We start from the raw sequence: 57,671 nt of genomic DNA, 5'->3' as shown, positions 1-57,671 counted from the left end.
CACTCGTGTTCATCACACACAGATGGTATTGCTTATTATTGATGACTATCTATAATAAAGTTTTGATACGTATCATTGGACACAATTGGCATGAGTAAATGTTATACTATAAATGATAATATTTCATTTCACCCTGAAAGTGCTACCCTCTCATCTTCGTTGAGTGGTGCTCGCATTAAAATCAACGTACCAACAGCACAATTACTCGAGGCATTTGTCAATCGTGTTGGTTTGATAATATCTCAAAGTGATTTGTATTCAATTGCTTGGGGTGATAATGGTGTCAATGTCACACCAAATACCTTGTATCAAAATATTTCATTGCTGCGTAAAGCATTACAAGATATAGGGTTATCTGGGGACACGATCACGACGGTAAGAGGCAAAGGATTTATCTTTACGGTCACCAAAGTTGCAGAGTGCGAAGTCGATATTGACCCTGAAGATGAAGTTAATGACGTTATTAGTGAAAATATTGCCCCTCATCGCCAAGATGAAAACTTAACAACCCAAAGTAAATATAAAAAACATAATATTGTGTTACTGGTCACCTCTATGTTTATTTTATTTGGGATTGTTATTTATTTTATTAACAAAAGCATTCCTAAAAGAATAATGGATTATCCTAAAAACTTCACATTTTTATCAAAATTTGATGAATGTAGTATATTTACCAGCACTGAATTACATAACTTGGGAAGTCAAGAGAAAATCAACGCTTTTCTAAGTACACAATCATTAGAGTGTAAAACGTACCCTTATATTTACTTAAACTACACATCAAGGCACCCTACAATATCAGTCATTTCTTGTGAGCATGAAGTCAATTATAGCAAGAAAAATAATTGTAAAACTGAAATATTCGTCAATCATGGTGGTTTAAATGAAATTAAACACTAAATATACACTCCCGATTCTCATCGCTGTCATCATGATTGTTTCAGCTATCGCTTATGCTTATTTTTTAGTGGATGACAACAATAAAAAACTTAATTGCCACGGCGTTCATTATACGTATAGTAAAGATTTCAACATTAAGTCTAATGTTGAGATTAATTTTTATAGTAAAAATGGTTATATGATTATCAATGGCGTTGTTACTAATAATAACACCCCTTATCAATTAACCCGTAAGATATTATTTGATATCTCCGATATTGATAGTAAAACGGTTTTGACTTTTACTGCAATTGAGATTAGTCTTTCAGATGAAGTGAGCCGAACAGCTCTTGAGAAAATGCTACCTAGTTTTATGTCTCAGGTTGGTAGTAATATCTTAATTTCCATTTATCGAGTTAACGATAATAATTATATTATTGAATCTAATGATGTGGCGAGTTTTCTTTGCAATAAGGATTAGTTTATTGAGAGTTCTACTTAAGCGGTGGCATAGACGTTCCTATTTAAAACAGAGAGAATTTAACTGTTTTATTCGATTCTATGCCATAGTTTTCCTCTAAGGTTATCTGAATATTAATCAAATCTTAATTAGATAACCCTACGTTAAAATCCCCCCCATCCGAACTCCGTATGAGTTGTGACTTGCCTATACTAAAATCATATAATTATCTTTAATTACAACCAGATATAGAACTTGATCGCCGCTTTGGCATGGGCCTCTCTCTATGAATTCATTAACTACTCTTTTATTAAGACTTTATAATTTATACTATTTTTTAACTTATGCTTTACTTGCTACTCTAATTTATCAGCTCGCATATTGATGAAAACAAGAAACAACTATTTTTAAGTAAAGTCTGGGCAATAAGCTTAAAACAATAAGGTTTTTATTTAATGAAAGACACCGCCTTTGCAAATAAATTTTACTTTATATTAAAAATAATACTCTCTATTGCTTTTGTCTCTTCAGCTTTATTTTTACTATTGAAATTTAGGGTTGATAAAAGTGATATTATTATTTGCAATGCGAACATGGCCATTCATAGAGAAGAACTGGGGTTAATGACAGAACTGACGCTCGAGTTTTCAATAAATGATAAAAATGGCATTGTCTATATTGATGGCATTGTTTATAAAAACAATGAAAGAATAGGCACGGTAAGCCGAAGAACATTTTTTGATGTGACTACGATTAATGATGATGTTTTATTAACATCAAAGAAAAACTGGGTGACTGAAACCAATGATGTGGACGAATCCTTGTTTTTAGACCTGATGTTATCTCGATTTTATTTAGTTGATGATTACCCTATGGTTTTTTTCTTCGCTAAGAATCGTAATGGAAGTTATTACATCTCAACCAAAACAATGCCCTATGTATACTGCTCTAATTTTTTAAAAGATGAGTAGAACTAATACTTTTAGTAATAGATATCTATCTGCACATTGAGAGTTTCATTGCTGGTCACTTTTCCTCATATTTTCTCCATTCATACTTAGACATCTATCAACTTTATTCCCACGCTTTTGGATAAGACGATTATGTGCAAGCAACTGGCTTCAAAAACTAGCCTCCGCAGGAGAACTTAGAGGACATGCTTCAAACATTTTCAGGCTAAAATTCTACATTTCTCTTTTTAAATGACACACTTATTAATGATGATAAATCCTTTTAAATCAATTTGTTAAAACAAGATTTCGTTAAAGAAAAACCTGAAGAGTCTTAACTAAACCTTAATGAGACTAAATCATTAAGTTTATCGCTCCCTCTAGGGCACACTCAAAATCCTTAATCAACGAGTTACTGGAGAAATAAAACCATGCGTACAACACTTTTAACTTTGTCACCAGCCGCTTTGTTACTATTAGCCTCAACTGGAACGGCCCTTGCAGCTGGTTCTTCGAGTAATGCCATGATCACGATAGAAGCTAACATCGTCACTGCGACCTGTGATGTTTCCGTGACCGATCGATTGAACCTGGGTAACCATAGAAAAGATGTTTTCACCGTCGCTAATAGTTTTATTGATACGACCGCACAAAGTTTTGATGTGAGAATTTCGAATTGTGAGGAGCCGTTAGCGGAGGGTGATACCGCGAGTTTGCGCATTGCGGGTTCGACATTAAGTGGTGGCGACAACAATATCTTTAACACCAATAATAGATCCAATATCGGGGTCATGGTCAAACATAATGGCACCATCTTGCAAAGTGGAGACCACATTCCTGTCGGAACTGCGGGTAGCACGCCAGCAATTGGCGACTTTGAAAAGTCGATTCCTTTAAGCGTCGCGTTGGCAACAAATAATATCTCAGCCATCGCAAATGAAAATATTAGTGTACCTATCACATTTAGCTTTATTTATAACTAACCATTTCTGATGGCAGGTGACGATAACTCCCTGCCATCAGGCAAGAGGAGTTTGAACCATGAGATTTTTATTTCGCACACTGTCTTTGCTATTTGTTGGTATGGCGGCGAATCAAACCGTACAAGCCGGCGGATTTGGTATTAGTAACACTCGACTCATTTACCCAGAGGGAGCGCCAAGTGTGTCACTCACTTTGCGCAATACGCAATCGGACTCTCCTTATTTAGTGCATGCCACCGTCAGTGCTGCTATTGATGGGAAAGGAGCTGCACCTTTTCTGGTTAGCCCTCCACTGTTTCGCCTGGAACCCAATAGTAGCAACCAGATTCGGATTTCTGCTAATGGTGGAGTTTTACCTAGTGACCGTGAGTCGGTTTTCTATATTAATGCACGGGCGATACCAAGTAGCACTGCTGGAACAGAAGATGACCAACAGCAGAAAGTGGGTGGTGAAGTAAAACTGGGCGTGGCGAATGTTATCAAGCTGTTTTATCGCCCTTCAGGGTTAACCCCGTCCGTCACCGATGCGCATAAGAACCTACAAATTACCTTGGTGAAAGAGGGATTACAGGTTTATAACGTCTCACCCTATTTTATTAACTTTGCCGGCATCCGTTTTGGCGGAGAGGCGCTGTCTTTGGCAAGCCCTGGAGCCAATATGATTGCCCCTTTCAGTAGCCACATCTTTGCGACCAAAGTCAAACAAGGGGGGGTCGACTGGCGGGTAATTAACGACCTTGGAGGTATCGATGCCTTTACTAAAATGGTGCCGTAACGCGAGCCTTCTCATCTGTGTTGTCAGTATACAGGGACAAGCGGCTGAAACAGTGGATTTCCGCGCAACCATTGTTCCTGGAACTTGCGAAATCAAGCTAGATAAAGAGATTTTGCAGTTGGGAAGCATCCAGGCAAATTCGTTGTCATCAGGAGCCGTGGCTGCATCCGATACTTTCTCTCTGGCAGTACAAAATTGTAGCGGGACGGGAGCCAGTAACCAAAAACCCGTAATCCAAGTCAGTGGGAATGGTGATGACAATAATGGTAAATGGCTGTTTCGTGATGCTGACTCAGAGGCCCAAGGGGTTGGAGTACTGCTAACTCAAAACACGACTACCGTTCGCGCTGATGACAAGCTGCAATTTCAAGGAATAGTTCCGCCAGCCGCAGGTGCCACTATGGCATTTTCCGCAGGGGTAGCTTGTATTGACTCTGGGGGATGTCATCCCACAGCCGGTAAACTCGTTGCTCGAGTGACCTTTAATTTTCTTTACGATTAAGAGCTCATTATGATCAAAGCCCTGTGTTTCCGAGACTTGCAAATTATCAGCGGCTTACTCCTTAGCCTCTGGGGAAATATCGCTTTTGCTGATGATGGCGGAATAAGCCTTGGGCAAACGCGGGTCATATTTAATGAAGCCGATCGGGCGCGTACTGTCATGATTAAGAATGGCGGAGACAAAACTTATTTAATTCAGTCTCTGGTACAACTGGGCTCAGATAATCAACAGGCTGCTCCATTTATCGTGACGCCACCATTATTTCGCTTGGAGCCTAATAGCCGCAACTCACTACGTATTATGCGCCAGAATGAAAGGCAATTATCGCAGCAGCATGAATCGGTGTTTTATTTATCGGTTCTGGCGATCCCAGCTCAAACCGCCGAGTTTACGGAGCAGGCTCAGCTCTCAATGGGAATTCGCTTTCTTATTAAGCTGTTCTATCGCCCAGAGGGTTTGAGTATGACCCCAGAAGAGGCTTACTGCAAATTACAGTTTACCCAAGTCGCTAATGGTGTACGTGTTGAGAACCCTACACCCTATTTTTTAACGCTGGGTCAATTGAATATTAATCACCGTGCAATCAGCTTCGAGCAGCAATCGGCAATGATTGCACCTCATAGCAATCAAATTTTTCCAGTGACTGCACCGTTGGCTCTGGCTGACTGGCGAATGATTACCGATTACGGGATACTTTCGCCAAAATGCGAATATTCACCACCATAATTTTTGGAGAGTAAATGAAAATTTTCTTGACTCGCCTACCATTAATCATGGCAGGAGGCTTACTGATGCTGAACAGTTTATCGGTGAGCGCCAATCAGGCTGAATCCAAAGGTATTTCATTTTATGTGATGCGGGTTATTTACCCGGAGAAAGCCAGTCAAGGGGTGGCATTAACCGTCTATAACAAAAGCGATCAGCCTTTTTTAATGCAATCTTGGATCCGCGCTATGGATCCGCAAACTGGCGGTGTTGTACCGCAGGGTAAAGTCGCTACCCCTGTGCCTTTTATTGTCACTCCGCCACTACAACGGCTAGAGCCTAATAGTGATTTAACCTTGCGTATTCGCCGCACGGGAGGGGAGTTACCGCAGGATAGGGAGTCTATCTTTTATATTGCCACTAAGGCGATACCGTCAAAACCTGAGAATACGTCGAAAAACGGCGGCCAATTAACGTTAGCTGTCGTCAGCAACCTTAAACTATTTTATCGCCCGTCCGGTCTGCCGGACAGTGGAGTAGCTGGTGCAGCCCCACAATTACGCTTCCATCTGGAGGGTAATACGCTGGTTGCTGAGAACCCAACGCCGTTTTGGTTGACATTCTCCCGGTTAAAAGTCGGTAACTACTTGTTTGATAAGTCGGCTATGCGCCTGATGGTCCCCCCCAAAGGGCAGCAACGTTATAACTTGCCTGCGGGTACCAAGGGGCCAGTTGAGTGGCAATTGCTCGATGAAACTGCATGGGATACGCCACTAGAGCAACAAAAATCACTGACTGGCTTATCTCGGCAATGAGAGCCAGTTTATCGATGAACTACTTTAACTGCTGGTAAATCCTATGTTTTTAATTCCAATGCAGCGTATTGGCAAAACATAAACACCAGGTTGAGCTGAATATCATGAAACTATACGTTGGAAGGGTAAAAATATCACCTATATTCACAGGTGCAATATTATTTACGTCTGTCTTGCCCGCTTGGGGCCGGGATTATTTTGATGCCGGGCTGCTAATGCTTGATCAAGAACAGTCGGCAAAAGTAGATCTGACTCAATTTGAAACTACCGGTCAGGTGCCCGAAGGGGACTATCTGGTGACGATATTTGTTAACCAAACTGAGCGCGGCGAACAAAATATCACTTTCAAAAAAGGCGCAGGGGGCAAGGTTGAGCCATCCCTCACGCCAGAGCTATTGAATGAGTTAGGTGTGAACACTACTGCACTGGCGACTTTCTCAAATTTGCCATTGGATCAACCAGTGGAGGATTTGCCTGCCTTAATCCCTCATGCGCAGGTGCAATTTTCGCTGGCCAAGCTGCGGCTGGATCTGAGTATCCCCCAAGTTGCTATGCAGCCTAATAGTAGCAATCAGGTGGATCCCTCATTGTGGAATCAAGGTATTCCGGCATTTTTGCTTAATTACAATTTGAACGGCAGCCGTAGCCGACGTTCTTCCCAATCCGATCTGGGAACATCAGAGCAAACAAACTTCTTTGCCAATTTACGCGCGGGGTTGAACTTTGATGCCTGGCGTTTACGCAGCCTTATTACCCATAGCCGGAACACGACCAATGGTGATAATCGTGCGGGTGAAAGTACACAAGACACCCAGTTTATCAATACCTACCTACAGCGGGATATCCAGCCTTGGCACTCGGAAATATTGGCCGGTGAAAGCAGCAGCGGAGGGGATATTTTTGACAGTGTTCCGTTTCGTGGCGTCAAACTGAATTCAACCGAGGAGATGTTGCCCAATAACCTGCGAGGCTTTGCACCGGTTATCTCCGGTATTGCGCAGAGTAATGCCAGGGTAACAGTAAGCCAGAATGGCAACATATTTTATCAAACCTATGTTGCCCCAGGTCCATTTACGCTCACGGACCTGGGGCAAAGTGGTTCTTCTGGTGATTTGACGGTAACGATAACCGAAGCTGATGGCTCGGTTCGCACCCAGACGGTTGCCTATTCAACACTACCGGTAATGTTACGCCCAGGTGCCTTCAAGTATGAGCTGACCGGTGGCAAATATAATGGCAGCACTACGGTTGGCTCGCAGGAATCAACCTTTGGGCTAGGCACTCTGGTTTATGGCCTGCCCTATAACCTCACTCTGTATGGCGGCGGGCTGGTCGCAGATGATTACTTCTCAGGCGTAGTGGGGAGCGGGCTGTCGTTAGGGAGTTTTGGGGCTCTGTCTGCGGATGTGACTCACTCGAACGCAAAACTCAAGGACATGGATGACCGGCAGCGGGGAGAATCCTATCGGTTGCGCTATGCCAAGAATATTGCCAGTACCGGCACATCCATAGATGTCGCGACGATGCGTTACTCGACCCGTGACTATTACAGTTTTTCAGATGTGAACAACAATGGCTACCAACTACGTGACGATCAACTTCCCTGGTCACAAGACCGTAAGCGTAATAGTTACCAACTGCGGTTATCGCAGAATATGGGTGACTTAGGATCGCTCTACCTCTCTGGGATGCGGGATAACTTTTGGGACAACGGCAAGGTCAACAACAACCTGACTGCAGGTTATACCAATAGCTACCGAGGGGTGTCTTACGGTGTCAATTACAGCATTGACCGCATTAAAGGTGACAATAGCTGGCCGGAGAACAGACAGTTATCGATGAACGTTCAAGTACCCTTAAGTTTATTCAGTGGCTCATCACTGGCTGACCGCAGCTTTGCCAGTTATCAGATGACCAATAACAATCAAGGCAGCGTTCAGCATCAGGCAGGTATCAACGGGACCGCCATGGATGACCGCCTTTCTTACGGTGTGACACAAGGCTGGTCTAACGACGGCAGCAGTGACATGGGATCGGTGAATACCGGTTATCGTGGCAGCAAGGGCATCGCGAATATGGGATATAGCTATGGTAGTGGCTATAGCGCAGTGAATATGAATGCCAGCGGCGGGGTGGTGGCACATGCCAAAGGGGTTACATTGAGTCAACCTCTAGGTGATACCGTTGCCTTAGTGAGTGCGCCAGGCGCCGGGGGAAGTAAGGTGATGAGCGGTAATAATCGGGTGGACAGCCGTGGTTATGCGGTAGTGCCTTATCTCTCAAACTATCAGCGCAATAATATTAGTCTGGACCCATCAACCCTCCCAGAGAGCGTTGATATGACGCACTCAAGCCAAAATGTCTACCCGACTAAAGGCGCGGTAGTTAAGGCTAACTTTGCCACGCGCATCGGTTATCAGGCAGTGATCACGTTGAGTCACAGTGGCGGATTAATACCTTTCGGCGCCGTGGTTGCCGTTGAAGGGAGCGCGAGTGAAGAGCCACATACCAGTATTGTTGGCGATGCCGGGCAGGTCTATCTTAGCGGGCTGCCGGAAAGTGGTCGTCTACAGGTTAAATGGGGTAAGGATACGGGCCAGCAATGCAATGTAGCGTTCAATTTGGCGAACACGCCAGCCCCGTCGTCGGCTAACCCGATACGTCATTTGCCATTACGTTGTGGTGTTTAACATGTTAAGCACACAGAATTCACTCTATAGAGGGTTAAATACAGTGACAGATAAAATAAACGCCACTGGTTTTACGTGGTTACAAGTAGGGTTTTGTCTGCTGTCGTTGGGCGCTATTATGCCATCGCAGGCAGTCACAATTGATATTGGCAGTGGTAGTCGACAATGGTTTGGTCCAGCTATTAGTGCTGAGTTTACCGCACCACCGTTCAGCCAATTCCTTACTAATCTCGATCCAACTTACGCTTTTATCGGCATATCTAATTCGGTGAATTGTTACAATAATACCCAAATGACTGATATTAACGGAATACAAGCATTGAAAATTGCTCAAGGGGTTTTTGTGGTTCCGCGGACAACCTTCACTATCAGTTATAAGTTAGATAATGGAGCACAAGAAACCATGAGTGGAAGTCTTGGTGAACCGGAAACGAAGGGGATAATCAGTGGAAACGGAGCAAACTTTCTGGCTGCACAGGTTACAGATTCAGCCTGGTGTTTGACACCTAGGTCATCTCTTGTGAGCAATTTTTTCCAGGTAGGTAGCGAGCGTTCGGCCTCAGTGACAGGCGATTGGATCATTATCACCGACGGGACTCAACAAGATGGAATATACACTGTTCCTAGTATGTCTTTTAGGTCCAGAGTCATAGCACCGTCGAACAATGCGTCTGCCTATTTATCGAGCTTTCAGATTAAAGTGTCCACACGCCAATGTTCGATTAATATTAACAATTCGATCGACTTTGGCGAGGTAGAACATAATTCGACTATCAGGACTGAATTAGGACGAGTGAACGACAATCTGGAGGTGGGTTGCACACAAAGTAGCGTTAATCCTTCAGCGAATATTAACGTAAAATTTCAGTCCAACTCAGGTTTTTTCGACGGCGAAGCCACTCGGTTGCCCCTCAATGAGGGAGGTGGTTATATCACGGGTGAAATAACGGGAATAGCCGGCGTTGACAATGGAGCCTGCAATTCGACAGGAGGGCTGAAGTTTAATAGTGATCCTATAAGATTAGGTTCAATAGGTACAGGTGCAGGCAACGTGAGCTTTCCAAATGAACTAACCTGGCGGCTTTGTTCCGGGGGCAGTACATTACCGGTTGGCAACGTCAGCGCCTCTGCAACTGTCGATGTTATCTTTAATTGATGGACAAACAGTTTCAAGGAAGTGAACAACGGTTGGTGTATCCCAGGTGTCTATCACTGTGACGTGAAATACGCTTGGGACACACCAACCCACTGTTTTTAAAGAGGAGTGGAGTTGACCGGTAAGCCGGGTTCTGTCGTGGACAGTCATTCCTCTAGGCCAGCAATCGCTCACTGGCTCAAGCAGCCTACCCGGGTTCAGTACGGGCCGTACCATGTGAACCCCTATTTGGCCTTGCTCCGGGTGGAGTTTACCGTGCCACGGACTGTTGCCAGCCGCGCGGTGCGCTCTTACCGCACCCTTTCACCCTTACCTGATCCCGCTTGCGCGGGCCATCGGCGGTTTGCTCTCTGTTGCACTAGTCGTAGGCTTGCGCCTCCCAGGCGTTACCTGGCACCCTGCCCTATGGAGCCCGGACTTTCCTCCCCTCCATCTGTCTCCCCCGAAGAGGACGGCAATGAAGCGGCGACTGTCTGGTCAACTCCGGCGCGGATAGTAGCGTTGCTGCGCCAGCAGGTCAACCGCTTTACTGTTCTTGCTGCTCCAGCGCATGTTTATACAGCGCATTTTTCTTCACGCCGTGGATCTCCGCCGTTAGCGCTGCTGCTTTTTTCAGCGGCAGCTCCTTTTGCAGCAGAGCCAGGGTACGCAGCGCTTCGAGCGGCAAATCGTCTTCCTGTGCCTTGTGGCCTTCCACAATCAGCACCATCTCCCCGCGGCGGCGCATCTCATCTTCCAGCACCCATGCCAGCAGTTCCCCCACTGGAGCACCGTGGATAGATTCCCAGGTTTTGGTCAGTTCACGCGCCAGCACCACGTAGCGCTGTGGCCCCCACACCGTGACCATGTCCTGCAAACTTTCCAACAAACGGTGGGTAGATTCGTAGAAAATCAGCGTTCGCGGTTCCTCTGCCAGCGCCAGCAGGGTATCCTTACGGCCTTTGGTTTTGGCTGGCAGGAAGCCTTCGTAGCAGAAACGATCGGAAGCCACACCGGCGGCACACAACGCGGTAGTGGCAGCACAGGCGCCCGGCAGCGGCACGACGCGGATCCCCGCTTCGCGGCAACGGCGCACCAGGTGATAACCCGGATCGTTAATCAGTGGCGTGCCTGCGTCACTCACCAGTGCTATGCTTTGGCCTTCCTGCAGTTTTGCCAGCAGTTGGTCCGCCTTCTGCTGTTCGTTATGGTCGTGCAGCGCAAACAACCGCGCGCTAATAGCAAAGTGTTGCAGCAGCAACCCGGTATGGCGCGTATCTTCCGCCGCAATCAGATCGACGCTTTTCAGTACCTCTATGGCCCGATGAGTCATATCCCCCAGGTTACCGATGGGGGTGGGCACCACGTACAGTGTCGATGCAGAAATAGCTGATTGTTGGTGTTGATTCATTGTTTCATCCGGATTGCCGATTTAATATTGAGCATCTTGAAAAAAACATCACTGGATACAGTATGCTTTCCTCAACATTCCTTCGTACCAAAGCAGGGCGATTAGTACCTGTTGTACTGGCAGCCTTGCTGTTAGCTGGTTGTCCAAGTCAGGTTCCACAAACTCCGCCCTCAAATATCCAGGACGAAGCCAGTGCCAACTCTGATTACTATCTGCAACAGTTGCAGCAAAGCAGCGATGATAACAAGGCTGACTGGCAATTACTTGCGATTCGCGCATTAACTCGCGAAGGCAAATTGCCACAGGCTAACGAGCAACTGAGCACCTTGCCGCAAAATCTGACGAGTACACAACAGCTTGAGCGCCAGCTTTTGAGCGCAGAACTGCAGGTAGCCAACAAGGATCTGGGCGCAGCCCGCGATGCGTTAAATAAAATAGACAGTAGCGCGCTGTCACCGAATCAGCTGGTTCGCCTGTATCAGGCGCAGATCGCGGCAAATCAGGGCCAAGCCTCACTGCCACTGATCCGCGCCTATATTGCCCAGGAGCCGTTACTGAGCGGCCAGGCTCATCAGGATAATCTGGATAAAACCTGGCAAACGCTGCTTGGCCTGAAACCGGCCGACATGAACAGCCTGGTGATTAACGCCAACGAAAACGTGCTGCAAGGCTGGCTGGATCTGTTACGTGTCTATCAGGACAACCGTCAGGATCCCGATCTGCTGAAGGCCGGGATCAAAGACTGGCAGAACCGCTATCCGCAGAATCCGGCGGCGAAAAGCCTGCCAGCCCAGTTGAATCAGGTGCTGAATTTCACCCAGGCTTCGACTTCGCATATCGCCCTGCTGCTGCCGCTGAACGGCCAGGCCAAAGTGTTTGCCGATGCGATCCAACAGGGTTTTAACGCTGCGCAAAGTGGCATAGCACTCACCGCGCCTGTTCAGGCAATGGAACCAACCACTAATCCCGACCAGACCGTGGCGGCAACGCCAGACAATACCAACGGTGCCGTCAGTACTTCAGCACCTGAAGCGGATGCAACTCAGGTAGCCGCAGTCCAACCTGCTACCCCTGCTCCGGTCCCGGTCACTCCAGCCCCGGCAACCGGTGGGCAGGTAAAGGTCTACGATACCACCAGCCAGCCTCTGCCAGCATTGTTGGCTCAAGCCCAGCAGGATGGTGCAACCCTGATCGTGGGCCCGCTGTTGAAGGCCGAAGTCGATCAACTCGCCACCACTTCAACGACGTTGAACGTGCTGGCACTCAACCAGCCTGAGCAGCCAAAGGACAGCCCGAATATCTGTTACTTCGCCCTGTCACCGGAGGATGAAGCCCGCGACGCCGCCCGCCATATCTGGGAACAGCAAAAGCGTCAGCCGTTACTGCTGCTGCCTCGCGGCGCATTTGGCGATCGCATTGCCAAAGCCTTCGCCGAAGAGTGGCAAAAACTCGGTGGCCAGACCGTGCTGCAACAAGGGATTGGTTCTGCCGGTGAGCTACGCCAGATGGTCAACAGCGGCGGGATCCGCATGAGTGGCACCCCGGTGGCCACCCAGGCACCCGTGCAGCAGTCTGTGACTATCGCTGGCCTGACTATTCCAGCGCCACCAAGCGATATCCCGGCCTCTACCGGCGGCAGCGTGGATTCGGTGTATATCGTCGCCACGCAAGACCAGCTGACGCTGATCAAGCCAATGATCGACATGACCACCAGCTCTCGTAGCAAACCTGCCATGTTTGCCAGCTCGCGCAGCTATCAGGCCGGTGCGGGTCCAGACTTCCGTCTGGAAATGGAAGGCCTGCAATTCAGTGATATTCCTCTGCTGGCAGGGGCCAATCCACAGTTGCAACAGCAAGCTACCGCCAAATTCCGCAACGACTATTCCCTGGTGCGTCTCTACGCCATGGGGATGGATGCCTGGACATTGGCCAACCACTTTGCTCAAATGCGCCAGTTGCCAGGATTCCAGATTTCAGGAACCACCGGTGTGCTGACATCTTCACCTAACTGCGTGATTACCAGGAAACTGACTTGGCTGCAATACCGCCAGGGCTCGGTCGTTCCGGTCTCCTGAGTCAACGCGCCAAGGGAGCGGGCTATGAGATCCAGGCCCGCCAATACCTGGAGCGCGCGGGGCTTACCTTCACCGCCGCCAACGTGGCGGTACGTGGGGGTGAGCTCGATCTCATCATGCGTGATGGTCAAACCTGGGTGTTCGTCGAAGTCCGCTACCGCCGCAGTGACGCCTTTGGTGACGCAGCGGCCAGCGTGACTTACCGCAAGCAACGGCGATTGCTGCATGCCGCCGCCGTTTGGCTGGCGGGGCGAGGAGCCAGTTTTGACACATCATCTTGCCGTTTTGATGTTTTAGCCATTACCGGTAGCCAGTTAGAATGGATACCCAATGCCTTCAATGCGGATTAAACCCTGTTGACCGGTGTATGCCGGCCCTTTGACCTAGTGGATTAAAACAACGTGCTGGATAGAATCAAAGTCTGTTTTACCGAGAGTATCCAAACCCAGATTGCGGCGGCGGAAGCCTTACCTGACGCGATATCCCGTGCCGCGATGACCCTGGTTCAATCGTTATTGAACGGCAACAAGATCCTGTGCTGTGGCAACGGCACCTCGGCGGCTAACGCTCAGCATTTTGCCGCCTGCATGATCAACCGCTTTGAAACCGAACGCCCTAGCCTGCCCGCGATCGCGCTAAACGCCGATAACGTGGTGCTGACCGCCATCGGCAACGATCGTCTGCATGATGAAATGTATGCCAAACAGGTGCGGGCACTCGGCCACACCGGTGACGTGCTGCTGGCGATTTCCACCCGCGGCAATAGCCGTGATATTGTAAAAGCGGTCGAAGCTGCGGTAACGCGCGATATGACCATTGTTGCGCTTACCGGCTACGATGGCGGAGAGCTGGCGGGTTTACTTGGCCAGCAGGATGTGGAGATACGTATCCCCTCTCACCGCAGTGCACGCATTCAGGAGATGCATATGCTTACCGTCAATTGCCTATGCGACCTGATTGATAACACATTGTTCCCCCACCAGGACGATTAAAGGAACCGAGATGAAGCTAAGAGCCACATTTGCAGTGCTGTTCAGCGCCCTATTGTTGCAGGGTTGCGTCGCGGGCGTTGTCGTTGGCAGTGCCGCAGTTGCCACCAAAACGGCGACCGATCCACGTACCGTAGGCACACAGGTCGATGACGGCACGTTGGAAGCCCGGGTCGAAAATGCCATCAGCAAAGATCAGCAACTGAAGAAAGAGGCCCGTGTCGTAGCCACCGCCTATCAGGGCAAAGTGCTGTTGACCGGCCAGGCTCCTACCACCGAGCTCGCCAGCCGGGCGAAGCAGATCGCACTTGGCGTCGATGGTGCCGCTGAAGTGTATAACGAGATCCGCCAGGGCACACCGGTCAGCCTGGGCACCGCCTCTTCCGATACCTGGATCACCACCAAGGTACGTTCGCAGATCCTGACCAGCGATACCGTCAAATCTTCAAACGTGAAGGTCACTACCGAAAATGGCGAAGTGTTCTTGTTAGGTTTGGTGACACAGCAGGAAGGCCAGTCTGCGGCGCAGATTGCCAGCCAGGTTAGCGGCGTGAAACACGTGACAACGGCGTTTACCTACGTTAAATAATCTCGCGAACTGAGGTGGGTTCGGCGTTGTCGGCTGCCCTCACCCTAACCCTCTCCCACAGGGAGAGGGGACCGATCGAGCCACCACTTAACGACAGTAAATTGCTTTATATCAAATAGTTAAATAATAACTTCACACCCAAGCACGCGCTCCGTTCAGCTCCCTCTCCCTGTGGGAGAGGGTTGGGGTGAGGGGTCATTATTTCAGATCGTTGGCCTTAAGAAACCCTTCCCCACCCAACTGGCGCATCTGACGCATAATCCACTGCTGGCGCTGGATCACGTACCCCGAAGGGGCACCGGCCTTGAAACGATGCGGATTAGGCAGCACCGCCGCCAGCAGAGCCGCTTCAGACGCCGTCAGACGGCTTGCCGGCTTGTGGAAAAAGTGCTGAGCCGCCGCTTCCACTCCGAAGATGCCGTCACCAAACTCGACGATATTCAAGTACACCGTCAGAATACGCCGCTTGGTCCAAACCAGCTCAATCCCCGCCGTTAGCCCAGCCTCCAGCCCCTTGCGCACCCAGCTGCGCCCATCCCACAAAAACAGGTTCTTTGCCGTTTGCTGAGAAAGGGTAGAAGCACCACGGATGCGCGTTGGCCGCTTTTCATTGTGGCTGAGCGCCTTTTCAATGGCCGCCACGTCAAACCCCCAGTGGTCGGGGAATTTCTGATCCTCTGCCGCCATCACTGCCAGCGCCATCGAGGGGGCAATATCGTCCATCGCTACCCAGTCGGAATGCGCCACATAGCCGAAATCCCCGCTCAGCCAGGCACCGAGCTGCCGCTCCACCATCACCGCAGAAAACGGCACCGGCAGAAAAGCGAACAGAATGATCCCCGCCAGCCACAGGCCAATAACCGCAAGAACGCCTCGTTTAAACCAAAACCACAGGCGAACAATCCACGATTTACGAGAAAACCTTATCATTCCACCAGATCCAGCACTCGTGACACCAGCTTATCAATTCCCTGCGCCGCCTCGCCGATCGACTGGGCCAACATGTAAGCCGGGGTCGTGACAACCTTGTTTTCAATATCAACCACGATGTCATCTACCGGGCAGATCACCGGCTCACCGCCCATGGCATCAATCACTTCACCCAGATCGGGATCGTTACCAATGGTCAATCGTAACGGTTGATCGAGAACTTTCGGCAACAGCGTGGGCGCAATGCACATAAAACCCATTGGTTTGTTTCTCTTATGCATTTCCAGAATAAGCTTAGACAAATCGGGATCCACTGAACATTCCGCCCCTTGCGTGGCAAAGCTGCTCAAATTCTTCGCCGCACCAAATCCACCGGGTACGATCAGGGCATCCAACTGCTCGGCGTCGGCCTGCGAAAGCGCCTGAATTTTGCCACGCGCGATGCGTGCCGACTCCTGCAAAACGTTGCGACTCTCTGGCATTTCTTCGCCGGATAAATGATTAATAACATGCAGTTGTGCCTTATCGGGTGCAAAGCATACCGCCTGCGCACCGGCACGATCCAGAGCCAGCAAGGTGAGCACCGCCTCATGGATTTCTGCCCCGTCATAAACACCACAACCACTCAGCACTACAGCGACCTGTTTCATCGACATTCTCCCAGCCAGGACCGCCGGCAAAGGCAGGCCCAGAGGCGACAAATACTAACTACATCACATATTTTAATGATTCTTCTAACAAGAGCGCTTACATTTGCTATGTTGTTCGCTGTATGATGTATACGAATTTTGTACCACCTGCTCTACCAGAACGCTAAAAACCAATACGCAGGTTAATGATTTCCCTGGTGTTGGCGCAATATTCGCGCACCCCGGCCTCGGCTGGGGTCATTTTTTTTCAGCGTTCTCTACCCAAGCTCGCAGCACCGCAACGTCATTGCGCCATTCCTGCTTCAGCTCATCGACCCACTCTTGCACGTTGTCTTGCCAGGCTGGTAACGTTGGCGTCTGGATCTGCTGGGCCAACTGTTGCAGATGTTTTAGCCCGACGGAGCCAGCGGCACCCTTGATTTTGTGCCCCTCTTCGGTGATCCCTTTCTCATCCTTCGCGGTCATGTTGGAATCCAGCACCGCCAGATACCCCGGCATCACCTGTTCAAACATCGCCAGGCTCTGATGGATCAGCTGTGGCCCCACCAAATCCATGTACTGCTCCAGCATTGCGGTATCCAATAACGATTCATTAATCTGCATCGACTTTTGCTCCGTTTTCTTTGTGGTATGTTGGGGTTGATGATCCCAGTAATGTTTGATCATCTTGGTCAAGGCCGGTACCGACAACGGCTTGCTCAGCACATCGTCCATGCCCGCTTCAAGATACTCTTTCTTGTCTTTCAGGACATTAGCTGTCAACGCAATCAACGGCGGCAGCGAGCGGCCCGCATAACGCTCGCGCAGCTCACGGGCGATATCCAGCCCGCTCATATCCGGCAGTTGAATATCCAACAGGGCCAGATCGAACTCGTCCGGGTCGAACATCGCTAGCGCATCGCGGCCGTTCATGGCCACCGCAACGCTGTTACCCAGCTTCTCCAGCACCGAACGGGCCACGATCACGTTCAGTTCGATATCTTCCACCAGCAGGATATGCAACGCCGGTAGCGGCATTTCTTCCACCGCCTGGACCTCATTGACCACTTCCTCCACCGCTGGAGCCTTGATGGTCAAGGTGAAGCAAGAACCGTGCCCTTGTGCGCTGTTTACCGTGATATCTCCGCCCATACTCTGCGCCAGCCGTTTGGAGACCGCCAGACCGATCCCGGTGCCGGTCGCAGGACGCCCGCCGTTCTGGTCTTTGACCTGATAATACATGGCGAAAATCTTGTCTTGCTCATCCTGCGGGATCCCCATGCCTGAGTCTTCAACCTCAAACACGATCTGTTCCTGCTCTTCACGCCTGACGCGCACCACGATCTGGCCTTGCTGAGTGAACTTCACCGCATTGCCGATCAGGTTCCACAGGATCTGCCGCAGGCGTGTGCCGTCCGTAATGATTTTCTCCGGTAGCGGCAACTCGGGTTCCATCACGAACTGCAGCCCTTTCGGCTGCACCAGCAGGCCGGAGAGGTTCTCCAGATCCGCCAGGAAGCCGGTAAAGTCGACCGGCTGATTGTCCAACTGGACCTTACGCCGCTCGAGTTTATCCATCTCGATGATGTCGTTGAAAATATTGCCCAGGGTGATGGCGCTGACGTGGATGGTTTTCAAATACTTCAGTTGCTCATCGTTCAGTTCGGTATCGAGCAGAATACGGCTCAGGCCGACGATGCCATTAAGCGGCGTACGAAGCTCGTGGCTGATCGTTGAGATAAAGGTGGTCTTCTCCCTGCTGGCATTCTCCAGCGCGTCCTGGTAGCGCTTACGCTCGGTTATATCGCGGCCAAAGCCCATCAGCCCGTGACGTTTGCCCACGCGGTCGTAAAACGGCACCTTGCGCAGTTCAAAACAGGCCTTGCGACCGTCTGGGTACACCAGCCATTGTTCATAGGTCAGGGAGACGTTGTGGCGGAACACTTTCTCATCGGTTTCGATGACTTTTTCGGCGATCTCTTTGCTGTAGACATCAAAGGGGGTCAGGCCGATCAGCTGTTTTTCACTCTTTCCGGTCAGCAATTCCATCGCCCGGTTGCAGCCGGAAAACTCTTTTTCTTCGTTGCGGTAGTAAACCAGATCGGGGGAGGCATCAAGGAAAGAGCGTAGCAATACCGATTGTTGGCCCAACTCCACCTGTGCCTGTTCGCGCTGCTCCATCTCTTCGGTCAGCTTATCCATCACCTGTTGGCGATCTTGCTCCGCCTTGATACGGTCGGCAATTTCCTGATTGAGCTGGCTGATGTTCTCTTGCATCTGTTGGTTCAGCGCGAGATCGCGATTGCGCATCTCCTCCAGCTTATCCACCAGCCGAGCCAAGCGCTGGCGCGATTCCTCCAGTTGCTCCACCACCACCGAAAGGAAGTAAACCGCCCACGGCGTGATCAGCAGGCCGAAGAAGATGGAGCGCACCACGTCGATGCTTTCCACTTCACCACGCAGCAGCATGGTGACCGCCATCTGCACCACCATCGCCAGTATCACCAGCGCTGAAGCCAGCAACAGTGAAAAGCGCACCAGCCCCAGTTTTACCATCAAATCAACGTAGTACTGGGCTAACACCCGGATTTGCTTCATGAGCCATTCCCAACAGACATAATCTCTCAAATCATACCGTAAAATACGGTTAAGATAAGAAACCTTACTGTGAACTGTGGGAATGGTTGCAATTCACAACCTGAGAGCGGGGTTTTAAGGCAGGTATTGCTGGTCTGCAGCCAAAGCCGAACCCTGACCACCATGCCGCTGAAGATAGCCGCCGACGGCCTGCATGCCGTTCCAACGGTTTTCGCACCATAATGGTGCCAACAGGGTGGGGCGACGGGCGCTGGCCGAGATGCGGTGGTAGATAATCTCCTTCGGCGTATGGCGGATCATTTCCCCGGCGCTGAATGCGTAATCCTCCAGCGACAGCTCGGGCAAACGCCCTGCCTGCCAGGCTCGCGCCATGGTGCTACCGGTGACGATATGCAGCGGGTGCAACTTGATGCCGTCTACCCCGCTCTCAGCCACCGCTTGCAGCGTGGCCAAATGGTGTTGATGAGTCTCTCCGGGCAGGCCAACGATCAGGTGGCTGCATACCTTCAGGCCGCGTTCCCGCGCCAGGCGGCTGGTCTGCTGGTAACAGGAGAAATCGTGGCCACGGTTGATGCGCTTTAGTGTTTTATCGTGCGCCGTTTGCAGCCCCAGCTCCAGCCACACCTCGAAGCCCTGTTCACGATAGCCTGCCAGCAGATCGAGCGCTGCTTCCGGCACGCAATCTGGCCGGGTGCCGACACAGATGCCTACCATCTCAGCCTGCGTCAGCGCCTGCTGGTACATGTTGGCCAACAGTTCAACTTCGGCATAGGTGCTGGTATAGGCCTGGAAATAGGCCAGATAGCGCTTGGCCCGATTAACCTTCTGCGCCTGAATGGCCAGTTGCTCCGCAATGCTTTGCTGCTGCATCTGTTCATCGGCAAAAGAGGCCACGTTGCAGAAAGTACAGCCGCCGCGCCCCAGCGTGCCGTCGCGGTTTGGGCAGCTAAACCCACCGTGCAGCGTGAGTTTGTGGATCTTCTCCCCATAACGGTGCTGAAGATCGCTACCAAACATATTGACTAATTGCGGCAACTGCATAATCTTGGTGTTCTCTGTATTTGAAGGCCGTTACGCTATACCCGTCGTATTTCAAGCCGCAGCGTTGTTGACTGCACTTGCACACCCCAGTCACTTACCCAAAAGTAAGCTCCTGGGGATGAGCAAGCTGGCCGCCTAGCTGCAACTTGAACTCCATAGGGTATGATAATAAGGCTTTTCCCGCGATGACAGGGATCAACGCTTTTCCCCAAAGGCCGCCGCAGGCATAACTATTCATTATTAGTGCAAATAAAATCATTTTTATCTCGATGAAAGTTTCTAATCCTCAGCGCACTGTTTAACAGCTTTATGACAAAGCGATGAAAAATAGTTATAAACAACAATAAATATAAATTTCCCAGCATAAAATTCCGACATTGCCGCCAGCACTAGCATGGTGCAGAGATTCAGGCATTGCACTATAGTGAGACAGCTCACATTTTTGCGGCACTCCCCCTGCCTTTCCATCGAGCCAAAATCGTCTGAAAAAACTTATTTTTCATCATCATAAACCTCATGCAAGCCATCGAAATCCCTGTTAAGCCCATATTTGACCTGCGTATTCTTTCTCGCTAAGTTGGAGGTCCGCTGGAAGCTTTCTGGACGGGCAAACGTCTCGTCATAATTATGCAGTAATTTAAGACTCCCTCTTAAAACAAGTCATTTACCACTTGTGAGAACCGTCACGAGAGGCCATTGATGGAGGGCGGAAAAGCAGATTGGCGATATTAACCTTGCTGATTGGACTTCTGCCTGAAATTGAGCAGGCCCTTCGCAGTGGGTTGTAAGAGTCACACAGAGCCTGGGGAGGTTCACTGATATGCTGTACGATAAATCCCATGAGAGGGACAACTGTGGTTTCGGCCTGATCGCCCACATAGAAGGCGAACCTAGCCACAAAGTGGTGAGGACCGCTATTCACGCACTGGCCCGCATGCAACACCGTGGTGCAATTCTTGCTGACGGCAAGACTGGCGACGGTTGCGGCCTGTTATTGCAAAAGCCCGATCGCTTTTTCCGCATGGTGGCGGAAGAGCGCGGCTGGCGTTTAGCCAAGAACTACGCCGTTGGCATGATGTTCCTCAGCCAGAACGAAGAGGAAGCCCGTGCCAGCCGCCGCATTGTTGAAGAAGAGCTGCAGAACGAAACGCTGTCGATCGTCGGCTGGCGCGAAGTTCCTACCAACCCGGACGTTCTGGGTGAGATCGCCCTCTCTTCCCTGCCGCGTATTGAACAGATTTTCGTGAACGCCCCTGCGGGCTGGCGTCCACGCGATATGGAGCGCCGCCTGTTTGTGGCCCGTCGCCGTATCGAGAAGCGCGTCCAGGACGACAGCTTCTATGTGTGCAGTTTCTCCAACCTGGTGACGATCTACAAAGGTCTGTGCATGCCAGCCGATCTGCCACGCTTCTATCTGGATCTGGCCGACCTGCGGCTGGAATCGGCCATCTGCCTGTTCCACCAGCGCTTCTCAACCAATACCGTGCCGCGCTGGCCTTTGGCACAGCCGTTCCGCTATCTGGCGCACAACGGTGAGATCAACACCATCACCGGTAACCGCCAGTGGGCACGTGCACGTACCTACAAGTTCCAGACCCCGCTGATCCCGGATTTGCAGGCCGCCGCACCTTTCGTTAACGAAACCGGCTCCGACTCCAGCTCACTGGATAACATGCTGGAACTGTTGTTGGCAGGCGGTATGGATCTGATCCGTGCCATGCGTTTGCTGGTGCCACCAGCCTGGCAGAACAACCCGGATATGGACACCGATCTGCGCGCCTTCTTTGACTTCAACTCGATGCACATGGAGCCGTGGGACGGCCCGGCAGGCATCGTGATGTCCGATGGCCGCTACGCCGCCTGTAACCTGGACCGTAACGGTCTGCGTCCGGCGCGCTACGTCATCACCAAAGACAAGCTGATCACCTGTGCCTCAGAAGTCGGCATCTGGGATTACCAGCCGGATGAAGTCATCGAAAAAGGCCGCGTTGGGCCTGGCGAGCTGATGGTGATCGACACCCGCAGCGGCAAGATCCTGCACTCCGCCGAAACCGACAACGACCTGAAAAGCCGCCACCCGTATAAAGAGTGGATGGAGAAGAACGTTAAGCGTCTGGTGCCGTTCGAAGACCTGCCGGAAGATCAGGTGGGCAGCCGCGAGCTGGATGACGCCACGCTGGAAACCTACCAGAAGCAGTTCGGCTACAGCAGCGAAGAGCTAGACCAGGTGATCCGCGTACTGGGCGAGATCGGCCAGGAAGCCACCGCTTCGATGGGTGACGATACCCCGTTCGCCGTGCTTTCCAGCCGTCCGCGCATTATTTATGACTACTTCCGCCAGCAGTTCGCTCAGGTCACCAACCCGCCGATCGATCCGCTGCGTGAAGCCCACGTCATGTCTCTGGCCACCAGCATCGGCCGCGAGATGAACGTATTCTGCGAAGCCGAAGGCCAGGCTCACCGCCTGAGCTTCAAATCGCCAATCCTGCTGTATTCAGACTTCAAGCAGCTCACGACGCTGGAAGGCGAATATTACCGTGCCGACACCCTCGATCTGACCTTCGATCCGGCGGAGCAGGATCTGGAGCAGACCATCCATGCCCTGTGCGACGAAGCGGAACGCAAAGTCCGTGACGGCGCAGTGTTGCTGGTCCTGTCCGACCGTGCCATCAGCAACCAGCGTCTGCCGGTACCGGCGCCAATGGCGGTGGGGGCAATCCAGACCCGCCTGGTGGACAAGAACCTGCGCTGCGATGCCAACATCATCGTTGAAACCGCCAGCGCCCGCGACCCGCATCACTTCGCCGTGTTGCTGGGCTTTGGTGCCACCGCCGTCTACCCGTATCTGGCCTACGAAACGCTGGCCAAGCTGGTCGATAGCCAGGCGATCGACAAGAAATACCGCGACGTGATGCTCAACTACCGCAACGGCATCAATAAAGGGCTGTACAAGATCATGTCCAAAATGGGCATCTCGACTATCGCCTCTTACCGCTGTTCCAAACTGTTTGAAGCCGTCGGCCTGCACCGTGATCTGTCCGATCTCTGTTTCCAGGGCGTGGTCAGCCGCATCGGCGGTGCCAGCTTCAGCGACTTCCAGCAGGATCTGCAAAACCTGTCCAAACGCGCCTGGCTGAAACGCAAGCCGCTGGATCAAGGTGGCCTGCTGAAGTTCGTCCACAATGGCGAATACCATGCGTATAACCCAGACGTGGTGAACTCTCTGCAAAAAGCGGTGCACAGCGGTGAATACAGCGATTACCAGACTTATGCCAAGCTGGTGAATGAGCGCCCGATTGCCACACTGCGCGATCTGCTGGCGATCACACCGAAAGGCACGCCGATCCCGGTCGATCAGGTTGAGCCAGCCGAATCGCTGTTCAAACGCTTCGATACCGCCGCCATGTCCATCGGGGCACTCAGCCCGGAAGCCCATGAGTCGCTGGCGATTGCCATGAACAGCCTGGGCGGTTTCTCCAACTCCGGTGAAGGCGGTGAAGATCCGGCGCGCTACGGCACCAACAAGGTGTCCCGTATCAAGCAGGTGGCCTCTGGCCGCTTCGGCGTGACGCCAGCCTATCTGGTGAACGCCGACGTGATCCAGATTAAGGTCGCCCAAGGTGCCAAGCCGGGCGAAGGCGGTCAGTTGCCTGGCGATAAGGTCACGCCGTATATCGCCAAACTGCGTTATTCGGTGCCGGGCGTTACCCTAATCTCGCCTCCACCGCATCACGATATCTATTCGATTGAAGATCTGGCACAGCTGATTTTCGATCTGAAACAGGTGAACCCGAAGGCGATGATTTCGGTGAAGCTGGTTTCCGAGCCGGGCGTGGGCACCATTGCCACCGGCGTAGCGAAAGCCTATGCCGATCTGATCACCATTGCCGGTTACGACGGTGGTACCGGCGCAAGCCCGCTGTCATCGGTTAAGTACGCTGGCTGCCCATGGGAGCTTGGCCTGGTGGAAACCCAGCAGGCACTGGTGGCCAACGGCCTGCGCCACAAGATCCGCCTGCAGGTGGACGGTGGTCTGAAAACCGGTGTCGACATTGTAAAAGCTGCCATTCTGGGTGCAGAGAGCTTCGGCTTCGGTACCGGTCCGATGGTGGCGCTGGGCTGTAAATACCTGCGTATCTGCCACTTGAACAACTGCGCGACCGGCGTAGCAACTCAAGATGAAAAACTGCGCCGCGATCACTATCACGGCCTGCCAGAGCGCGTGACCAACTACTTCCAGTTTATCGCTCGGGAAACCCGCGAGATCATGGCTACGTTGGGTGTCAGCCAACTGGTCGATCTGATTGGCCGCACCGAGTTCCTGACCGAGCTCGACGGGATCTCCGCCAAGCAGAACAAGTTGGATCTGTCGCCGTTGCTGAAAACCGCCACGCCACACGCGGGCAAAGCCCTGCACTGCACCGAAAGCAGCAACCCGCCGTTCGATCAGGGCGTGCTGAACAAGGAGCTGATGGCACAGGCGCAACCGCATATTGAGGCCAAGCACAGCAAGACCTTCTATTTCGATATTCGTAACACCGATCGTTCCGTCGGCGCGACCTTGTCAGGAGCCATTGCCACACTGCATGGTGACCAAGGGATGGCAGCCGATCCGATCAAGGCGCATTTCTCCGGTACCGCAGGCCAGAGCTTCGGCGTATGGAATGCCGGTGGCGTTGAGCTGACCCTGACCGGCGATGCCAACGACTACGTCGGTAAAGGGATGGCCGGTGGCCGTATCGCCGTGCGTCCTCCGGTGGGCTCTGCCTTCCGCAGCCACGAGGCCAGCATCATCGGCAACACCTGCCTGTATGGCGCAACCGGCGGCAAGCTGTTCGCCGCAGGCCGCGCCGGGGAGCGTTTCGCCGTGCGTAACTCCGGGGCAATTACCGTGGTTGAAGGCATTGGCGATAACGGTTGTGAATACATGACCGGTGGCATCGTCTGCGTCTTGGGCAAGACCGGCATCAACTTTGGTGCGGGCATGACCGGCGGCTTCGCCTATGTACTGGATGAAGACGGCGAGTTCCGCAAACGCGTCAACCCGGAACTGGTGGAAGTGCTGGACGTCGATCAACTGGCGATCCATGAAGAGCACCTGCGTGGTTTGATCACCGAGCATGTGCAACTGACCGGTTCATCACGGGCAGAAGAGATCTTGGCTAACTGGCCGGTATGGGCGCCGAAGTTTGCGCTGGTCAAACCGAAGTCCAGTGATGTCAAAGCATTGTTGGGTCACCGTAGTCGTTCCGCAGCCGAGCTGCGGGTTCAGGCGCAGTAAGGGGTCATTGAATGAGTCAGAACGTTTATCAATTTATCGACCTGCAGCGCGTTGATCCGCCAAAGAAACCGCTGAAGATCCGCAAAATTGAGTTTGTAGAGATCTATGAACCCTTTTCGGAAACCCAGGCGAAATCACAGGCCGACCGTTGCCTGTCCTGCGGCAACCCCTATTGCGAATGGAAATGCCCGGTTCACAACTATATTCCGAACTGGCTGAAACTGGCGAATGAAGGCCGCATCATGGAGGCGGCGGATCTGGCACACCAGACCAACAGCCTGCCGGAAGTGTGTGGCCGTGTTTGCCCGCAAGATCGCCTGTGTGAAGGCTCCTGCACCCTGAACGACGAGTTTGGTGCAGTGACCATCGGCAATATCGAGCGTTACATCAGCGATAAAGCCATCGAGATGGGCTGGAAGCCGGATATGTCCCACGTGCACCCAACCGGTAAGCGGGTGGCCGTTATTGGTGCAGGCCCGGCGGGCCTAGCCTGTGCCGACGTATTGACCCGTAACGGCGTGAAAGCGGTGGTTTACGATCGTCATCCAGAGATCGGCGGTTTGCTGACCTTCGGTATCCCGGCCTTTAAGCTGGAAAAAGAGGTGATGGTAAAACGCCGCGGCATCTTCAGCGAGATGGGTATCGAGTTCCAGCTCAATACCGAAGTCGGTAAAGACATCACCATGGATGCGCTGCTGAGCGAATACGATGCGGTGTTCCTCGGCGTAGGTACCTATCAATCGATGCGTGGTGGATTGGAGAACGAAGAGGCACCGGGCGTGTACGATGCGCTGCCGTTCCTGATCGCCAACACCAAGCAGCTGATGGGCTACCAGCCAGAGCAGCACGAGCCGTATGTCAGCATGGAAGGCAAGCGTGTGGTCGTGCTGGGTGGTGGTGACACCGCCATGGACTGCGTACGCACCTCTATTCGTCAAGGCGCGACTCAGGTCATCTGTGCCTATCGCCGGGATGAAGCGAACATGCCAGGTTCCAAACGCGAAGTGAAGAATGCGCGCGAGGAAGGAGTCGAGTTCCAGTTCAACCTGCAGCCGTTGAGCATTGAGCTTAACAGCGCGGGGCGCGTCGCTGGCGTCAAGATGGTGCGCACTCAGTTGGGAGCCCCGGATGCCAATGGACGCCAGGTTGCTGAACAGGTACCTGGATCTGAGCACGTGATCGACGCCGATGCGGTGGTGATGGCCTTTGGCTTCCGCCCGCACCAGATGGACTGGTTGGCCGCGCACGATGTGCAGTTGGACAAGCAGGGCCGTATCGTGGCACCGGAGTCGGTCGATAACGCCTTCCAGACCAGCAACCCGAAAATCTTCGCCGGTGGCGATGCGGTTCGCGGTTCCGATCTGGTGGTTACCGCGATTGCCGAAGGGCGCAAAGCTGCCGAAGGCATCATGTGTTATCTGGAAGTGTGATTTATATAGGTTGAGGGCTAGAGGTGGCGTCATGCTTCAGGTGATGCCCCTCACCCTAACCCTCTCCCACAGGGAGAGGGAACCGATCGAGTTCGCTGGTTTTTCTGCGTAATACCTTGCCTTGCTTGTTTTAATTCCCTACTTGCCAAAGTTGCACGGGCTGACTACGTGCTCCGGCCAGCCCCCTCGCCCTTTGGGAGAGGGTTGGGGTGAGGGGAAACAACGACTCAGCAGCCTAGATATCCCCCCAATCTACAGGCAATAAAAAAGGCGCAACCTGAGTTGCACCTTTTTCCCTGCTTGCCGTAGCTTACTTCACGACACGCAACGCCGGACGGCCACCACCGCGTGGCGGCTGAGGCGGTTCATCATCAGGGCCGTTGTCGTCTTCCAAGCTATCCTGACGATCGCTATCAACCACTGACATCAGGCTACCCGTTGGGCTAGATACCTCTTCCAACCCTTCGAAAGCCCCTTCATCTTCATACTTGGCTTCCGGTTCAAACAGGGTACCAGCCCCGTTCTCCCGCGCATAAATCGCCAGCACGGCCGCCATTGGCACCAGCACCTGACGAGGTACGCCACCAAAGCGCGCGTTGAAGGTCACTTCGTCGTCACCCAACTGCAGGTTGCCTACGGCACGCGGAGCAATGTTCAGCACAATCTGACCATCGCGTGCAAATTCCATCGGAACCTGCACGTCTGGGCGCATTACGTCTACGACCAGATGCGGAGTCAGTTGGTTATCCAACAGCCAGTCATAGAATGCCCGCAAAAGATAAGGACGGCGCGGGGTCATCTGAGACATATCCATGATGCTTAGCCCCGAGTCTGCAGGCGCATTTCGCGCTCGGCTTCGGTCAGAGAGGCCAGGAATGCATCACGCTCGAAGACGCGGGTCATGTAGCCTTTCAGCTCTTTGGAGCCGGCACCGCTCAGTTCGATACCCAGTTGCGGCAAACGCCACAACAGCGGGGCCAGGTAGCAGTCTACCAGGCTGAACTCTTCACTCATGAAATACGGGGTCTGGCCGAAGATTGGCGCAATCGCCAGCAGCTCTTCGCGCAGTTGACGGCGTGCTGATTCAGCTTCCTGGCCGTTGCTCTGCTCGATTTTGTACATCAGCGTGTACCAGTTTCTCTCGATACGCAGCATCATCAGACGGCTTTCACCACGTGCCACCGGATACACCGGCATCAACGGCGGGTGAGGGAAACGCTCATCAAGGTATTCCATGATGATACGGGATTCATACAGCGTCAGCTCGCGATCGACCAACGTCGGTACCGTTTGGTATGGGTTGAGGTCGATCAGATCCTGCGGCAGATTATCGGGTTCTACCTGCTCGATCTCGACGCTGACGCCTTTTTCCGCCAGTACGATACGTACTTGATGGCTAAAGATGTCGGTCGGGCCAGAGAACAGCGTCATTACCGAACGTTTGTTGGCAGCGACAGCCATGAAAACCTCCAAGTTATCTAGAAAATACGGCGAATAGCCAAAATATCCATCACTCCACGAGCCATTGCGTTGTTGCCGCCTGGCTGCGACGTGAAATTGATTGGGTATCTCAGGCTGCTATCCTGAATAATCGTGACCGCAAGCCCGCAGCTCACAGATAAACCTTAGGTCTGGAAAACGGCCCCGGAGGTAGACTGACAGCACTGCATGGCGAACAGGCGCAAAAGTGGATGATAGTTTACCAGATTTTGACTGTTTTGTGGTGATTATGCGTTGCCTTATCACCTAATAAACTGATTTATATGAATTTTAATCTTTTTGCGGGCATAAAAAAACCCGCCAAAGAGGCGGGTTTTTCGCGTAAATCGTTCTGCCGAAGCAGAAAAAATTAACGCTTGGAGAACTGCGGACGGCGACGTGCTTTACGCAGACCGACTTTCTTACGCTCAACTTTACGCGCGTCACGAGTGACGAAGCCAGCTTTACGCAATTCACCACGCAGAGTCTCGTCGTACTCCATCAGTGCACGGGTGATACCGTGACGGATAGCGCCAGCTTGACCAGAGATGCCACCACCTTTAACGGTGATGTACAAATCGAATTTGCCAACCATGTCGGTCAGTTCCAGCGGTTGACGAACTACCATGCGGGCAGTTTCGCGACCGAAGTACTGTTCCAGGCTACGCTGGTTAATAACGATGTTACCACTGCCCGGCTTGATAAAAACGCGAGCGGCGGAGCTTTTGCGGCGACCAGTGCCGTAGTATTGATTTTCAGCCATTGCCTATAATCCCGATTAGATGTCAAGAACTTGCGGTTGCTGTGCCGCGTGAGTGTGCTCGGTGCCCGCGTAAACTTTCAGTTTACGGAACATTGCACGACCCAACGGACCCTTTGGCAGCATGCCTTTAACCGCGATTTCAATCACGCGCTCAGGACGGCGGGCAATCATCTCTTCAAAGGTCGCTTGCTTGATACCACCGATGTGGCCGGTGTGGTGGTAATACACCTTGTCTGTACGCTTGTTGCCGGTTACAGCAACTTTTTCTGCGTTCAGAACGATGATGTAGTCACCGGTATCAACGTGCGGGGTGTATTCCGCTTTATGCTTGCCGCGCAGACGACGAGCCAGTTCAGTAGCGAGACGGCCTAAAGTTTTACCGTCTGCATCAACAACGTACCAGTCACGTTTTACGGTTTCTGGTTTAGCTGTAAAAGTTTTCATTAGAAAGCTTACCCAATAATTTAGTTACACGTAGGTGTTCACCCAACGCTCGAAAACAGTTGAGGCTCACACGACCATACAAGTCCAGCAAACCTACCCCTTCGAATAGCCATTGCCGGCACTATACAAAGTTTTGGGAAAAAAACTTTGTTGTAACGTGGGGTCGCAAGATTATAGAGAAGTCGCTCACAAAGGTCGACCTGTTTTTACCGGGAAAAAGGATTTAGCGCAGGGGACCGATTTGGCGACGATAATCGGGGATGAAACTGGGCCTGAAAGCCAGGCCCGAACGCCGTTTACGGCAGATGAGGCAGCTTCAGATACTCCTCGCTCTGCATCTCCTGCAGGCGGGACAGGCAACGCTGAAACTCGAACTTCAGCTGTTCGCCTTGGTAGATCTCGAACATCGAGGCTTCGGCGGCGATCACCAGTTTGACGTGGCGCTCATAGAATTCATCCACCAGCGCCAGGAAGCGGCGGGCGGTGTTTTCCTTCAGCGGCCCCATAATGCGCACATTATACAGCATTACGCTGTGATAGAGGCGTGACAACGCGATGTAATCCAGTTGGCTACGCGGCTCTTCACACAGGGTATGAAAATCGATCGCCAATACCCCTTCCACAGCACGCAAGGTAGGCATTGGCCGGTGATTGATTTGCAGCACCGGAGCCTCTTCCCCGGCGTGGCCCGCCAGCTTGAGGAAGATGTGGTCCATCGTGTCCTGCGTTTGCTGATTGAGCGGGGTCAGATACAGATGGGCCTGCGTCAGGGTACGCAAGCGATAATCAATGCCCGCATCCACGTTCATCACGTCGCAATACTCGTTGATCAAATCGATCGCCGGTAGGAAGCGTGCGCGTTGCAGCCCGTTACGATACAGGTTGTCCGGAATAATGTTAGAGGTGGCCACCAGCGTAATACCGCGAGCGAACAGCGCCTGCAACAGCGTTGCCAGCAGCATGGCATCGGTGATGTCGGAGACAAAGAACTCGTCAAAACACAGCACGTCCGTTTGCGCCTTGAAGCCGTCCGCGACGATCTCCAGCGGGTTTTCCTGCCCTTGCAGCTCCGTCAGCTCTTCGTGCACCCGCAGCATAAAGCGGTGAAAGTGCAGCCGCAGTTTGCGATCGCCGGGCAAGCTGTGGAAAAACAGGTCCATCAGCCAGGTTTTACCCCGGCCAACGCCGCCCCACATATACAGCCCCTGCACCGGCCGCTGCGCGGTGATTTCCTCACTCTTACCTAACCAACGGCTAAGCAGGTTACGACGCTTGCCAGCGTTAGCGGCGGCAGGAGCCGGGAGCTGCTGCAACGCCTGATAGATCTGATCCAACTGCGTAACGGCCTGGCGCTGAACCGCATCGGCCTGATATTCCCCCGCATCCAGCGCCTGCTGGTAGCGTGATAACGGTGACTGTGCCTGCATGTATTCGCAATCCCTAACAACGCTGAGAATTTATTTATCCAATTTTCGCGGCGGATGGCAGCCGCTTCGCACCCTGATCGCCACATTTATCGGCGTTGTACCCCAAGAAAACCCCTGCAAACTGCAGGTATTGGCTTATCAGGATTCCACTCGGACAAGGTTAACGGTTATAGTGGATATTATTAAGTGAAAAATCCCTGCGGAACAACGAAGTCAAAATAGGAGTCATCATGACCTGGGAGTATGCGCTGATTGGTTTGGTGGTCGGTATCGTGATCGGTGCGGTAGCGATGCGTTTTGGTAACAGTAAATTACGTCAGCAACAGGTGCTGCAAAACGAACTGGATAAAAGCAAAACCGAGCTTGAAGAGTACCGTCAGGAGCTGGTTGGCCATTTTGCCCGCAGTGCTGAACTGCTGGATAACATGGCGCGCGACTATCGCCAGCTGTATCAGCATATGGCGAAAAGCTCCAATAACCTGCTGCCGGATCTGCCGATGCAGGACAACCCGTTCCGCTACCGTCTGTCCGAATCGGAAGCGGATAACGATCAGGCTCCGGTGGAGATGCCTCGTGACTACTCCGAAGGGGCATCTGGCCTGCTGCGCGGCGCACCACGCAGCAATTAATTCCCCGTTATACTGACCCGTGGGGAAATCCCACGGGTTGTTCACTTTGTTCGTCCCTCATTCCCCGCCCTGACTATGCTTACTCTTGACGATTAAGTGAACTTTTCGCGTAAATTCATTGTCCTAGACTTCACAAATGGTATTGCTATGGCAGTATCGTAAAAAATTTCACCGGCAGGTTTTGAGAGAGCTATAACCAATGAAGAAAAGATCTTTAATTCTTAGTGCATTAGCAATGAGCATTAGCCTGGCATTTGCCTCCCTCCCGGCAGCCAACGCAGCCATGCCTGCCGCCGTTGCTGGTGAGTCGCTGCCAAGCCTGGCGCCGATGCTGGAAAAAGTGCTGCCCGCCGTCGTTAGCGTACGTGTAGAAGGCACTCAGGTACAACGCCAGCCACAGCTGCCAGAGCAGTTTAAGTTCTTCTTTGGCCCGAACATGCCTACACCGAAGGAAAGCACTCGCCCGTTTGAAGGGCTGGGTTCCGGTGTGATTATTGACGCGGCGAAGGGTTACATCCTCACCAACAATCACGTCATCAACAACGCCGATAAGATCAGCGTACAGCTCAATGATGGCCGCGAATATGACGCCAAGCTGATTGGCCGCGACGAACAGTCTGACATTGCCCTGCTGCAGGTCAGCGATGTCAAAAACCTGACGGCGGTAAAAATCGCCGACTCCGACAAGCTGCGTGTTGGTGACTTCGCCGTAGCCGTCGGTAACCCGTTCGGCCTTGGCCAGACGGCGACCTCCGGCATCATCTCAGCTCTGGGCCGTAGCGGCCTGAGCCTGGAAGGGCTGGAAAACTTCATCCAGACCGATGCCTCCATCAACCGTGGCAACTCCGGCGGCGCGCTGGTGAACCTGAATGGTGAGCTGATCGGTATCAACACCGCGATCCTGGCACCGGGCGGCGGCAACATCGGTATCGGCTTCGCCATTCCAAGTAACATGGCACAGAGCCTGAGCAAGCAGTTGATTGAGTTTGGCGAAGTGAAGCGCGGTCTGCTGGGCATCAAAGGCAGTGAAATGACCGCCGATATGGCGAAAGCATTCAATACGGATGCCCAACGCGGAGCCTTTATCAGTGAAGTAATGCCAAAATCCGCCGCCGCCAAAGCCGGGATCAAAGCTGGAGACATTTTGGTCTCCTTGGATGGCAAGCCTATCAGCAGCTTTGCCGAGCTGCGTGCCAAAGTGGGCACCACCGCACCGGGCACTACCGTTAAAATAGGCCTGCTGCGTGAAGGCAAAGCCATGGACGTTGCCGTCACCCTGGATAACAGCGAAAGCGTATCAACCAATGCCGAAACGCTGTCGCCTGCGCTGCAAGGTGCCTCCCTCACCAACGGTGCGCTGCCAAACGGTGATAAAGGCGTGAAGATCGACAAGGTGGATAAAGGCACTCCGGCGGCGCAGTTTGGCCTGCAGAAAGGAGATGTGATCATCGGCGTCAACCGTCAGCGCGTTGAAAACATCAACGCACTGCGTAAACTGCTTGAGGCTAAACCGGCGGTGATGGCGTTGAACATCGTTCGTGGCGACGAAAACATTTATCTGTTGCTGCGTTAATTTGTTGCGAAACCGGGCGCGCCAGCATACTGCGCCCGGTTAACTCGTGCTATCCTCCGTTCATCTTCCCCAACACTAACTAAAACTCTATGTTTGCTAAGCTCTTGCGTTCTATTGTTATTGGTTTGGTCGTTGCCGGTATACTGCTGGCCGCCCTGCCTGTATTGCGTTCCGCCAATAACATATTCGCCAGCAAATCTGAGAATACCAGCGATCAAACGCCGGCCAGCTATAACACCGGCGTGCGCCGGGCTGCCCCTGCCGTCGTCAACATCTACAACCGCAACATCAGCGGCGCGACCAACGTGCTCTCCCTGGGTTCCGGTGTGATCATGAACGATCGCGGCTATATCATTACCAACCGCCATGTAATCAAAGACGCCCAGCAGATCACCGCCGTACTGCAAGATGGCCGTCGCTATGAGGCGTTATTGGTCGGCTCCGATAGCCTGACCGACCTGGCCGTGCTGAAAATCGATCCGGGCAACTTGCCAGTGATCCCAATTAATACCGCACGCCCCGCACGCATCGGTGATGTGGCGCTGGCGATCGGTAACCCGTACAACCTTGGGCAAACCGTTACCCAGGGCATTATCAGCGCCACCGGGCGTATCAGCCTGAGCACCACCGGGCGACAAACCTTCCTGCAAACCGATGCTTCAATCAACCGGGGTAACTCCGGCGGTGCGCTGGTTAACTCCCTGGGTGAGCTGATGGGCATCAACACGCTGACCTATGACAAGATCACCGATGGCGAAACGCCAGAGGGGCTAGGCTTTGCCATCCCGGTAGAGCTAGCGACCAAGATCATGGATAAGCTGATCCGTGATGGCCGGGTGATCCGCGGCTACTTTGGTATTCAGGGCAAAGAGATTATCCCGGTGCGCACCTCGGCGACCGGCATCGATCGCCTGCAGGGGATCATCGTGACCGAAATTACCCCTAACGGCCCGGCCGCCAATGCGGGGTTCCGTATTAATGACATCATCATTAACGTCGATAACAAACCGGCGGTGTCGGTATTGGAGACGATGGATCAGGTGGCGGAGATCCGCCCAGGGACGGAGATCCCGGTGGTAGTGCTGCGCGATGGGCAACGCATTACGCTGCATATGGCGGTGGGGGAATTCCCGGAGGATAATAATTAGTTAGCAAAAAGCCCGGCAAGCCGGGCTTTATTCGCACAAACAGGCTAAAACTATCGATTACTCGCCTTTCACACGTTCGATATTGGCACCCAGCGCACGCAGTTTGTCTTCGATGCGCTCGTAGCCACGGTCGATGTGATAAATACGATCTACCACCGTTACGCCTTCGGCAATACAACCCGCTAATACCAGACTAGCAGAGGCACGTAGATCGGTCGCCATCACCTGTGCACCAGAAAGCTGCTCTACGCCGTGGCAAATCACGGTGTTGCTCTCGATTTCTGCGTGTGCGCCCATACGGATCAGCTCAGGCACGTGCATAAAGCGGTTTTCGAAGATCGTCTCGGTGATCACGCCGGTCCCTTCCGCTACCAGGTTCAACAGGCTGAACTGCGCCTGCATATCGGTTGGGAAACCAGGGTGTGGAGCCGTACGCAGGGTTACCGCTTTCGGGCGTTTGCCATGCATGTCCAGGCTGATCCAGTCTTCACCGACTTCGATATCGGCCCCTGCTTCACGCAGTTTGGCCAACACCGCATCCAACGTATCTGGACGGGTATTACGGCACAGCACCTTGCCACCGGAAACGGCAGCGGCAACCAGGAAGGTACCGGTTTCGATACGGTCTGGCAGCACACGGTAAACCCCGCCACCCAGGCGCTCAACGCCTTCGATGGTGATCCTGTCCGTGCCCGCGCCGCTGATTTTGGCACCCAGCGTGTTGAGGAAGTTGGCGGTATCAACGATTTCCGGCTCACGTGCCGCATTCTCGATGATGGTGGTACCGGTCGCCAGGGTTGCAGCACTCATGATGGTGACGGTCGCGCCTACGCTGACCTTATCCATCACGATATGTGCGCCCTTCAGGCGTCCTTCCACAGAGGCCTTGACATAGCCCTCTTCCAGTTTGATTTCCGCACCCAGCTGCTCCAGGCCGGTAATGTGCAGGTCAACCGGACGTGCGCCAATGGCACAACCACCTGGCAGTGAGACCTGGCCGCGGCCAAAGCGCGCTACCAGTGGCCCCAATGCCCAAATGGAGGCACGCATGGTTTTCACCAGATCGTAGGGAGCACAAAACTCGTTCACGCCGCTGGCATCAACATAGACCGAGCCATTACGCTCGATCTTGGTACCCAACTGGCTGAGCAGTTTGATGGTGGTGTCAATGTCCTTTAGCTTCGGGACGTTTTGCAGTTCGACAGGCTCTTCCGCCAGCAAGGCGGCAAACAGGATCGGCAGGGCGGCGTTTTTCGCCCCGGAAATGGTCACTTCACCGCTAAGACGGGTCCGGCCATGCACACGAAATTTATCCATTTAACTACTCTCTGTTATCTGTTCTGAGCTGCCTGCCCGCCGGGCAAACAGCCTTAAAATCCGTTGAGTTTGCGATCCCGCTGCCACTCTTCTGGGGTATATGCCTTGATCGACAAAGCATGAATGCGGTTGTCCGCGATGTATTCCATCAGCGGCGCATAGACGGCTTGCTGTTTCTTGACGCGGCTCATGGTGGCGAACAGTTCACCCACGGCGATCACCTGAAAATGGCTGCCATCGCCGGTCACATGCGCTTCTTCCAGTGCCAACGCCTTCATCAGCACGTCTTTAATTTCGCTATTTTCCATAGTATCCAATTCCGCATCGAAGGATCATAGTCACCCGGGGCGACTTCTTGGCGTCTATCTTAGTGGAATCCGCCGCTTTCTTAAACCAAAGAAAAAGCCCCTGAGCAACAGGGGCCTTTAACTGATTTTTCCCGGTCGAACAGCCATAAATGTGGCTAACTAGCGGTTTCGACAGGCATTATTGCTGACAAATTGTAGAGCGTGATCAGCGTTTGCAGCCGATCGGTGATGCCGGAAATTTTTATCTCAATTCCCTGCTGGCTCCGTTGCTCACGTAAATGCAGCAGCAGGGCCAGACCGGAAGAGTCCACGCGCTGCAGTTGAGCGACATCAATCACGGTTTTATCTGCCAACAGCGTCTCACGTTGCTGCCACAGCGGCAATAACGTCTCACGATCCAGCTCGCCGCTCAGCACCAGCGTTTGCTGTTGTGATTCCCAGCTCAGCGCTGCGGCCATCAGTTTTTCTGATCCAGGGTGATCGGCTGTTTGGCGGCCGCTTGCAGCTGCTGGGTCAAACCGTCAACGCCTTTGAGGCGCAGAGTCGATGCCCACTCATTCTGCTTGGTGGTGATCATGCTGACGCCTTCGGCAATCATGTCATACGCCTGCCAGTGGCCGGTTTTGCTGTTCTTGCGCCATTGGAAATCCAGACGCACCGGTGGGCGGCCCCCTTTATCGATGATGGTCACGCGGATCGCGATGATATCGGCATTGCCTAGCGGCTGTTCCGGTTCGATCTGATAGGTCTGGCCCTGGTACATGGCTAACGCCTGACCATACGCCTGCTCCAGATAGGCTTGGAAGGCAGTGAAGTAAGCTTCACGCTGGGCTGGCGTGGCGTCTTTGTAGTAACGGCCCAGCACCAACGCACCGGCATATTTCACCTGCACGAACGGCATCAGCTCTTCATGCACGATGGTGCGCAGGTAGTTAGGATCCTGCTTGATTTTTGGCTGCTCACTTTTCAGGCGGGTGAAGGTTTTCTGCGCAGCGTCTTGCATCAGGCTGTATGGGTTAGTCTGATCGACCGCATTAGCTAGCGGTGCAACCACCAGCAGGGCAACCATTAAAAAACGTTTAAACATGCAGGTTTCCTCGATTAGTGAGTTGTAGCGGAATGCGCAGCGGCATCCGGTGCCGGAGCTGCAGCGGAGCCATCCGGTGAATTCGGGCTATCCTGACCACCGCTCTTGTAGAGGAACTGGCCGATCAAGTCTTCCAGCACCATGGCTGATTTGGTGTCCTGAATGGTCCCACCATCCTTAAGGATAGTCGTGCCCATCTCGGGATCTTCAAAACCGACGTTCAACGCCAGATACTGTTCACCCAGCAGCCCTGAGGTGCGGATCGCCAGCGAGCTGGTGTCCGGGATCTGGTTGTATTGTTGCTGGATATCCAGCGCCACGCGTGGTGTGTAGGTCTTCGGGTCGAGCGAGATAGCCGCAACCCGGCCAATCATCACACCACCAATCTTCACTGGTGAACGCGCTTTCAAACCACCGATATTATCGAAGGTGGCGTAGATACGGTAAGTCGGTTCATTACCGATCGATTTAATATTGGCCACCTGGAGGCAGAGGAAGATGATGGCGCACAGCGCAATCAGCATAAACGCCCCAACCCAGATTTCACTCTTCTTCGTTTGCATCAAATCAATTCCCAAACATCAGTGCAGTCAGCACGAAATCCAATCCCAACACCGCCAGTGACGAATGTACCACGGTCCTTGTCGTTGCCTGACTAATCCCTTCAGAGGTCGGTACGGCATCATAACCATTGAAGATCGCAATCCAGCTAACGGTAATGGCAAACACCACGCTCTTGATCAGGCAGTTAAGTAAATCCTGACGCCATTCAACGGCCCCTTGCATCGCCGACCAGAAGAAACCGCTGTCGATGCCTTTCCAGTCCACGCCGACAATCGCGCCGCCCCAGATACCGATGGCCACGAAAATAATCGTCAGCAGCGGCATGCTAATAAGACCGGCCCAGAAACGTGGGGCAACGATACGCCGCAGCGGATCGATCGCCATCATTTCCAGGCTGGAGAGCTGCTCGGTGGCCTTCATCAGACCGATTTCGGCCGTCAGAGCTGAACCGGCGCGGCCAGCGAACAGCAGAGCGGTCACTACCGGCCCCAGCTCACGCAGTAATGACAACGCCACCATCATGCCCAGGCTCGCCTCGGCACTGTAGGTGGTGAGGACGATATAACCTTGCAACCCCAACACCATGCCGATAAACAAGCCGGAAACCATGATGATCAGCAGCGACTGCACGCCCACGCTGTGTAGCTGTTTGAGCAGCAGCGGCCATTGTTTACGCGGCTCCGGGCGCCCGATCAGCGCGTGGAACAGCATCAGCCCGGCGCGTCCAAAGGCTGCGCTGGTGTTGATGCCACGGCGTCCTAACGACGCTAACGCCTTTAAAAACATGAAGTTATTTACTCCCTTCCCCTAAAAGCTCTGTCTGATAATCACCGACCGGGTAACGGAATGGTACCGGCCCATCGGCAATACCATCCAGAAACTGACGCACTCGTGCATCAGGATTGTTCTGTAATTGCGCTGCCGAGCCTTCGGCAATCACATGGTGATCCGCCACAATATAGGCGTAATCCGCGATACTCAAGACTTCTGGCACATCATGGGATACCACGATGCAGGTGATCCCGAGCGCGTTATTCAGCTCATCGATCAGCTTGACCAGCACGCCCATGGTGATCGGATCCTGGCCAACGAAGGGTTCGTCGAACATGATCAATGTCGGATCCAACGCGATAGCACGCGCCAAGGCAGCTCGCCGCGCCATACCGCCAGAAAGTTCGTTCGGCATCAGATCTGCCGCGCCACGTAGCCCTACGGCTTCCAGCTTCATCAGCACCGTGCTGCGCAGGATCGGCTCCGGCAGGCGGCTGTGCTCACGCAGCGGGTAAGCCACGTTCTCAAATACCGTCAGATCGGTAAACAGCGCTCCCGACTGAAACAGCATGCTCATCTTCTTGCGTGACTCATACAACTGATGGCGCGACAGCGCCGGGATGTTGTCCCCATCAAACCAGATCTCGCCGCTGTCCGGGGTCAACTGGCCACCAATCAGGCGTAACAGCGTGGTTTTACCAATGCCGGACGGCCCCATGATGGCCGTCACTTTGCCACGGGGAACCGTCAGGTTGATGTCTTCGAATATCAGCCGATCGCCGCGAGAGAAGCTCATGCCGCGCACTTCGACCAGATTATCTGCCTTCTGGTGCATGTTTATTGATCCTGTACAGGCTATTTTTTTGCCAAATCATCCGTGATGGTAAAGCAATAGGGGGCTATACGTCTTATTTTTACCGAAACTTACCCTCAATGCGCTACCAATGATGCCATAGGTTTTACTTTTAGGCTCCAGACGGTCAAAATTAGGAAATAACGCAAAAAATAAAGTCTGACTGATGACAAACTGAGAATGTTTCTGAGGGCGCAGCATGCGGCGCCCCTACAAAGCCAGTTCATCAGGATGAGTCGCAGTCTTATGGTTCGATCTTTTACCGGGAAAATTCGTTGTTGTGTGCAACGAGGGGTGTGCAAGCTGGCCGATGATGGCCTTTAACCAACGAACCGGGATAATACCCCAATATAGGACCCTGAATGTTTCTCGCGATAGTGCTGTTGATCGTTGGTTTATTTTTACTGGTGTATGGGGCGGATAGATTAGTTTATGGTGCGGCGGTGATTAGCCGTTCGCTGGGGGTTCCCCCGTTGATTATCGGCATGACGATAGTCGGTATAGGCACTTCGTTGCCAGAATTGATCGTGTCGGTCACCGCCGCCCTCAATGGGCAGACCAACCTGGCGGTGGGTAACGTGATTGGCTCCAACATCACCAATATTTTACTGATCCTGGGGGTGGCAGCCCTGATCCATCCGCTGTCGGTTCGCTCCGAAGTGTTACGGCGTGAACTGCCGCTGATGCTGGGGGTTATCCTGCTGTGCGGCTACGTGCTGATGGATAACACCCTGAGCCGGTTCGATGGCGTGCTGCTGCTGTTGGCCGCCACCGGTTTTATTCTGCTGATGCTGAAAATCGCCAGGCTGGCGCAACGTGAAGGCAACGACAGCCTGACGGTGGAGCAACTCGCCGAACTGCCGCAGGACAGCAGCAACACGGTAGCCATTCTCTGGCTGGTGCTGGCCTTCATTATTCTGCCGCTGTCATCAAGGATGATCATCGACAACGCTTCGGTGATTGCCCACTACTTTGGCCTGAGTGAACTGGTAGTTGGCCTGACGATTATCGCCATCGGCACCAGCCTGCCCGAATTGGCCACCTCGATCGCCGGAGCACTAAAAGGCGAAGATGATATGGCGGTAGGGAATATCATCGGCTCGACGATTTTTAATACGGTAATCGTACTGGGTGTCCCTGCCCTGCTATCACCGGGCAGTATCGATCCCGCCGCCTTCCAGCGCGATTACTGGGTGATGCTGGCGGCCGGTATCCTGCTTGCCGCGCTGTGTATTGGCCGCAAACATCGTATCGGTCATCTGGCGGGAGCTCTGTTATTATGTGGCTTTATTGCGTATCTTGCAGTGCTGTTCTTTAACCCTTTTCAGCTCTTTTAGCTTTACCCTATAGCATTCGAGATACAGGTAGGCGGCAACTGAAAGCATCCCTGGGAGCTTAGCTCACTAAGTGACCAGGGTAATTGAAGGCAGCCAACACCCCTGTATCTTGAAGGATGACGGGTAAAACCGTTGGGAATGTGTATGTCATCTATCCAGTTGCAACCGGGCTTTGACTTTCAGCAGGCCGGCAAAGAAGTGCTTCAGATTGAGCGTGATGGCCTGGCCCAGCTCGATCAGTACATCAATGCAGATTTTACCCGGGCATGTGAAGCGATCGCCGGATGCTGCGGTAAAGTCGTGGTCATGGGCATGGGTAAATCCGGCCATATCGGCTGCAAAATTGCCGCCACGCTGGCCAGTACCGGAACCCCGGCGTTCTTCGTGCATCCGGCTGAGGCCAGCCACGGCGATCTGGGCATGGTATCAGCGCAGGACATTGTACTGGCGATTTCCAACTCCGGTGAGTCGAACGAAATTCTGGCGCTGATCCCGGTATTGAAACGCCAGCAGATCCCACTGATTTGCATGACCAACAACCCGGAAAGCTCGATGGGCAAGGCGGCAGATGTGCATCTGTGCATCAAGGTACCGCAGGAGGCTTGCCCGCTGGGTCTGGCTCCTACCACCAGCACCACCGCCACCTTGGTCATGGGCGATGCGTTAGCCGTAGCGCTGCTGAAAGCCCGTGGCTTTACCCCGGAAGATTTCGCCCTGTCTCACCCTGGGGGAGCATTGGGCCGCCGCCTGCTGCTGCGCGTTAGTGATATCATGCACAGCGGCGATGAAATTCCGCACGTCAGCCCCGAAGCCTCTCTGCGCGACGCGCTGCTGGAGATCACTCGTAAAAACCTGGGCATGACGGTGATCTGCGACGATCTGATGAAAATCGCCGGTATTTTTACCGACGGTGACTTACGCCGGGTGTTCGATATGGGCATCGATCTGAATAATGCCAACATCACCGACGTCATGACGCTGGGCGGTATCCGGGTACGCCCGAACCTGCTGGCAGTCGATGCGCTCAACCTGATGCAGCAACGCCATATCACCGCCGTGCTGGTTGCCGATGGCGACCAATTGCTGGGTGTGGTACATATGCATGACATGCTGCGCGCTGGCGTCGTTTAATGAAAGGAACCCACTGCATGAGTCTGGTTGAAACCTGTTACGGGCCGGTAGCTGAAGAAGTCATGGCCCGCGCCGGGAAAATCCGCCTGTTGATTTGTGATGTCGACGGCGTGCTGTCAGACGGCCTGATCTACATGGGTAATAACGGTGAAGAGCTGAAAGCCTTCAACGTCCGTGACGGCTATGGCATCCGCTGCCTGAAAACCTCGGGTATCGAGGTGGCCATCATCACCGGGCGTTCGGCCAAGCTGTTGGAAGACCGGGCAAAAACGTTGGATATCACCCATCTGTATCAAGGGCAGTCCGATAAGCTTTTGGCCTTCCGTGAACTGTTGGATAAACTGTCCCTGATGCCAGATGAAATCGCCTACATCGGCGACGATCTGATCGACTGGCCGGTCATGGCCGAAGTCGGTCTGGCCGTCGCGGTGGCCGATGCGCATCCATTATTGTTACCTCGTGCCCATTATGTCACCCGAATCAACGGTGGCCGTGGTGCGGTGCGCGAGCTGTGCGACCTGATCCTGCTGGCGCAAAACAAGCTGGAGGACGCCAAAGGGCTGTCAATATGAGTAAAACCAAACTTTGGATCACCATCTTGCTGACCGTGATCGCGCTGGCGCTGATTGGCTGGAACATGGCCGATTTCAGCGATGACGGCAATTCGGTACCGGTCAATAACCAAGACCCGACCTATCAGAGCCAGCATACCGTGACTGTGGTATACAATCCGGCCGGGCAGCTAAGCTACAAGCTGGTGGCAGAAGAGGTTAAATATTACACCGCCGATGAGTTAAGCTGGTTCACCCAGCCGGTGATGACACTGTTTGATGAGCATGCCGTGGCCACTTGGTCAATACGCGCCGATCGCGCCAAGCTGACCAAAAACCGCATGCTGTATCTGTACGGCCACGTAGAGGTGAACAGTTTGACAACCACCTCACAGCTGGAAAAAATTAAAACCGATAATGCCCAGATTAATCTGGTCACCCAGGACGTTTCTTCCGATGATGAAGTCACCCTGTTCGGCACGAATTTCACCTCTAACGGCATGAAAATGCGTGGCAATCTGCGGAACAAAACCGCTGAGCTGATTGATAAGGTCAAGACCAACTATGAAATTCAGAACCAAAAGCCAACTCCGTAATCTGTTGATCGTCAGCCTCGTTTTGACCGCCAGCTCCCCCGCATTGGCGTTGAAATCCGACTCTGACCAACCGGTAAGTATCGACTCGCTGAAACAGTCGCTGGATATGCAGAGCAACGTCAGCACCTTTACCGACAACGTGGTGATCAAGCAGGGCACCATTGAGATCAAGGCCGACAAGGTCGTGGTCACACGCCCGGGTGGCGATCAGAACAAAACCTATATTGAAGCGTTCGGCAATCCGGTAACCTTCTACCAGATGCAGGACAACGGCAAGCCGGTGAAAGGCCATGCGCAGAAAGTTCGTTACGACGTCGCGCCGCAGCTGATCACCCTCACCGGCAACGCCTATCTGGAACAGCTCGATAGCAATGTGAAGGGCGACCGTATTACCTATCTGGTGCCACAGCAGCAGATGCAGGCGTTCAGCGATAAAGGCAAACGCGTGACCACGGTTCTGGTGCCATCACAATTGCAAGACAAAAACGGTCAAAAGAAGAGTAACTAATTACTTATGGCAACACTCATCGCAGAAAACCTGGCGAAAGCCTACAAAGGCCGCAAAGTCGTTGAAGACGTGAGCCTGAAAGTGAAATCTGGCGAGATCGTTGGCCTGCTGGGGCCAAACGGTGCCGGTAAGACCACCACTTTCTACATGGTGGTTGGCATCGTTCAACGCGACGCCGGGCGCATCGTGATCGATGACGAAGATATCAGTATCCTGCCGCTGCACGCCCGCGCACGCCGCGGTATCGGTTACCTGCCGCAGGAAGCCTCTATCTTCCGCCGCCTGAGTGTTTACGACAACCTGATGGCAGTGCTGGAGATCCGCAACGATCTCACCAGTGAACAACGCAACGATCGGGCTATCGAGCTGCTGGAAGAGTTTCATATCTCCCACCTGCGTGACAACCTGGGCCAATCGCTTTCCGGTGGTGAACGCCGCCGCGTGGAGATTGCCCGTGCGTTGGCCGCCAACCCGAAATTTATCCTGCTGGATGAACCTTTCGCCGGGGTTGACCCGATTTCCGTTATCGATATCAAGAAAATCATCGAGCACCTGCGCGACAGCGGCCTTGGCGTGCTGATCACCGATCATAACGTGCGCGAGACGCTGGACGTGTGCGAACGTGCCTATATCGTCAGCCAGGGCAAGCTGATTGCCCACGGCACGCCGGACGCCATCCTGGCCGATGAGCAGGTGAAACGCGTTTATCTGGGCGAAGAGTTCCGCCTGTAGGTTCCAGCGGCAGGCCAACAGGCCGCCGTTAACGGAAGTAGCAGAAGATTATGAAGCAAGGTTTGCAACTCAGGCTCAGCCAGCAACTGGCCATGACCCCCCAACTTCAGCAGGCGATCCGCCTGTTGCAGCTGTCCACGCTTGAGCTCCAGCAGGAGATCCAACTGGCACTAGAGAGCAACCCGCTGCTTGAACAGACCGAAGATCAGCACGAAGAGATCGACACCAAAGAAAGCGTCGAGACCGAAGGGCTAGACACCCGCGAAGCGCTGGAACAGAAGGACATGCCCGAAGAGCTGCCTCTGGATGCTACCTGGGATGAGATCTATACCGCGGGTACCCCTTCCGGCACCGGTACCGACTATGGCGATGATGAACTTCCGGTCTACCAGGGCGAAACCACGCAAACGCTGCAGGACTACCTGATGTGGCAAGTGGATCTGACGCCGTTCTCTGACACCGATGCCGCCATCGCCACCTCGATCGTCGACGCCGTTGATGACACCGGCTATCTCACCGTACCGCTGGAAGACATTCTGGAGAGTATGGGTGACGATAATGTAACGATGGACGAGGTCGAAGCGGTATTGAAACGCGTACAGCGTTTTGATCCGGTCGGCGTCGCGGCGCGCGATCTGCGTGATTGCCTGTTGATCCAGCTTTCCCAGTACGCCAAAGACACGCCCTATCTGGCGGAAGCCCGCCTGATCGTCAGCGAGCATCTGGATTTGCTGGCCAACCACGACTTTCGCAGCCTGATGCGAACAACTCGCTTAAAAGAAGATACACTGAAAGAAGCGATGGTGTTGATCCACTCGCTCGATCCGCGCCCTGGGCAGTCGATCAATACCGGTGAATCCGAGTATGTGATCCCGGACGTGCTGGTGCGCAAGGTGCAAGATAAGTGGGTAGTAGAGCTTAATGCAGACAGCATCCCACGGCTGAAAATCAATCAGCAATATGCGGCACTCGGCAACACGGTGCGCAACGATGCCGACGGCCAGTATATCCGCAGCAATTTGCAGGAAGCGAAGTGGCTGATCAAGAGCCTGGAAAGCCGGAACGACACGCTGCTCAAGGTGACCCGCTGTATTGTCGAACAGCAGGAGGCGTTCTTTGAACAGGGTGCAGAATTTATGAAACCCATGGTGCTGGCGGATATCGCTCAGGCCGTGGAAATGCATGAATCGACAATCTCACGCGTGACGACGCAGAAGTTCCTGCACAGCCCGCGTGGTATTTTCGAATTGAAGTATTTCTTCTCCAGCCATGTGAATACCGACAGCGGTGGCGAAGCCTCCTCTACGGCGATCCGGGCGTTAGTGAAGAAATTGATCGCGGCGGAAAATCCTGCCAAACCGCTTAGCGACAGCAAGCTGACCACGATGCTTTCCGATCAGGGGATCATGGTGGCGCGGCGCACCGTTGCCAAGTACCGAGAGTCTTTGTCCATCCCGCCGTCCAACCAGCGTAAACAGTTGGTTTGACCTCTATAGAGAAGGAAGACATTATGCAGCTCAACATTACCGGACACCACGTCGAAATCACCGAACCAATGCGTGAGTTCGTCAACACCAAGTTTGCCAAACTCGAGCAGTATTTTGACCGCATTAACCAGGTATATGTCGTACTCAGTGTGGAAAAAGTGCAGCAGATTGCGGAAGCAACGGTGCATGTGAATGGGGGCGAGTTGCACGCCACCTCGGAAAAAGAAGATATGTATGCCGCAATTGACTGTCTGATCGACAAACTGGCGCGTCAATTGAACAAACATAAAGACAAACTAAAGCAACACTGACATTCTGGGCCGTTATGCGATGCGTAATGGCCCGCATCGTAGTCGCATTGGCTACACGGCAACCCTCGGCGCAGCACCTGTATGGGTATGCGCCGATAAGCCATCAGGGTTAAACAGGCGAAAAACCGTTTCATGAAGGTTATCAGCGCAAGCCTACTTTCCAATGGTAAAGCAGGCTTGCAATAAAGCGACAGGACGCGGTTTTAAGTGAAGATGAGATGAACAACGAAATAATGCAATTAAGCTCGGTGTTAAACATCGAGTGCACCAGAAGCTCGGTACACTGCACCAGCAAGAAACGGGCTTTGGAAATTATCAGCGAGCTGGCGGCCAAGCAGCTTAACCTACCTTCGCAGGTGGTGTTTGACGCAGTACTCACCCGGGAACGTATGGGCAGTACCGGTATCGGCAACGGTATCGCGATCCCACACGGCAAACTGGAAGAGGACACTTTGCGGGCCGTTGGCGTGTTTATCCGCCTTGAGCAACCTATCGCCTTTGATGCCATTGATAATCAACCAGTCGATCTGCTGTTCGCCTTGCTGGTACCGGCCGATCAATGTAAAACTCACTTGCATACGCTGTCGCTGGTTGCCAAACGGCTGGCCGACAAAACCGTGTGCCGCCGCCTGCGCGCAGCGCTGAGCGACGAAGAGCTGTATCAGATCATCACCGAGTAACCAGCGGCTGGCGTGACTTTCTGCCATGAAAACGCTACTGTTTTACTTACGATATATCCGGGCCGTGGCCCGGATAATAGATCCTAACGGTGGCGATGAACGCCATTGAGATGCCAGGGGAGTTACCACATGGTGCTGATGATTGTCAGCGGCCGTTCCGGTTCGGGGAAATCCGTCGCCTTGCGGGCGTTGGAAGACATGGGTTTTTACTGCGTTGATAACCTGCCCGTGGTGTTGTTGCCACAGCTGGCCCAGACGCTGGCCGAACGTAATAGCTCCGCTGCGGTAAGCATCGACGTCCGTAACATGCCGGAATCGCCGGAAGTGTTTGAATATGCAATGACCCAGCTGCCGGAGAGCTTCACGCCGCAGCTGCTGTTCCTTGATGCCGATCGCAACACCCTGATCCGCCGCTACAGCGACACCCGTCGCCTGCATCCTCTCTCTGCCAAGAACCTGTCGCTGGAAAGCGCGATCGATGAAGAAAGCGATCTGCTTGAGCCACTGCGTTCCCGTGCCGATCTGATTATCGATACCTCGGAAATGTCGGTGCACGAGTTGGCGGAAATGCTGCGTACCCGTCTGTTGGGCAAACGCGAACGCGAGCTGACGATGGTGTTCGAATCCTTCGGCTTCAAGCACGGCATTCCTATCGATGCCGATTACGTGTTCGACGTCCGTTTCCTGCCCAACCCGCACTGGGACCCTAAACTGCGCCCGATGACCGGCCTGGATAAGCCCGTGGCCTCGTTCCTCGATCGCCACACTGAAGTGCACAACTTCATCTACCAGACCCGTAGCTATCTGGAACAGTGGCTGCCGATGCTGGAGACCAACAACCGCAGCTATCTGACCGTCGCCATTGGCTGTACCGGCGGTAAGCACCGTTCGGTGTATGTGGCTGAACAGTTGGCGGATTATTTCCGTTCACGCGGCAAAAATGTGCAATCACGTCACCGCACACTGGAAAAGCGTAAACAACAATGACGGTCAAGCAGACGGTTGAGATCAAGAACAAGCTGGGCATGCACGCCCGCCCGGCAATGAAGCTGTTTGAGCTGGTGCAGAGTTTTGACGCCGAAGTGCTGCTGCGTAATGACAGCGGCACCGAAGCGGAAGCCAGCAGCGTGATTGCGCTGCTGATGCTGGATTCCGCCCAGGGCCGCCAGATCGAAATTGAAGCTACCGGGCCGGAGGAAGTACAGGCACTGGCAGCGGTGATTGAGCTGTTTAATTCAGGCTTCGACGAAGACTAATCACCCGACGACAAATCTTGTAGGGGCGCCGCATGCTGCGCCCGTCTAGCTGTATGCTCCGTCCGCCTAGCTATCAATACCTCACCATCACCGATTTCAACTCGGTATAATGCTCGATAAACGCGCTGCCGAACTCTCTACCCATCCCCGACGATTTGACCCCACCGAACGGCAACGCCGGATCGAGGAAGGTGTGCATGTTGATCCACAAGGTACCTACTTCAATCCGCGGGATCATGCGCATCGCCTTGCTGAGATCGTTAGTCCACAGGCTAGCGGCCAGGCCATAAGGCGAATCGTTGATCATGGCGATCATCTGCTCTTCATCCTCATAGGCCAGGAAAGTGCCCACCGGACCAAAGGTCTCCTCACGCATTAACGCATCATGCGGCCCGTTAGCGCGGATCGCCGTCGGCGCAACAAAGAAGCCAGGACCTGCCAACGCCTGACCGCCGCAGACGATGTGGCTGCCATCAGCCCGTGCCTTGTCAAACAGCGCCAGTACCTTGCGGTAATGTGCCTCGTTGGCCAGCGGCCCCACTTCCGTGCTCTCATCCAGCGGTGAGCCTACCTTCATGGCCGCCAAGCGCTGCGTCAGCTTTGCCAGTACCTCATCGATATGGCTGGCAGGCAGGTAGAAACGCTCTGCTGCGGCACAGATCTGGCCCTGATTCAGGTAGCCCGCCTCGATAATCCCGTCGACCATTTTGTCGACCGAGACGTCCGCCAGAAACGCGGCGGCATTCTTACCCCCCAGTTCCAGCGTGGTACGCACAATCCCTTGCTCCATCGCCGCTTTCCCCACCGCGATCCCGGTAGGCACCGAGCCGGTGAAGGTCACTTTGGCGCAACGCGGATGGGCGATAAGCATAGGGCCAAGACGTGCGCCTGAACCACTGATCACGTTGAGGGCACCTGCCGGGATGCCCGCTTGCGTTGCCAGCTCGGCCACCCGCAGCATGGTTAGCGGCGTGTATTCACTTGGCTTGAGCACCACCGTACAGCCGCAAGTGAGCGCCGCAGCCAGTTTCCAGATGGCGATCATGATCGAGAAGTTCCACGGAATGATGCCGACCACGACACCTAACGGCTCACGCCGGGTAAATGCGCTGTATTGCTCGCCCTGGAAGGAAGGCAACGAAACGTTCAGCGTTTCCCCGCTGATTTTGCTCGACCAACCGGCAAAGTAGCGCAGGAACTGCGAGGCCATATCGATTTCCAGCCCGCGAGACAGCTGAATGGTTTTGCCGGAACACAGGCTTTCCAGCTGCGCCAGTTCCTCACGATGGGTTTGCAACAGATCGGCCAGGCGCGTCAGGCAGTTACCACGCTCCAATGGCGAAACCTGTGCCCAACTACCGTGGAAAGCGTCAAAGGCCGCCTGCATTGCCGCATCGACTTCAGCCTGGCCGCCTTCATTCACCTGCGCGATAGCCAGCCCGGTTGCCGGGTTAACCACCGCAAACCGTTCTACTCCTGCCCCGGCTACGGGTTGCCCATGAATGTAATGGCCCTGCTGGCGGTCCAGAAAGGCCGTGACCTGTGGCAACAATGTAATATCCGTCATCGTATCGCCCTCCTTGCGGGTTAGCCTTCGACAATCGCCAGATAGTGCTTCACAAAACGATCCGAGGTGATTTCCCAGCGTACCGGGGTGCCCTTCTCAACAAACCAGGAATCCCCGGCCTGATACTTTACCGACTCGCCGGTGTTCTCATTGGTCAGCGTTGCCGTGCCTTCCCACACCGTGGCATGTTCCGCAAACGGGTATTCCATCACGAAGGTGCCACGGGTGCAGCTGAAGACACCGCAGTTCAGGTTGTCCGTTGGCGCGCCAAAAATCATCGCCACGCCGACGTTGGGTTCACCGGCAACCACCGTGGCCCCCAGGTTGCTGACGCTGCCAATCTGTTGCAGTTCTGGTAGCGCTTGCTTAAGCAGTAATGGTTTCATGGTTTTTCCTTATAGATTAGTGGTAAGAATTACCCCTCACCCTAACCCTCTCCCACAGGGAGAGGGGACCGATCGAGTTTGTTGATATTTCAGCGTAATACCCTGCCTTTCCTGTTAATCCCTACTTTCCGAAGCTGTACGAGCCAACCACGCGCTCCGTTCAGCTCCCTCTCCCTGTGGGAGAGGGCTGGGGTGAGGGGCACAGACTAACGACGCCCCTTCCAGTAGCCGGAAGTCTGGTGCCAAACCTTGCCCGCGGTGGTCATCACACGGCGCAGCTTGTCTTTGCCAAAAATATCCACGTGCGGGATCGAGCTCATCAGGTCATAACGATCGGATCCCTCACTCATTCCTTCCGCCAGCACCTTGCAAACGATATGGCTCGGCGTCACCCCAAAGCCGGAATAGCCCTGCACGTAAAACACGTTATCGTGCTGCGGCAGAGTGCCAATCTGCGGGAACAGGTTGGCGCTGCAACACAGCGGCCCGCCCCAGGCCAGGTCGATCTTCACGTCCTTCAGATACGGGAACACTTTCAGCATCAGGTTGCGGTTCCAGGCCTTCAGGTCTGAAGGGATATATTCGACCAGCCGGGTGGCGCTACCGAACAACAGGCGGTTCTCGTTGGTGACGCGGTAATAGTCGATCACCGGCCGGATATCGCTGTAAGCCCCACGGATCGGGCTGATCTGGCGGATCAGCTCGTCAGACAGCGGTTCTGTCGCCAACTGGAAGGCGTAGGTATTGATGGTCTTTTTGTAGATAAAGGGATCCATGCCGTTGAGGAAGCCGTTGCATGCCCACAGCATCTTGTTGGCGCGTACCGATCCCATAGCGGTGCGCACGGTAATACGCGGGCCATATTCCACATTCAGCACGTTGCTGTTTTCGAAGATTTTCACCCCGTAACCACTCAGCGCCTGCGCCTCCCCCAACAGCAGGTTGAGCGAATGAACGTGGCCACCTCCCATGTGTTTCAACGCACAGGTATAAGCATCAGACCCCACCACCTGTTTCACTTCGGAGCCGGTATAGAGCTCGATCTCTTCATCCGGTGAGACCGCTTTGAATTCTTTGAGCCAGGAACGCAGGGTCTTTTCCTGCCTGGCGTTGCTGCCGAGGTAGCCATAGCCAAAGCAGAAATCGGCGTCGATGGCGTACTTTTTAATCCGCTCGCGGATAATCCCGGCACCAAGGTTGCTGATCTTGAAGATGGTTTCTAACCCTGCCGGGCCAACGTGGCGTTTGATCTTCTCCAGATCGTGGCCGATCCCGGCCATCACCTGGCCACCGTTGCGGCCCGTCCCGCCGTAGCCCAGATGACGGCCCTCCAGAATAGCGATATTGGTGATGCCTTTTTCCGCCAGTTCCAGCGCCGTATTAATGCCGGAGAAGCCACCGCCGATGATCACCACGTCAACATCCAGATCCTCTTCCAGCGTGGGGAAGCGCAGATCGTATTTCTTGGTCGCCGCGTAGTAGGTTAACGATTCGATTTGATTATTCATTGCTGCACTCCCTTTACCCATTGCCTTAGCCTGGATTATCAGCAGAGCGTGGGTGGGCGGCTATGTCCCTTTAGGGATATTCGCAACACTTTTTTAACATTATGCCGTACGGCGCAGGGGGGTACTCAAGAACAGGCTGAACAACTCGGCCTGAGAACCAATATTCAGCTTGCCGTAAATATTCTTGCGATGATTTTTTACCGTGCCCAGGCTGATAAACAGCCGTTCGGCGATCTGCTGCGATCCGTTGCCGCTCAGGATCAGATCGACGATCTCACGTTCACGTGGGCTTAACGCATAGCGCGCCTGGGCTGCGCTATCTAACAGCGGGGCGGACGGAGTGGGCACATTAGCCGCGACCACCACTTCCCCATGCAGCCGCGCCACGCTTTTTACCAGCGTCAACGCGCCACGCAGGTCAGCCAGTTGGGGATAACGCACGCCGACCGTTTGCCGGGCCGAACCGAAAAATATGCCTAGTCCGCGTTCCGGCGTCAGTTGCAGCAACACGCCAGCCTCGTCGTGCCAGCCGGTTTTACGGTAAAAGTTACGGTAGTAATCCGTCTGGTAAAAACCACAGGGAGCCAGTTGCCGCAGCGTAAACACATCGCCATGGCCGCCGCCGTTCAGCGCCTGGTAAAAAGGATCTTCAAGGTAAGCACCCTGCTGGTAAATCTGGTTTACCGCATCGCTGTTTTCTTTCTCGGTTTTCATCAGGCAGCGCGGTGCCTGACCATATTCGAAGGCATAGACGATGGCATTATCAAAGGCGAAGAAGCCCTCCAGGTAGCCCAGCAGGCTGGCATAGAATTGGCGGGTCGCTACTGCGTCGATCACCGCCGATAATCTTTCGACCTGAATATTCATTCCGCCCCCGCAATCATTAATAAATTAACAATCAACATTACCCAACATATCAGCGACCGATATTGGGCCAACAGGCTATAAAAAGCATTCAATTGGCCAGAATGCAAGGGTGTTACTGTTTACATGTTAATCAAATCACAAGTTGGACCCTTGCAACGATTAACCACACAATACGAGTTGGTTAATATCTTAACAATTTCGAGTTAAGCGACGGAAAAGCGTTGGTTCGCCCAGCCAGGCTGAATTATGCTGTGGTTTCGATGCCCAAATGCGCCAAGGAGAGAGCATGACCACTAGTCTGATGATCGCCAACCGGCAGGCCTGGTTTGGCAAGGGCAGCATCCAGCAACTGATCCCACTGCTCCAGGCCGAGTCGCAAACCACGCTGCTGTTCACCTGCCGATCGTTCCTTAACGGTCCCCTCTATGCTGAACTGGCCCCGGCGCTGACGCCGTTGCTGGTGGGCAGAGAAATTGTCGCCCATGAGGCCTCCCCGCAAGAAATCGACCAATGGGTGGCACGCTGGCGAGGCCAGGTGCAAAGAGTGGTAGCCATCGGCGGAGGTAGCGTGCTGGATGCCGCCAAGGCGTTCGCTGCCCTGATCGAACACCCGCTGCCCACCCTGCGTTATATGGAAAAAGTGGGTGACAGCAAAATCAGTGGCGCAACGCTGCCGTTGATCGCCATCCCCACCACCGCAGGCACCGGCAGCGAGGTAACCCAAAACGCAGTGATCACCGATACTCAGGTCACCAAGGTGAAAGCCTCATTGCGGCATAACAACTTTGTGCCGCAGGTGGCAATCCTCGATCCTGACCTGCTGAAAGGAGCGCCAGACCATGTACTGGCCTATTGCGCTATCGATGCCTTCACCCATCTGTTTGAAGCCTACCTTTCCAAGACCGCCAGCAGCCTGTCGCGCGAGATGTCGTTGAGCGGCATCCATCAGTTCCTTTGCGCCTGGCCGGTGCTGAAACAGAGCGATGAGGCCCGCGAAGCGATTATGCAGGCTTCCTATCTGGGTGGACTGACGTTGAGTATGGCGGGCTTAGGTGTGATCCACGGCATCGCGGGCGAGGTTGGCGCATTACGTGATTACCACCACGGCCAGGTCTGCGGCCGCCTGCTGTTACCGTTCCTTGAATTGCTGGGGAAAAGCAAGCAGCCGCAACAACGTGCATTAATGACCGAACTGGCCCTGCGGCTATTCCCTGAAGAGCAGGACAGCCCGGCGCGCTTTTTGATCGACTTTATCACCCGCCACGCCATCGCCCCGTTCTGGCAGGACGAGCTATCCCTTAGCAAGGTGGAACTGGCCATCGTACTGGAGAAGTCCAACAGCAAGAATTCCTGGCTCAGCTACACTACCGAGCAGCGGAGGTTAATGATCGATGGGGCGTTCTTGATTGAAACGTAATGATGCGCTAAACGGGCGCAGCATGCGGCTAATCGGGCGCAGCATTGCAGCGCCCCTACGGTTGAACATATGAGACTTCTACCACTTCGGCTACATTGCCACGTTGTCATCATTTTGAATATAATCAGAATTGGCGGATCGCAGGAGCACAACAATGAGTTTGGTTGACTGGATTTTGGGCGGCATCGCCCTAGGGCTGATCGTCGGCGCGCTGATGAAGATATTCGGCAAGAAGAAAGACGATTAATGCGGTGTTCCCCCTCTGCATTCAGAGGGGGAAGCCATTAAATGCGGCTCAGGCAGTCCAACGCTACCGCTTTGAAACTGTCAAAATTGTCACTGCCCAGCAGGCGGGTCATCGAACGTTCGCGCACAAAGGTGACGAACAGATCGTAGATCGCCATCGCTTCCTCGTAATCGCTTTTGCTGATCGCCAGCAAGAAAATGACGTGTGCCACCTCGCCTTCTCCCCATGGAATACCTTGTGGCGCCAGTAGCGTGACCACCACGGTCTTTTTCGCCAACAGCCCCAGAGAGTGCGGCAGAGCAATCCCCTCCCCCAGCAGGGTAGAAACGATCGCCTCCCGCTCAACGACCGAAGGGTAAAAATCGCTGCCCACATAGCCTTCCTGCTCCAACTGAGCGCAAACTTTGCTAAACAGCTGCTCCTGCGTTAGCGGCTCGTTGACGATCATAAAGTGGCTGGCATCAAAGAATTTTTCCAACATGTACGGCTTGGTGCGATCGACCAGCACCAGCTTGCCCAACTGCTCTAGCTGATACTCCGTTGGGAACGGCGACATCACCACGATCGGCTTGTTCTTCTCGCTGATGCGCGCATTGGAAATGATAAAATCTTCGTCGATACTGTCGAGAATTTCGTAATCACGCAGCGAAACGATGCGCGTCACCACCAGTTGCGGATACTTGCGCGCAATCTGCGCCTGGATCATCCGCACCGTGGAGTTACCGGTATCGCACACCAGCATCACCTGCGGATGGCGCTCATAGCCAATGTTGTAGTGCCGCTCCAGGCCGACGCCAATATGCAGCACCAGGTAGCCGATTTCGTTCTCGCTCAGGGTATAAGGCGTGTGTTTGCCCCAGCTCGAAACTGCCGCCAGCGTCACATCATAGGCCATCGGATAATGCTGCTTGATGTTGGCCAACAGCGGGTTCGGGATATTGATCTGGTATTTCACCCGGGTGATCATGGTTTTGATATGGGTGAGTAGATCGGCCCGCAGCTGCTTGTCGTTCTGCAGGTTGTAGTTATAGTGCGAGTTGATGTAGGACAGGATGTAATCCACCAGCGCCTCTTCATCATCGGCGTTGATTTTGGTCGGCTGTACTTCCTGCACCCTTCTGGCAGCGATGTTGACCCGCAAATAGGCCTCTTCCGCTGCCGCAATCTCTTTACCCGTGGCCTTGCTCAGTTCACCTGCCAGCCAGGTTGACGCTTTGCGCACCGCATCATCACCGTCTTCCACGTCAAAATCCTGCAGCGGATAGCCGTCCGTGATGCGCCGCAGCGCCACGGCACAGTAGAAAATCAGGTATTGCTCACCCTCATCGGTCAGACGAATGGCATATTGCGACAGCAACGGGTGCAGCAGCCCGGCAAAGGTCAGTACCTGCGGCTGATGAAGGATGTCATTGTTCAGCAATGGGTTTTCCGCATCCGCCAGATGCAGTTGAAACAGCAGATCGGTCAGGCAGGAGCGGATCGCCATTTCCGCACCAAACAGCTTCATACCGTAGCGCGGCTTGGTCTCGATGGTTAACTGATAATGCGCCAGGCGCTCCCTCACCTCAGCCATGTCGTTTTGCAGCGTACCCCGGCTGACAAACCATTCATCGGCCAGATCTTCGAGCTTCATCGAGAAGGCTGAGGTCAAAAAGCGAATCAACAGATAATGCACCCGTTCCTGCGCGCTGCGCGGCGTGGCGTGCTGTTTACGTTCCCGATGTTGGAGTGCGCTAAACCGGGCCTGATCATCAACCTGCAGGCGATATCCTGCCCCGCGGCTGTGGACAAACTGCGCACCATAACTCTCCAGAATATCGTTCAGCGCGGTGATATCTGCGCGTACCGTGCGGGTAGACACGGCAAAACGCTTTGCCAGCTCGTCCTGCGGCAAGGTTTCGGACTGCAAAGCATCGAACAACGATGCCAAACGTGGGTAGGGAAATCTCACCATTCTCTTTCCGTTATGAACGTGCCCGCCTGAGGGGGTCAGGCGGGCAACTGGTTACTTCGCAGCTGGCAAGAACACCATTTGTGAAGGGCTGCCCACCGGGGTGTAGCCTTCAACAAAACTGAGCTTGCCGCTGAGCTGCTCTACGCTAAAGCGGGTTACGTTATCGCTACGCTGATTCATGGCATACAGATAACGGCCACTCGGATCCAAAGTGATGGTGCGCGGATAATCGCCTCGCGTCCAGGTCTCTGCCACCGGTTTCAGTTCGCCCTCGCCGCTTACGCTGAACTGCGCAATGCTGTTGTGCAAGCGGTTGGCGACATACAGATTTTTACCATCCGCAGCCAAGGCAATGCCAGCGGCAAAGCTGGTACCCTTATAATCGGCAGGCAGAGTTGAAACTGCATGTAATTGTTTCAGTGTCCCCTTTTGGCTATCAAAGCGGTAGCTGGTAAGTGTAGATGCTTCCTCATTGATTAGTAGGACAATTTTACCATTGGGGTGGAAAATGAAGTGGCGCGGGCCGGCTCCAGCGGAAGAGGCGGCGATCCACGGCGGATCGTTCGGCGTCAGCTTGCCGCTGGCGGCATCGAAACGCCATTGGTAGATGCGATCCAGCCCCAGATCGATAGAGAACACAAACTTGCCGCTCGGATCGCTGGCGATCATATGCGCATGTGGGCCATTGTGATCGCTGATGGCAAAGCTGCCTTCCACTGCGGCGGCAGGTTTGGCCGCTCCCGCAGGGCCAACATCTTGTTGCACAGAACTGGCTGGCCCCAATTTACCTTCGCTGTCCACCGGGAACGCCGCAACGCTGCCGCTGACATAGTTGGCCACCAGCAGATGACGACCATCCGGCGTCAGAGAAAGGTAAACCGGCCCCGCGCCTTGTGAATCCACCTGATTAAGCGGCGTCAGGCTACCATCCTGTGGGTTGATGCGATAGGCGACAATGCCCCCGTGCTGGGTGCCATTAAAATCTGCCACTTCGCTGGCAACGTACAGCGTCTTTCCTTTGGCATCGGTGACCAACTGGGCCGGATTAGGTAGGCTGCTGACCAGCGTCTTGGCGCTCAGTGCCCCGGTTTTCGCATCCACCTGCATGCGATAAACCCCCTCACCGTTCGGGTTATAGGTACCAATATAGGCAAAATGAGACGACGTGGGTTTCATTGCATCCTCAGCATGTAACGCCGGGCTGGCGATAGCCAACAACGCCAGGGACAGCGCGCTCCACAGCGGAGCGATTCGTAATTTCGAAGCCTGCCAGTTTCGCATAGTTATCCTTTTGACCGATAGATAGGGATAAAAAGATGCCCCTCACCCTAACCCTCTCCCGAAGGGAGAGGGGACCGAACGTGCCACAACTTAATTCCAGTATCCAACCGCCACACCTAACTACAACACCGTACCAACCCCCCTCAAGAGAGTTAAACAAGCTACAGACTCACTCCTGCACCTGATAACAGCTCCGGACACCTCCCTCTCCCAAAGGGGACCGAACGTGCCACAACTTAACCTCAGTATCCAACCGCCACACCTAACTACAACACCGTCCCCCCCTCAAGATAGTTAAACAAGCTACAGACTCACTCCTGCACCTGATAACAGCTCCGGGCAGCTACCTCTCCCAAAGGGGACCAAACGTGCCACAACTTAACTCCAGTATCCAACCGCCACACCTAACTACAACACCGCCCCCCCTCAAGAGAGTTAAACAAGCTACAGACTCACTCCTGCACCTGATAACAGCTCCAGACAGCTCCCTCTCCCTGTGGGAGAGATACCGTCTTGTCGGCTATCCGGCAAGCGGTATTTCCGCATTAAATGTCTTTCCTGATTTCACCACACCATAGGCCAGTTGCAGCAGTTTTCGCATCGCCGCACACACTCTCTCTTTGCC

Annotated in this window: 54 protein-coding genes and 1 other RNA gene; 31 read left to right on the top strand and 24 right to left on the bottom strand. The window is 53.6% G+C overall.

The features are described from left to right. The first annotated feature begins 90 nt into the window (after positions 1–90). The 10 genes from ACMV5I_RS05200 (at position 91) to ACMV5I_RS05155 (ending at position 9,915) form a co-directional block, all read left to right on the top strand. On the top strand, positions 91–900 hold the full coding sequence (locus tag ACMV5I_RS05200; RefSeq protein WP_414823797.1) for a winged helix-turn-helix domain-containing protein: 810 nt from the start codon (positions 91–93) through the stop codon (positions 898–900). Next, the gene (locus ACMV5I_RS05195) at positions 884–1,360 is read left to right on the top strand and encodes a hypothetical protein (RefSeq protein WP_414823796.1); all 477 of its coding nucleotides are present in this window, start codon (positions 884–886) and stop codon (positions 1,358–1,360) included. Before ACMV5I_RS05200 ends, ACMV5I_RS05195 begins: the two co-directional genes overlap by 17 nt. Before the next feature lie 434 nt (positions 1,361–1,794). Next, the gene (locus ACMV5I_RS05190; protein WP_414823795.1) at positions 1,795–2,310 is read left to right on the top strand and encodes a hypothetical protein; all 516 of its coding nucleotides are present in this window, start codon (positions 1,795–1,797) and stop codon (positions 2,308–2,310) included. A gap of 410 nt (positions 2,311–2,720) precedes the next feature. Beyond that, positions 2,721–3,272 carry a fimbrial protein gene (locus ACMV5I_RS05185; protein ID WP_024528168.1) on the top strand — a complete coding sequence of 184 codons (552 nt, stop codon included), beginning with the start codon at positions 2,721–2,723 and terminating at the stop codon, positions 3,270–3,272. Between the two features lie 58 nt (positions 3,273–3,330). Then, on the top strand, positions 3,331–4,047 hold the full coding sequence (locus tag ACMV5I_RS05180) for a molecular chaperone (protein WP_414823794.1): 717 nt from the start codon (positions 3,331–3,333) through the stop codon (positions 4,045–4,047). After that, positions 4,022–4,549 carry a fimbrial protein gene (locus ACMV5I_RS05175; RefSeq protein WP_414823793.1) on the top strand — a complete coding sequence of 176 codons (528 nt, stop codon included), beginning with the start codon at positions 4,022–4,024 and terminating at the stop codon, positions 4,547–4,549. Before ACMV5I_RS05180 ends, ACMV5I_RS05175 begins: the two co-directional genes overlap by 26 nt. A 9-nt stretch (positions 4,550–4,558) precedes the next feature. Further along, positions 4,559–5,275, top strand: a complete 717-nt coding sequence (locus ACMV5I_RS05170; RefSeq protein ID WP_414823792.1) for a molecular chaperone — start codon at positions 4,559–4,561, stop codon at positions 5,273–5,275. Positions 5,276–5,289: 14 nt separating this feature from the next. Then, on the top strand, positions 5,290–6,069 hold the full coding sequence (locus tag ACMV5I_RS05165) for a molecular chaperone (RefSeq protein WP_414823791.1): 780 nt from the start codon (positions 5,290–5,292) through the stop codon (positions 6,067–6,069). 104 nt (positions 6,070–6,173) lie between these two features. After that, positions 6,174–8,759, top strand: coding sequence for a fimbria/pilus outer membrane usher protein (locus ACMV5I_RS05160; RefSeq protein ID WP_414823790.1), 2,586 nt, complete (start codon positions 6,174–6,176; stop codon positions 8,757–8,759). Between the two features lies 1 nt (position 8,760). After that, complete coding sequence (locus ACMV5I_RS05155; protein WP_414823789.1) at positions 8,761–9,915, top strand: adhesin; 1,155 nt, start codon at positions 8,761–8,763, stop codon at positions 9,913–9,915. A gap of 106 nt (positions 9,916–10,021) precedes the next feature. On the opposite strand, the gene rnpB is transcribed toward ACMV5I_RS05155, so the two are convergent. Both rnpB and rsmI read right to left on the bottom strand, forming a co-directional pair. Then, positions 10,022–10,400, bottom strand: an RNA gene (rnpB, locus tag ACMV5I_RS05150) — RNase P RNA component class A. A gap of 41 nt (positions 10,401–10,441) precedes the next feature. After that, positions 10,442–11,305 carry a 16S rRNA (cytidine(1402)-2'-O)-methyltransferase gene (rsmI, locus tag ACMV5I_RS05145; RefSeq protein ID WP_021180663.1) on the bottom strand — a complete coding sequence of 288 codons (864 nt, stop codon included), beginning with the start codon at positions 11,303–11,305 and terminating at the stop codon, positions 10,442–10,444. Positions 11,306–11,367: 62 nt separating this feature from the next. Here rsmI and ACMV5I_RS05140 point away from each other — a divergent pair, with 62 nt between their 5' ends. From ACMV5I_RS05140 to dolP, 4 genes are read left to right on the top strand one after another with little or no spacing between them, the layout of a single operon-like run. Further along, on the top strand, positions 11,368–13,380 hold the full coding sequence (locus ACMV5I_RS05140) for a penicillin-binding protein activator (RefSeq protein WP_414823788.1): 2,013 nt from the start codon (positions 11,368–11,370) through the stop codon (positions 13,378–13,380). Further along, positions 13,377–13,730, top strand: a complete 354-nt coding sequence (locus ACMV5I_RS05135; RefSeq protein WP_024486687.1) for a YraN family protein — start codon at positions 13,377–13,379, stop codon at positions 13,728–13,730. The genes ACMV5I_RS05140 and ACMV5I_RS05135 overlap by 4 nt, the downstream gene beginning before the upstream one ends. Positions 13,731–13,781: 51 nt before the next feature. After that, positions 13,782–14,372 (top strand): DnaA initiator-associating protein DiaA, encoded by a 591-nt coding sequence (gene diaA / locus ACMV5I_RS05130; RefSeq protein ID WP_021806942.1) that lies wholly within the window; start codon positions 13,782–13,784, stop codon positions 14,370–14,372. Positions 14,373–14,382: 10 nt separating this feature from the next. Beyond that, positions 14,383–14,958 (top strand): division/outer membrane stress-associated lipid-binding lipoprotein, encoded by a 576-nt coding sequence (gene dolP, locus ACMV5I_RS05125; RefSeq protein WP_021180667.1) that lies wholly within the window; start codon positions 14,383–14,385, stop codon positions 14,956–14,958. Positions 14,959–15,156: 198 nt separating this feature from the next. On the opposite strand, the gene mtgA is transcribed toward dolP, so the two are convergent. The 4 genes from mtgA to ACMV5I_RS05105 all read right to left on the bottom strand — a co-directional run bounded on the left by mtgA (position 15,157) and on the right by ACMV5I_RS05105 (position 20,156). After that, positions 15,157–15,888, bottom strand: coding sequence for a monofunctional biosynthetic peptidoglycan transglycosylase (mtgA, locus tag ACMV5I_RS05120; protein WP_261289081.1), 732 nt, complete (start codon positions 15,886–15,888; stop codon positions 15,157–15,159). Further along, positions 15,885–16,538, bottom strand: a complete 654-nt coding sequence (gene elbB / locus ACMV5I_RS05115; RefSeq protein WP_202671951.1) for an isoprenoid biosynthesis glyoxalase ElbB — start codon at positions 16,536–16,538, stop codon at positions 15,885–15,887. Before elbB ends, mtgA begins: the two co-directional genes overlap by 4 nt. 237 nt (positions 16,539–16,775) lie before the next feature. Beyond that, a complete protein-coding gene (gene arcB / locus ACMV5I_RS05110) occupies positions 16,776–19,115 on the bottom strand; it encodes an aerobic respiration two-component sensor histidine kinase ArcB (RefSeq protein ID WP_121607926.1) in 2,340 nt (779 codons plus the stop codon). Between the two features lie 114 nt (positions 19,116–19,229). Continuing rightward, positions 19,230–20,156: a TIGR01212 family radical SAM protein gene (locus tag ACMV5I_RS05105; RefSeq protein ID WP_121607927.1), complete on the bottom strand. Its 927-nt coding sequence runs from the start codon at positions 20,154–20,156 to the stop codon at positions 19,230–19,232. An 820-nt stretch (positions 20,157–20,976) separates the two neighbouring features. Here ACMV5I_RS05105 and gltB point away from each other — a divergent pair. Then, positions 20,977–25,437: a glutamate synthase large subunit gene (gene gltB, locus ACMV5I_RS05100; protein WP_414823787.1), complete on the top strand. Its 4,461-nt coding sequence runs from the start codon at positions 20,977–20,979 to the stop codon at positions 25,435–25,437. Between the two features lie 11 nt (positions 25,438–25,448). Next, the gene (locus ACMV5I_RS05095; RefSeq protein WP_065684736.1) at positions 25,449–26,867 is read left to right on the top strand and encodes a glutamate synthase small subunit; all 1,419 of its coding nucleotides are present in this window, start codon (positions 25,449–25,451) and stop codon (positions 26,865–26,867) included. A 310-nt stretch (positions 26,868–27,177) separates the two neighbouring features. Here ACMV5I_RS05095 and sspB read toward each other — a convergent pair whose 3' ends face one another. The 5 genes from sspB to zapE form a co-directional block, all read right to left on the bottom strand. Beyond that, positions 27,178–27,681 carry a ClpXP protease specificity-enhancing factor gene (gene sspB / locus ACMV5I_RS05090; RefSeq protein ID WP_037376229.1) on the bottom strand — a complete coding sequence of 168 codons (504 nt, stop codon included), beginning with the start codon at positions 27,679–27,681 and terminating at the stop codon, positions 27,178–27,180. Between the two features lie 5 nt (positions 27,682–27,686). Next, complete coding sequence (gene sspA, locus ACMV5I_RS05085; protein WP_024483694.1) at positions 27,687–28,328, bottom strand: stringent starvation protein SspA; 642 nt, start codon at positions 28,326–28,328, stop codon at positions 27,687–27,689. A 388-nt stretch (positions 28,329–28,716) separates the two neighbouring features. Further along, entirely contained in the window at positions 28,717–29,109 is a 393-nt protein-coding gene (gene rpsI, locus ACMV5I_RS05080; RefSeq protein ID WP_021180677.1) for a 30S ribosomal protein S9, read from the bottom strand. A gap of 15 nt (positions 29,110–29,124) precedes the next feature. Continuing rightward, positions 29,125–29,553: a 50S ribosomal protein L13 gene (rplM, locus tag ACMV5I_RS05075; protein ID WP_021180678.1), complete on the bottom strand. Its 429-nt coding sequence runs from the start codon at positions 29,551–29,553 to the stop codon at positions 29,125–29,127. A 296-nt stretch (positions 29,554–29,849) separates the two neighbouring features. After that, on the bottom strand, positions 29,850–30,980 hold the full coding sequence (gene zapE / locus ACMV5I_RS05070; RefSeq protein WP_414823786.1) for a cell division protein ZapE: 1,131 nt from the start codon (positions 30,978–30,980) through the stop codon (positions 29,850–29,852). A gap of 230 nt (positions 30,981–31,210) precedes the next feature. Between zapE and zapG the strand changes: the two genes are divergently transcribed. The 3 genes from zapG to degS all read left to right on the top strand — a co-directional run bounded on the left by zapG (position 31,211) and on the right by degS (position 34,330). Beyond that, a complete protein-coding gene (gene zapG / locus ACMV5I_RS05065) occupies positions 31,211–31,609 on the top strand; it encodes a Z-ring associated protein ZapG (protein WP_024483697.1) in 399 nt (132 codons plus the stop codon). A gap of 199 nt (positions 31,610–31,808) precedes the next feature. After that, positions 31,809–33,182 carry a serine endoprotease DegQ gene (gene degQ, locus ACMV5I_RS05060; RefSeq protein WP_121607931.1) on the top strand — a complete coding sequence of 458 codons (1,374 nt, stop codon included), beginning with the start codon at positions 31,809–31,811 and terminating at the stop codon, positions 33,180–33,182. Positions 33,183–33,271: 89 nt separating this feature from the next. After that, the gene (gene degS, locus ACMV5I_RS05055; protein WP_065684740.1) at positions 33,272–34,330 is read left to right on the top strand and encodes an outer membrane-stress sensor serine endopeptidase DegS; all 1,059 of its coding nucleotides are present in this window, start codon (positions 33,272–33,274) and stop codon (positions 34,328–34,330) included. Positions 34,331–34,387: 57 nt separating this feature from the next. Here degS and murA read toward each other — a convergent pair whose 3' ends face one another. From murA to mlaF, 7 genes are all read right to left on the bottom strand, one after another. Next, positions 34,388–35,647, bottom strand: coding sequence for a UDP-N-acetylglucosamine 1-carboxyvinyltransferase (murA, locus tag ACMV5I_RS05050; RefSeq protein WP_021180688.1), 1,260 nt, complete (start codon positions 35,645–35,647; stop codon positions 34,388–34,390). A 53-nt stretch (positions 35,648–35,700) separates the two neighbouring features. Continuing rightward, positions 35,701–35,955 (bottom strand): BolA family iron metabolism protein IbaG, encoded by a 255-nt coding sequence (ibaG, locus tag ACMV5I_RS05045; protein WP_021180689.1) that lies wholly within the window; start codon positions 35,953–35,955, stop codon positions 35,701–35,703. Positions 35,956–36,110: 155 nt separating this feature from the next. Beyond that, a complete protein-coding gene (mlaB, locus tag ACMV5I_RS05040) occupies positions 36,111–36,413 on the bottom strand; it encodes a lipid asymmetry maintenance protein MlaB (protein WP_174333673.1) in 303 nt (100 codons plus the stop codon). Then, complete coding sequence (gene mlaC, locus ACMV5I_RS05035) at positions 36,413–37,042, bottom strand: phospholipid-binding protein MlaC (protein WP_021180691.1); 630 nt, start codon at positions 37,040–37,042, stop codon at positions 36,413–36,415. The genes mlaB and mlaC overlap by 1 nt, the downstream gene beginning before the upstream one ends. Before the next feature lie 14 nt (positions 37,043–37,056). Continuing rightward, complete coding sequence (gene mlaD / locus ACMV5I_RS05030) at positions 37,057–37,605, bottom strand: outer membrane lipid asymmetry maintenance protein MlaD (protein WP_121607933.1); 549 nt, start codon at positions 37,603–37,605, stop codon at positions 37,057–37,059. A 4-nt stretch (positions 37,606–37,609) separates the two neighbouring features. After that, positions 37,610–38,392, bottom strand: a complete 783-nt coding sequence (mlaE, locus tag ACMV5I_RS05025; RefSeq protein WP_021806955.1) for a lipid asymmetry maintenance ABC transporter permease subunit MlaE — start codon at positions 38,390–38,392, stop codon at positions 37,610–37,612. A gap of 4 nt (positions 38,393–38,396) precedes the next feature. Next, a complete protein-coding gene (mlaF, locus tag ACMV5I_RS05020; protein WP_414823785.1) occupies positions 38,397–39,212 on the bottom strand; it encodes a phospholipid ABC transporter ATP-binding protein MlaF in 816 nt (271 codons plus the stop codon). Positions 39,213–39,592: 380 nt separating this feature from the next. Between mlaF and ACMV5I_RS05015 the strand changes: the two genes are divergently transcribed. The 11 genes from ACMV5I_RS05015 (at position 39,593) to npr (ending at position 47,819) form a co-directional block, all read left to right on the top strand. Continuing rightward, positions 39,593–40,567 (top strand): calcium/sodium antiporter, encoded by a 975-nt coding sequence (locus ACMV5I_RS05015; RefSeq protein WP_202671962.1) that lies wholly within the window; start codon positions 39,593–39,595, stop codon positions 40,565–40,567. 144 nt (positions 40,568–40,711) lie between these two features. Then, positions 40,712–41,698 (top strand): arabinose-5-phosphate isomerase KdsD, encoded by a 987-nt coding sequence (kdsD, locus tag ACMV5I_RS05010; RefSeq protein WP_121607934.1) that lies wholly within the window; start codon positions 40,712–40,714, stop codon positions 41,696–41,698. 17 nt (positions 41,699–41,715) lie between these two features. Continuing rightward, positions 41,716–42,270: a 3-deoxy-manno-octulosonate-8-phosphatase KdsC gene (gene kdsC, locus ACMV5I_RS05005; protein ID WP_024483713.1), complete on the top strand. Its 555-nt coding sequence runs from the start codon at positions 41,716–41,718 to the stop codon at positions 42,268–42,270. Continuing rightward, positions 42,267–42,845, top strand: coding sequence for an LPS export ABC transporter periplasmic protein LptC (gene lptC / locus ACMV5I_RS05000; protein WP_121607935.1), 579 nt, complete (start codon positions 42,267–42,269; stop codon positions 42,843–42,845). The genes kdsC and lptC overlap by 4 nt, the downstream gene beginning before the upstream one ends. Beyond that, positions 42,814–43,353, top strand: a complete 540-nt coding sequence (lptA, locus tag ACMV5I_RS04995; protein WP_021180699.1) for a lipopolysaccharide ABC transporter substrate-binding protein LptA — start codon at positions 42,814–42,816, stop codon at positions 43,351–43,353. The genes lptC and lptA overlap by 32 nt, the downstream gene beginning before the upstream one ends. Before the next feature lie 6 nt (positions 43,354–43,359). Continuing rightward, on the top strand, positions 43,360–44,085 hold the full coding sequence (gene lptB / locus ACMV5I_RS04990) for an LPS export ABC transporter ATP-binding protein (RefSeq protein WP_021806959.1): 726 nt from the start codon (positions 43,360–43,362) through the stop codon (positions 44,083–44,085). Between the two features lie 50 nt (positions 44,086–44,135). Then, entirely contained in the window at positions 44,136–45,572 is a 1,437-nt protein-coding gene (rpoN, locus tag ACMV5I_RS04985) for an RNA polymerase factor sigma-54 (RefSeq protein WP_021180701.1), read from the top strand. A gap of 23 nt (positions 45,573–45,595) precedes the next feature. Continuing rightward, positions 45,596–45,883 carry a ribosome hibernation promoting factor gene (gene hpf / locus ACMV5I_RS04980; protein ID WP_024483719.1) on the top strand — a complete coding sequence of 96 codons (288 nt, stop codon included), beginning with the start codon at positions 45,596–45,598 and terminating at the stop codon, positions 45,881–45,883. A 218-nt stretch (positions 45,884–46,101) separates the two neighbouring features. Then, positions 46,102–46,563: a PTS IIA-like nitrogen regulatory protein PtsN gene (gene ptsN / locus ACMV5I_RS04975; protein ID WP_024483720.1), complete on the top strand. Its 462-nt coding sequence runs from the start codon at positions 46,102–46,104 to the stop codon at positions 46,561–46,563. A gap of 129 nt (positions 46,564–46,692) precedes the next feature. Continuing rightward, a complete protein-coding gene (rapZ, locus tag ACMV5I_RS04970) occupies positions 46,693–47,550 on the top strand; it encodes an RNase adapter RapZ (RefSeq protein ID WP_021180704.1) in 858 nt (285 codons plus the stop codon). Then, a complete protein-coding gene (gene npr, locus ACMV5I_RS04965) occupies positions 47,547–47,819 on the top strand; it encodes a PTS phosphocarrier protein NPr (protein ID WP_121607936.1) in 273 nt (90 codons plus the stop codon). Before rapZ ends, npr begins: the two co-directional genes overlap by 4 nt. Positions 47,820–47,892: 73 nt before the next feature. Here the strand turns inward: npr and ACMV5I_RS04960 are convergent, their stop codons facing one another. The 4 genes from ACMV5I_RS04960 to ACMV5I_RS04945 all read right to left on the bottom strand — a co-directional run bounded on the left by ACMV5I_RS04960 (position 47,893) and on the right by ACMV5I_RS04945 (position 52,147). Continuing rightward, positions 47,893–49,386, bottom strand: a complete 1,494-nt coding sequence (locus ACMV5I_RS04960; RefSeq protein WP_414823784.1) for an aldehyde dehydrogenase family protein — start codon at positions 49,384–49,386, stop codon at positions 47,893–47,895. Between the two features lie 20 nt (positions 49,387–49,406). Continuing rightward, on the bottom strand, positions 49,407–49,772 hold the full coding sequence (locus ACMV5I_RS04955; RefSeq protein WP_021806963.1) for a cupin domain-containing protein: 366 nt from the start codon (positions 49,770–49,772) through the stop codon (positions 49,407–49,409). A gap of 206 nt (positions 49,773–49,978) precedes the next feature. Continuing rightward, positions 49,979–51,280 (bottom strand): NAD(P)/FAD-dependent oxidoreductase, encoded by a 1,302-nt coding sequence (locus ACMV5I_RS04950; RefSeq protein WP_021806964.1) that lies wholly within the window; start codon positions 51,278–51,280, stop codon positions 49,979–49,981. Positions 51,281–51,379: 99 nt separating this feature from the next. Further along, a complete protein-coding gene (locus tag ACMV5I_RS04945; RefSeq protein ID WP_202671965.1) occupies positions 51,380–52,147 on the bottom strand; it encodes a response regulator transcription factor in 768 nt (255 codons plus the stop codon). Between the two features lie 286 nt (positions 52,148–52,433). Between ACMV5I_RS04945 and ACMV5I_RS04940 the strand changes: the two genes are divergently transcribed. Next, the gene (locus ACMV5I_RS04940; protein ID WP_414823783.1) at positions 52,434–53,564 is read left to right on the top strand and encodes an iron-containing alcohol dehydrogenase; all 1,131 of its coding nucleotides are present in this window, start codon (positions 52,434–52,436) and stop codon (positions 53,562–53,564) included. 284 nt (positions 53,565–53,848) lie between these two features. Here the strand turns inward: ACMV5I_RS04940 and ACMV5I_RS04935 are convergent, their stop codons facing one another. Both ACMV5I_RS04935 and ACMV5I_RS04930 read right to left on the bottom strand, forming a co-directional pair. Further along, positions 53,849–55,765 carry a BglG family transcription antiterminator gene (locus ACMV5I_RS04935; RefSeq protein WP_202811027.1) on the bottom strand — a complete coding sequence of 639 codons (1,917 nt, stop codon included), beginning with the start codon at positions 55,763–55,765 and terminating at the stop codon, positions 53,849–53,851. 51 nt (positions 55,766–55,816) lie between these two features. After that, positions 55,817–57,046: a lactonase family protein gene (locus ACMV5I_RS04930; RefSeq protein ID WP_414823782.1), complete on the bottom strand. Its 1,230-nt coding sequence runs from the start codon at positions 57,044–57,046 to the stop codon at positions 55,817–55,819. Positions 57,047–57,671 lie beyond the last annotated feature (625 nt).

This window comes from Serratia sp. T13T92 (assembly GCF_047530105.1).
Classification (GTDB): Bacteria; Pseudomonadota; Gammaproteobacteria; order Enterobacterales; family Enterobacteriaceae; genus Chania; species Chania fonticola.
Note: the sequence above shows the minus strand (reverse complement) of the source record. Positions and strands in the feature narration are given on the sequence as shown.

Bases quoted from the DNA above. Each gene is read 5' to 3' on its own strand.
- ACMV5I_RS05200 (WP_414823797.1), top strand. From the start codon at position 91: ATGAGTAAATGTTATACTATAAATGATAATATTTCATTTCACCCTGAA.
- ACMV5I_RS05195 (WP_414823796.1), top strand. From the start codon at position 884: ATGAAATTAAACACTAAATATACACTCCCGATTCTCATCGCTGTCATC.
- ACMV5I_RS05190 (WP_414823795.1), top strand. From the start codon at position 1,795: ATGAAAGACACCGCCTTTGCAAATAAATTTTACTTTATATTAAAAATA.
- ACMV5I_RS05185 (WP_024528168.1), top strand. From the start codon at position 2,721: ATGCGTACAACACTTTTAACTTTGTCACCAGCCGCTTTGTTACTATTA.
- ACMV5I_RS05180 (WP_414823794.1), top strand. From the start codon at position 3,331: ATGAGATTTTTATTTCGCACACTGTCTTTGCTATTTGTTGGTATGGCG.
- ACMV5I_RS05175 (WP_414823793.1), top strand. From the start codon at position 4,022: ATGCCTTTACTAAAATGGTGCCGTAACGCGAGCCTTCTCATCTGTGTT.
- ACMV5I_RS05170 (WP_414823792.1), top strand. From the start codon at position 4,559: ATGATCAAAGCCCTGTGTTTCCGAGACTTGCAAATTATCAGCGGCTTA.
- ACMV5I_RS05165 (WP_414823791.1), top strand. From the start codon at position 5,290: ATGAAAATTTTCTTGACTCGCCTACCATTAATCATGGCAGGAGGCTTA.
- ACMV5I_RS05160 (WP_414823790.1), top strand. From the start codon at position 6,174: ATGAAACTATACGTTGGAAGGGTAAAAATATCACCTATATTCACAGGT.
- ACMV5I_RS05155 (WP_414823789.1), top strand. From the start codon at position 8,761: ATGTTAAGCACACAGAATTCACTCTATAGAGGGTTAAATACAGTGACA.
- rsmI (WP_021180663.1), bottom strand. From the start codon at position 11,305: ATGAATCAACACCAACAATCAGCTATTTCTGCATCGACACTGTACGTG.
- ACMV5I_RS05140 (WP_414823788.1), top strand. From the start codon at position 11,368: ATGCTTTCCTCAACATTCCTTCGTACCAAAGCAGGGCGATTAGTACCT.
- dolP (WP_021180667.1), top strand. From the start codon at position 14,383: ATGAAGCTAAGAGCCACATTTGCAGTGCTGTTCAGCGCCCTATTGTTG.
- mtgA (WP_261289081.1), bottom strand. From the start codon at position 15,888: ATGATAAGGTTTTCTCGTAAATCGTGGATTGTTCGCCTGTGGTTTTGG.
- elbB (WP_202671951.1), bottom strand. From the start codon at position 16,538: ATGAAACAGGTCGCTGTAGTGCTGAGTGGTTGTGGTGTTTATGACGGG.
- arcB (WP_121607926.1), bottom strand. From the start codon at position 19,115: ATGAAGCAAATCCGGGTGTTAGCCCAGTACTACGTTGATTTGATGGTA.
- ACMV5I_RS05105 (WP_121607927.1), bottom strand. From the start codon at position 20,156: ATGCAGTTGCCGCAATTAGTCAATATGTTTGGTAGCGATCTTCAGCAC.
- gltB (WP_414823787.1), top strand. From the start codon at position 20,977: ATGCTGTACGATAAATCCCATGAGAGGGACAACTGTGGTTTCGGCCTG.
- ACMV5I_RS05095 (WP_065684736.1), top strand. From the start codon at position 25,449: ATGAGTCAGAACGTTTATCAATTTATCGACCTGCAGCGCGTTGATCCG.
- sspB (WP_037376229.1), bottom strand. From the start codon at position 27,681: ATGGATATGTCTCAGATGACCCCGCGCCGTCCTTATCTTTTGCGGGCA.
- sspA (WP_024483694.1), bottom strand. From the start codon at position 28,328: ATGGCTGTCGCTGCCAACAAACGTTCGGTAATGACGCTGTTCTCTGGC.
- rpsI (WP_021180677.1), bottom strand. From the start codon at position 29,109: ATGGCTGAAAATCAATACTACGGCACTGGTCGCCGCAAAAGCTCCGCC.
- rplM (WP_021180678.1), bottom strand. From the start codon at position 29,553: ATGAAAACTTTTACAGCTAAACCAGAAACCGTAAAACGTGACTGGTAC.
- zapE (WP_414823786.1), bottom strand. From the start codon at position 30,980: ATGCAGGCACAGTCACCGTTATCACGCTACCAGCAGGCGCTGGATGCG.
- zapG (WP_024483697.1), top strand. From the start codon at position 31,211: ATGACCTGGGAGTATGCGCTGATTGGTTTGGTGGTCGGTATCGTGATC.
- degQ (WP_121607931.1), top strand. From the start codon at position 31,809: ATGAAGAAAAGATCTTTAATTCTTAGTGCATTAGCAATGAGCATTAGC.
- degS (WP_065684740.1), top strand. From the start codon at position 33,272: ATGTTTGCTAAGCTCTTGCGTTCTATTGTTATTGGTTTGGTCGTTGCC.
- murA (WP_021180688.1), bottom strand. From the start codon at position 35,647: ATGGATAAATTTCGTGTGCATGGCCGGACCCGTCTTAGCGGTGAAGTG.
- ibaG (WP_021180689.1), bottom strand. From the start codon at position 35,955: ATGGAAAATAGCGAAATTAAAGACGTGCTGATGAAGGCGTTGGCACTG.
- mlaB (WP_174333673.1), bottom strand. From the start codon at position 36,413: ATGGCCGCAGCGCTGAGCTGGGAATCACAACAGCAAACGCTGGTGCTG.
- mlaC (WP_021180691.1), bottom strand. From the start codon at position 37,042: ATGTTTAAACGTTTTTTAATGGTTGCCCTGCTGGTGGTTGCACCGCTA.
- mlaD (WP_121607933.1), bottom strand. From the start codon at position 37,605: ATGCAAACGAAGAAGAGTGAAATCTGGGTTGGGGCGTTTATGCTGATT.
- mlaE (WP_021806955.1), bottom strand. From the start codon at position 38,392: ATGTTTTTAAAGGCGTTAGCGTCGTTAGGACGCCGTGGCATCAACACC.
- mlaF (WP_414823785.1), bottom strand. From the start codon at position 39,212: ATGCACCAGAAGGCAGATAATCTGGTCGAAGTGCGCGGCATGAGCTTC.
- ACMV5I_RS05015 (WP_202671962.1), top strand. From the start codon at position 39,593: ATGTTTCTCGCGATAGTGCTGTTGATCGTTGGTTTATTTTTACTGGTG.
- kdsD (WP_121607934.1), top strand. From the start codon at position 40,712: ATGTCATCTATCCAGTTGCAACCGGGCTTTGACTTTCAGCAGGCCGGC.
- kdsC (WP_024483713.1), top strand. From the start codon at position 41,716: ATGAGTCTGGTTGAAACCTGTTACGGGCCGGTAGCTGAAGAAGTCATG.
- lptC (WP_121607935.1), top strand. From the start codon at position 42,267: ATGAGTAAAACCAAACTTTGGATCACCATCTTGCTGACCGTGATCGCG.
- lptA (WP_021180699.1), top strand. From the start codon at position 42,814: ATGAAATTCAGAACCAAAAGCCAACTCCGTAATCTGTTGATCGTCAGC.
- lptB (WP_021806959.1), top strand. From the start codon at position 43,360: ATGGCAACACTCATCGCAGAAAACCTGGCGAAAGCCTACAAAGGCCGC.
- rpoN (WP_021180701.1), top strand. From the start codon at position 44,136: ATGAAGCAAGGTTTGCAACTCAGGCTCAGCCAGCAACTGGCCATGACC.
- hpf (WP_024483719.1), top strand. From the start codon at position 45,596: ATGCAGCTCAACATTACCGGACACCACGTCGAAATCACCGAACCAATG.
- ptsN (WP_024483720.1), top strand. From the start codon at position 46,102: ATGAACAACGAAATAATGCAATTAAGCTCGGTGTTAAACATCGAGTGC.
- rapZ (WP_021180704.1), top strand. From the start codon at position 46,693: ATGGTGCTGATGATTGTCAGCGGCCGTTCCGGTTCGGGGAAATCCGTC.
- npr (WP_121607936.1), top strand. From the start codon at position 47,547: ATGACGGTCAAGCAGACGGTTGAGATCAAGAACAAGCTGGGCATGCAC.
- ACMV5I_RS04960 (WP_414823784.1), bottom strand. From the start codon at position 49,386: ATGACGGATATTACATTGTTGCCACAGGTCACGGCCTTTCTGGACCGC.
- ACMV5I_RS04955 (WP_021806963.1), bottom strand. From the start codon at position 49,772: ATGAAACCATTACTGCTTAAGCAAGCGCTACCAGAACTGCAACAGATT.
- ACMV5I_RS04950 (WP_021806964.1), bottom strand. From the start codon at position 51,280: ATGAATAATCAAATCGAATCGTTAACCTACTACGCGGCGACCAAGAAA.
- ACMV5I_RS04945 (WP_202671965.1), bottom strand. From the start codon at position 52,147: ATGAATATTCAGGTCGAAAGATTATCGGCGGTGATCGACGCAGTAGCG.
- ACMV5I_RS04940 (WP_414823783.1), top strand. From the start codon at position 52,434: ATGACCACTAGTCTGATGATCGCCAACCGGCAGGCCTGGTTTGGCAAG.
- ACMV5I_RS04935 (WP_202811027.1), bottom strand. From the start codon at position 55,765: ATGGTGAGATTTCCCTACCCACGTTTGGCATCGTTGTTCGATGCTTTG.
- ACMV5I_RS04930 (WP_414823782.1), bottom strand. From the start codon at position 57,046: ATGCGAAACTGGCAGGCTTCGAAATTACGAATCGCTCCGCTGTGGAGC.